49 protein-coding genes and 1 tRNA gene (1 of these 50 only partly in view) are annotated in these 57084 nt (G+C 66.9%); 30 read left to right on the top strand and 20 right to left on the bottom strand.

All coding sequences use genetic code 11. The features are described 5' to 3' along the window. From J2Y49_RS16610 to J2Y49_RS16600, 3 genes are all read right to left on the bottom strand, one after another. On the bottom strand, positions 1-2027 hold the 5' portion of the coding sequence (locus J2Y49_RS16610) for a serine/threonine protein kinase (protein ID WP_310115971.1). 19 nt of this gene lie to the left of the window's left edge; the window shows 2027 of its 2046 coding nt (coding positions 1-2027); it begins with the start codon at positions 2025-2027; the stop codon falls past the left edge of the window. Positions 2028-2174: 147 nt separating this feature from the next. Beyond that, positions 2175-3782, bottom strand: coding sequence for a sensor histidine kinase (locus tag J2Y49_RS16605; RefSeq protein WP_310115970.1), 1608 nt, complete (start codon positions 3780-3782; stop codon positions 2175-2177). Between the two features lie 353 nt (positions 3783-4135). Then, complete coding sequence (locus J2Y49_RS16600) at positions 4136-5971, bottom strand: class I poly(R)-hydroxyalkanoic acid synthase (RefSeq protein WP_310115969.1); 1836 nt, start codon at positions 5969-5971, stop codon at positions 4136-4138. 297 nt (positions 5972-6268) lie between these two features. On the opposite strand from J2Y49_RS16600, the gene J2Y49_RS16595 reads away from it, so the two are divergent. Beyond that, complete coding sequence (locus J2Y49_RS16595) at positions 6269-6685, top strand: hypothetical protein (protein ID WP_310115968.1); 417 nt, start codon at positions 6269-6271, stop codon at positions 6683-6685. Between the two features lie 200 nt (positions 6686-6885). Here J2Y49_RS16595 and J2Y49_RS16590 read toward each other — a convergent pair whose 3' ends face one another. Together J2Y49_RS16590 and J2Y49_RS16585 are read right to left on the bottom strand one after the other, a co-directional pair. Next, complete coding sequence (locus J2Y49_RS16590; protein WP_310115967.1) at positions 6886-8301, bottom strand: HlyD family type I secretion periplasmic adaptor subunit; 1416 nt, start codon at positions 8299-8301, stop codon at positions 6886-6888. 84 nt (positions 8302-8385) lie between these two features. Further along, positions 8386-10017, bottom strand: a complete 1632-nt coding sequence (locus J2Y49_RS16585; RefSeq protein ID WP_310115966.1) for an ATP-binding cassette domain-containing protein — start codon at positions 10015-10017, stop codon at positions 8386-8388. 469 nt (positions 10018-10486) lie between these two features. Here J2Y49_RS16585 and J2Y49_RS16580 point away from each other — a divergent pair, with 469 nt between their 5' ends. The 3 genes from J2Y49_RS16580 (at position 10487) to J2Y49_RS16570 (ending at position 13354) form a co-directional block, all read left to right on the top strand. Then, positions 10487-11014, top strand: coding sequence for a peroxiredoxin (locus tag J2Y49_RS16580; RefSeq protein ID WP_310115965.1), 528 nt, complete (start codon positions 10487-10489; stop codon positions 11012-11014). A gap of 323 nt (positions 11015-11337) precedes the next feature. Beyond that, a complete protein-coding gene (locus J2Y49_RS16575) occupies positions 11338-12270 on the top strand; it encodes a PHB depolymerase family esterase (RefSeq protein ID WP_310115964.1) in 933 nt (310 codons plus the stop codon). A 7-nt stretch (positions 12271-12277) separates the two neighbouring features. Next, positions 12278-13354 carry a PHB depolymerase family esterase gene (locus tag J2Y49_RS16570; protein ID WP_310115963.1) on the top strand — a complete coding sequence of 359 codons (1077 nt, stop codon included), beginning with the start codon at positions 12278-12280 and terminating at the stop codon, positions 13352-13354. A gap of 197 nt (positions 13355-13551) precedes the next feature. On the opposite strand, the gene eno is transcribed toward J2Y49_RS16570, so the two are convergent. Both eno and J2Y49_RS16560 read right to left on the bottom strand, forming a co-directional pair. Continuing rightward, a complete protein-coding gene (gene eno, locus J2Y49_RS16565) occupies positions 13552-14829 on the bottom strand; it encodes a phosphopyruvate hydratase (RefSeq protein ID WP_310115962.1) in 1278 nt (425 codons plus the stop codon). A gap of 148 nt (positions 14830-14977) precedes the next feature. After that, positions 14978-15763 carry an alpha/beta fold hydrolase gene (locus J2Y49_RS16560; protein WP_310115961.1) on the bottom strand — a complete coding sequence of 262 codons (786 nt, stop codon included), beginning with the start codon at positions 15761-15763 and terminating at the stop codon, positions 14978-14980. Between the two features lie 133 nt (positions 15764-15896). On the opposite strand from J2Y49_RS16560, the gene murJ reads away from it, so the two are divergent. Next, positions 15897-17447, top strand: coding sequence for a murein biosynthesis integral membrane protein MurJ (murJ, locus tag J2Y49_RS16555; RefSeq protein WP_310115960.1), 1551 nt, complete (start codon positions 15897-15899; stop codon positions 17445-17447). A 1-nt stretch (position 17448) separates the two neighbouring features. Here the strand turns inward: murJ and J2Y49_RS16550 are convergent, their stop codons facing one another. Further along, positions 17449-18291 carry a sulfurtransferase gene (locus tag J2Y49_RS16550; protein ID WP_310115959.1) on the bottom strand — a complete coding sequence of 281 codons (843 nt, stop codon included), beginning with the start codon at positions 18289-18291 and terminating at the stop codon, positions 17449-17451. 258 nt (positions 18292-18549) lie between these two features. Between J2Y49_RS16550 and fliN the strand changes: the two genes are divergently transcribed. Then, entirely contained in the window at positions 18550-18852 is a 303-nt protein-coding gene (gene fliN / locus J2Y49_RS16545; RefSeq protein ID WP_014188019.1) for a flagellar motor switch protein FliN, read from the top strand. Positions 18853-19009: 157 nt separating this feature from the next. Next, complete coding sequence (locus J2Y49_RS16540; RefSeq protein WP_310115957.1) at positions 19010-20269, top strand: diaminopropionate ammonia-lyase; 1260 nt, start codon at positions 19010-19012, stop codon at positions 20267-20269. Here the strand turns inward: J2Y49_RS16540 and J2Y49_RS16535 are convergent. Next, on the bottom strand, positions 20250-20975 hold the full coding sequence (locus tag J2Y49_RS16535) for a hypothetical protein (RefSeq protein WP_310115956.1): 726 nt from the start codon (positions 20973-20975) through the stop codon (positions 20250-20252). The two genes, J2Y49_RS16540 and J2Y49_RS16535, sit on opposite strands and share 20 nt — an antisense overlap. 231 nt (positions 20976-21206) lie before the next feature. Between J2Y49_RS16535 and gatB the strand changes: the two genes are divergently transcribed. After that, positions 21207-22658, top strand: coding sequence for an Asp-tRNA(Asn)/Glu-tRNA(Gln) amidotransferase subunit GatB (gene gatB, locus J2Y49_RS16530; RefSeq protein WP_149200153.1), 1452 nt, complete (start codon positions 21207-21209; stop codon positions 22656-22658). A gap of 164 nt (positions 22659-22822) precedes the next feature. Continuing rightward, on the top strand, positions 22823-24571 hold the full coding sequence (locus J2Y49_RS16525) for a PAS domain-containing protein (protein WP_310115955.1): 1749 nt from the start codon (positions 22823-22825) through the stop codon (positions 24569-24571). A 39-nt stretch (positions 24572-24610) separates the two neighbouring features. Here the strand turns inward: J2Y49_RS16525 and J2Y49_RS16520 are convergent, their stop codons facing one another. Further along, positions 24611-24847, bottom strand: a complete 237-nt coding sequence (locus tag J2Y49_RS16520) for a hypothetical protein (protein WP_014188024.1) — start codon at positions 24845-24847, stop codon at positions 24611-24613. A 296-nt stretch (positions 24848-25143) separates the two neighbouring features. On the opposite strand from J2Y49_RS16520, the gene J2Y49_RS16515 reads away from it, so the two are divergent. Then, a tRNA-Ser gene (locus J2Y49_RS16515) sits at positions 25144-25236 on the top strand. A gap of 362 nt (positions 25237-25598) precedes the next feature. Here the strand turns inward: J2Y49_RS16515 and J2Y49_RS16510 are convergent. Together J2Y49_RS16510 and oxlT (J2Y49_RS16505) are read right to left on the bottom strand one after the other, a co-directional pair. Further along, on the bottom strand, positions 25599-25898 hold the full coding sequence (locus J2Y49_RS16510) for a cupin domain-containing protein (protein ID WP_310115954.1): 300 nt from the start codon (positions 25896-25898) through the stop codon (positions 25599-25601). Between the two features lie 177 nt (positions 25899-26075). After that, positions 26076-27383 carry an oxalate/formate MFS antiporter gene (gene oxlT, locus J2Y49_RS16505; RefSeq protein WP_310115953.1) on the bottom strand — a complete coding sequence of 436 codons (1308 nt, stop codon included), beginning with the start codon at positions 27381-27383 and terminating at the stop codon, positions 26076-26078. A 352-nt stretch (positions 27384-27735) separates the two neighbouring features. Between oxlT (J2Y49_RS16505) and J2Y49_RS16500 the strand changes: the two genes are divergently transcribed. Next, a complete protein-coding gene (locus tag J2Y49_RS16500) occupies positions 27736-28377 on the top strand; it encodes a thiamine phosphate synthase (RefSeq protein WP_310115952.1) in 642 nt (213 codons plus the stop codon). Between the two features lie 162 nt (positions 28378-28539). Next, entirely contained in the window at positions 28540-29229 is a 690-nt protein-coding gene (locus tag J2Y49_RS16495) for a GntR family transcriptional regulator (protein ID WP_014188034.1), read from the top strand. 143 nt (positions 29230-29372) lie between these two features. On the opposite strand, the gene pyk is transcribed toward J2Y49_RS16495, so the two are convergent. Continuing rightward, a complete protein-coding gene (gene pyk / locus J2Y49_RS16490; protein ID WP_310115951.1) occupies positions 29373-30839 on the bottom strand; it encodes a pyruvate kinase in 1467 nt (488 codons plus the stop codon). A gap of 199 nt (positions 30840-31038) precedes the next feature. On the opposite strand from pyk, the gene J2Y49_RS16485 reads away from it, so the two are divergent. From J2Y49_RS16485 to J2Y49_RS16475, 3 genes are all read left to right on the top strand, one after another. After that, positions 31039-31833: an NUDIX domain-containing protein gene (locus tag J2Y49_RS16485; protein ID WP_310115950.1), complete on the top strand. Its 795-nt coding sequence runs from the start codon at positions 31039-31041 to the stop codon at positions 31831-31833. 153 nt (positions 31834-31986) lie between these two features. Continuing rightward, entirely contained in the window at positions 31987-32562 is a 576-nt protein-coding gene (locus tag J2Y49_RS16480; RefSeq protein WP_310115949.1) for an NAD(P)-binding domain-containing protein, read from the top strand. 8 nt (positions 32563-32570) lie between these two features. Beyond that, entirely contained in the window at positions 32571-34271 is a 1701-nt protein-coding gene (locus J2Y49_RS16475; RefSeq protein ID WP_310115948.1) for a pyruvate, phosphate dikinase, read from the top strand. Positions 34272-34307: 36 nt separating this feature from the next. Here the strand turns inward: J2Y49_RS16475 and J2Y49_RS16470 are convergent, their stop codons facing one another. Beyond that, complete coding sequence (locus J2Y49_RS16470) at positions 34308-35237, bottom strand: histone deacetylase family protein (protein ID WP_310115947.1); 930 nt, start codon at positions 35235-35237, stop codon at positions 34308-34310. A gap of 73 nt (positions 35238-35310) precedes the next feature. Then, positions 35311-35766, bottom strand: a complete 456-nt coding sequence (locus J2Y49_RS16465; RefSeq protein WP_310115946.1) for a CBS domain-containing protein — start codon at positions 35764-35766, stop codon at positions 35311-35313. A 378-nt stretch (positions 35767-36144) separates the two neighbouring features. On the opposite strand from J2Y49_RS16465, the gene J2Y49_RS16460 reads away from it, so the two are divergent. After that, complete coding sequence (locus J2Y49_RS16460) at positions 36145-36360, top strand: hypothetical protein (protein ID WP_310115945.1); 216 nt, start codon at positions 36145-36147, stop codon at positions 36358-36360. A gap of 85 nt (positions 36361-36445) precedes the next feature. On the opposite strand, the gene J2Y49_RS16455 is transcribed toward J2Y49_RS16460, so the two are convergent. Next, on the bottom strand, positions 36446-36889 hold the full coding sequence (locus J2Y49_RS16455; protein WP_108547887.1) for a GNAT family N-acetyltransferase: 444 nt from the start codon (positions 36887-36889) through the stop codon (positions 36446-36448). A gap of 480 nt (positions 36890-37369) precedes the next feature. Here J2Y49_RS16455 and oxlT (J2Y49_RS16450) point away from each other — a divergent pair, with 480 nt between their 5' ends. The 7 genes from oxlT (J2Y49_RS16450) to J2Y49_RS16420 all read left to right on the top strand — a co-directional run bounded on the left by oxlT (J2Y49_RS16450) (position 37370) and on the right by J2Y49_RS16420 (position 44735). Then, a complete protein-coding gene (gene oxlT / locus J2Y49_RS16450) occupies positions 37370-38674 on the top strand; it encodes an oxalate/formate MFS antiporter (protein WP_310115944.1) in 1305 nt (434 codons plus the stop codon). A gap of 282 nt (positions 38675-38956) precedes the next feature. Then, positions 38957-39700: a sulfite exporter TauE/SafE family protein gene (locus tag J2Y49_RS16445; protein WP_310115943.1), complete on the top strand. Its 744-nt coding sequence runs from the start codon at positions 38957-38959 to the stop codon at positions 39698-39700. A gap of 227 nt (positions 39701-39927) precedes the next feature. Continuing rightward, complete coding sequence (locus tag J2Y49_RS16440) at positions 39928-40953, top strand: 2-dehydropantoate 2-reductase (protein ID WP_310115942.1); 1026 nt, start codon at positions 39928-39930, stop codon at positions 40951-40953. 87 nt (positions 40954-41040) lie between these two features. Continuing rightward, positions 41041-41514: a CBS domain-containing protein gene (locus J2Y49_RS16435; protein WP_310115941.1), complete on the top strand. Its 474-nt coding sequence runs from the start codon at positions 41041-41043 to the stop codon at positions 41512-41514. A 219-nt stretch (positions 41515-41733) separates the two neighbouring features. Further along, positions 41734-42903, top strand: a complete 1170-nt coding sequence (locus J2Y49_RS16430) for a Re/Si-specific NAD(P)(+) transhydrogenase subunit alpha (protein ID WP_310115940.1) — start codon at positions 41734-41736, stop codon at positions 42901-42903. Positions 42904-42916: 13 nt separating this feature from the next. Then, the gene (locus tag J2Y49_RS16425) at positions 42917-43336 is read left to right on the top strand and encodes an NAD(P) transhydrogenase subunit alpha (protein WP_310115939.1); all 420 of its coding nucleotides are present in this window, start codon (positions 42917-42919) and stop codon (positions 43334-43336) included. 4 nt (positions 43337-43340) lie between these two features. Beyond that, complete coding sequence (locus J2Y49_RS16420) at positions 43341-44735, top strand: NAD(P)(+) transhydrogenase (Re/Si-specific) subunit beta (RefSeq protein WP_310115938.1); 1395 nt, start codon at positions 43341-43343, stop codon at positions 44733-44735. 204 nt (positions 44736-44939) lie between these two features. Here the strand turns inward: J2Y49_RS16420 and uraD are convergent, their stop codons facing one another. Together uraD and puuE are read right to left on the bottom strand one after the other, a co-directional pair. Next, positions 44940-45452: a 2-oxo-4-hydroxy-4-carboxy-5-ureidoimidazoline decarboxylase gene (gene uraD, locus J2Y49_RS16415; protein ID WP_310115937.1), complete on the bottom strand. Its 513-nt coding sequence runs from the start codon at positions 45450-45452 to the stop codon at positions 44940-44942. Between the two features lie 8 nt (positions 45453-45460). Beyond that, complete coding sequence (puuE, locus tag J2Y49_RS16410) at positions 45461-46390, bottom strand: allantoinase PuuE (RefSeq protein WP_310115936.1); 930 nt, start codon at positions 46388-46390, stop codon at positions 45461-45463. Positions 46391-46592: 202 nt separating this feature from the next. Here puuE and uraH point away from each other — a divergent pair, with 202 nt between their 5' ends. Continuing rightward, a complete protein-coding gene (uraH, locus tag J2Y49_RS16405; RefSeq protein WP_310115934.1) occupies positions 46593-46943 on the top strand; it encodes a hydroxyisourate hydrolase in 351 nt (116 codons plus the stop codon). A gap of 118 nt (positions 46944-47061) precedes the next feature. Beyond that, positions 47062-48831, top strand: coding sequence for a glyoxylate carboligase (gene gcl / locus J2Y49_RS16400; RefSeq protein ID WP_310115933.1), 1770 nt, complete (start codon positions 47062-47064; stop codon positions 48829-48831). Between the two features lie 71 nt (positions 48832-48902). Here gcl and J2Y49_RS16395 read toward each other — a convergent pair whose 3' ends face one another. Next, positions 48903-49724 (bottom strand): hypothetical protein, encoded by an 822-nt coding sequence (locus tag J2Y49_RS16395; RefSeq protein WP_310115932.1) that lies wholly within the window; start codon positions 49722-49724, stop codon positions 48903-48905. A 261-nt stretch (positions 49725-49985) separates the two neighbouring features. Between J2Y49_RS16395 and J2Y49_RS16390 the strand changes: the two genes are divergently transcribed. After that, entirely contained in the window at positions 49986-50906 is a 921-nt protein-coding gene (locus J2Y49_RS16390; RefSeq protein WP_310115931.1) for a LysR family transcriptional regulator, read from the top strand. A gap of 20 nt (positions 50907-50926) precedes the next feature. Here J2Y49_RS16390 and J2Y49_RS16385 read toward each other — a convergent pair whose 3' ends face one another. Next, complete coding sequence (locus J2Y49_RS16385; protein ID WP_310115930.1) at positions 50927-51760, bottom strand: IclR family transcriptional regulator; 834 nt, start codon at positions 51758-51760, stop codon at positions 50927-50929. 319 nt (positions 51761-52079) lie between these two features. On the opposite strand from J2Y49_RS16385, the gene J2Y49_RS16380 reads away from it, so the two are divergent. The 4 genes from J2Y49_RS16380 to sucC all read left to right on the top strand — a co-directional run. Further along, positions 52080-52727 (top strand): GntR family transcriptional regulator, encoded by a 648-nt coding sequence (locus tag J2Y49_RS16380; protein ID WP_211101124.1) that lies wholly within the window; start codon positions 52080-52082, stop codon positions 52725-52727. A gap of 42 nt (positions 52728-52769) precedes the next feature. Then, complete coding sequence (gene oxc / locus J2Y49_RS16375) at positions 52770-54533, top strand: oxalyl-CoA decarboxylase (protein ID WP_310115929.1); 1764 nt, start codon at positions 52770-52772, stop codon at positions 54531-54533. Between the two features lie 63 nt (positions 54534-54596). Further along, positions 54597-55871 carry a formyl-CoA transferase gene (gene frc, locus J2Y49_RS16370; protein ID WP_310115928.1) on the top strand — a complete coding sequence of 425 codons (1275 nt, stop codon included), beginning with the start codon at positions 54597-54599 and terminating at the stop codon, positions 55869-55871. A 236-nt stretch (positions 55872-56107) separates the two neighbouring features. Further along, a partial coding sequence (gene sucC / locus J2Y49_RS16365) for an ADP-forming succinate--CoA ligase subunit beta (protein WP_310115927.1) occupies positions 56108-57084 on the top strand: 977 nt, incomplete at its 3' end.

The following is a 57084-nucleotide window of genomic DNA, read 5'->3' as shown; positions in this document are numbered from 1 at the left end:
ATGATGCCGGCGACCAGCACGGTCGACAGCAGGCTCGACACGATGGCGGCGACCTGCCGGCCCGACGTCTCGATGATGGCGTTGCGGTCGGCGATGGTGTGGCGGATCTTGTCCATCTCCGCGTCGGCCTCGCGATAGGCGATCTGCGCCGCCTCGAATTCCAGCCGGTCGCGGCGCAGCGCCTCGGGGTCGTCGACCACCTTCAGCAGCTCGGTCAGCCGGCCGTTGTGCGCGGCGGCGTCGGCCATCTTGCGCACCTCCTGCTGCTGGGGCCGGTTGTGGAAGCGGCGGAAGGCGGGATCGAGCAGGGCCACCACCCAGGAGGCCAGATGCGTCAGCCCGTCCACCCCGGTGCGGGCCTGGATGTCGGACAGGATGGTCAGCATGGCGATGACCCGCCGCATCGGCTCCACCCCGCTGCCGAGCTGGGTGAACAGCAGCTCGTCCCCCCGCTTGTTGCGGGCGCCGAGGAAGGCGGCGACCTGGCGGTCGATGGGGTCCTTGTGCCGCTCGCCCCCCGCGGCGATCCAGTCCAGTGCCCGCAGCAGTTCCGCCGGCGTCGTCGGCAGTTGCTTGGCCACCAGGGCGCTCATGCAGGGCATGGTCGGGTTCATCTCGTACAGCACGCGCTCCACCCCCAGCCCGTGGGATGAGCGGTCGAGGAAGCCGCGCAGCTGGTCGAAGGTCTGCACCAGCGGCACGAATTCCGGCTTGAAGTCGGTCTGGACATTGACCCAGAACATCGGCAGCTGGTTGGCGATCACCTCCGCCACCGCCTGGGGGGATTCGCCGCGCATGAAGGCGTCGGCCAGCATGGTGGCGATGCCGTCCGGCATCATCGCCCGGCTGCGGTAGCGGATGGGGGCGGTGGGGTCGAGCGCGATGCAGACGCGCGCCACCAGCCGGTCGCCCTGGCTGCCGCCCTTGCCGCTGGACGCGGTCTGGATGGCGTTGCCGACCGCCTCCGCCCGCACCTCGTCGCCCATCGACCGGCGCAGCCATTTGTCCAGCTCCCCGCTTTCGATGACGCTGGCGGCGGCGGGGGCATGGCGGGCGAAGGCGCGGGCCAGCGTGCGGCAGTGCCAGTATTCGGCACCCTGGAATTCCAGCGGCCGGGCGGCGCGGCGGGAGATCTGCGGCTGTTTCGGGCTGAGGCGGCGGCCGGCCACCCAGAGGTCGAGGTCGTTCAGGGTCCAGCGCTGCTTGGGATCGTCCACCAGCAGGCCGCGCACCACCTCGTTGATCGCCAGCGGCAGACGGAGTTGCTGGACCAGGGCCGGGTAGGAACCGCGCTCCATCTTCGCCTGCAGAACGGCGTCGTCGTCCAGCCCGGCCAGCGGGTTGCGGCCCAGCGCCAGGATCAGCAGGGTGACGCCCAGCGAATAGAGGTCGTCGGCGATGGTGCCGGTGCCGCGGCCCGCCGGGTTGGCCATGCCGCGCTCGATCGTCTCCAGCAGGACCGGCTGGCCGTATCCGGGCTGTGTCGACACGCAGTCGCCCAGCATCAGCCCGCCGCCCGCGAGATCCCGGTAGAACAGGTTGGTCGGGCGGATCGCGCCGTGGATCACGCCGCGGCTCGACAGCTCCTTCAGCGCCGACACCAGCGGGTGGATGATCTGACGGGTCAGCTGGTCTTCCGGCATCGGGTCCAGCGTGTCGGTCAGCGACCCCATCAGCCGCTTGCCGCCCGGCCGTTCGAACACCAGGCAATAGCGCCGCCCGCGGTCCTGCGGCCAGTCCACCAGCCCCCAGTCGAGCAGCCGCATGTGGGTGGTGTTGTCGAGGCTGCCGACGGTGGAGCAGATGTCCATCCGCGGCAGCATCGCCGCATGGCAGATGATCGCGAAGGGCTCGATCCGCTTTTCGCGCAGAGCCTTGGCGGCGAAGGCGTTGCCGCCGACGGCATTCAGCAGGGGGATCGGTGCGCCGGGCTGGATTTCATAGCGTTCGGCGAGCTTGACGGGTTCGGCATTGCCCATCGCTGCCGCGGCGGTTCCCATCGTTCCAGTCTGGGCGTCGGAAGGCATGGACGGCGGATCCCCGGGGCGTGCGAATGTGCGCAGGCCTTAGGTGGCGTGAAAAGGGCAAACAAACCCTTAACGTGCGCGTGCGTAACACTATCGGATTGGACCGGACAGGAAAACCCCACTGCGAAGCGGCGCGGAGGTTTCGCGTCACGCCGCCGCCCGTTCCTCCTCGACGCGGAATGACAGCCGTAGGGAGGTGCCGGCCTCGGCACCCCAGTCCGGCGTCGCCCCGACCTGTCCGGCCAGCATCGAGATCAGCCGCATGCCGGATGACCGGGTCCGGTTCGGCGACAGCCCGACCCCGTCGTCCGACAGCCGCAGGCGAACCTCCCCCGGTGCCAATACTGCAAGGTCGAGGCTGATGGTTCCGGCCTGGCCGGGAAAGGCATGCTTGGCGCTGTTGGTGATGAACTCGTTGGCGATCAGGCCGAGCGAGACGGCGGTGTCGTGGTCGACATGGACTTCGCCGACCGCCGCTTCGAAGCGGATGCCCCCGGCATGACCGCGCCCATACAGCGCGACGGAGTTTCCGCACAGCTCGCGCAGATAGCCGCCCAACTCGATCCGGCCGATCAGCTTGGCCTCGTACAGCCGGCTGTGGACGAGTCGGAGCGCTTCGATGCGGCCTTCCAGCTCCTTCAGGATACGCTGGGTCTCGTCGCTTCTGCTCTGCCGGCTTTCCAGCGCGAGCAGGGCCATGATCGCCTGCAGGTCGTTCTTCACCCGATGCTGCAGCTCCCGCATCGAGGTCATCCGCTGCTCTTCCGCTTTGCGCAGCTGGTCCGTCGCCTGCCTCATGCTGTCATAGACGGACGTCAGCTCCTCCATGTCGGCGGGCGGCGGCGGTGGCAGGGTGGCGCCCGGCGTCTGCATCGCGTCCGCCATCCGCGCCAGACCGACGACGGAGCGGGACAGCCGGCGGGCATAGTGCAGGACCAGCAGCGATGCGGCCCCGAGAGCGAGGCCGCAGATCGCCATGCTCGTCCACAGCGACCGACGCAGCGGTTCCTGGAAGAAGGCGGCGGGTGCCGCGAAGGTCACCGTCCAGCCGGAAACCGCGGAGCGCGAGAAGGCGAGGGACAGAATCTCCCCCTCCAAAGCCGGGCCTTCCGCCCGTCCTTCGGGTGCCGACTGGATCGCCTCTCTCATCCAGTCGCGGACCGGCTGGCCGACATACCGCTCGCCGGCGCGGGTCCGGGCGATGACGATGCCGGTCCGGTCGACGATGCCCGCCACCCAGCCTGCAGGGACCTGCTGGTTGCGCAGGAGATCTTCCCATTTGGATGCCGCGACCTCCGCCACCAGCGCGAAGCGCCGGCCGTCCCTGACTTGGACCGGCACCAGGACCGCCGCGACGGGGCTCTTCGAAACCGGATCGTACATCAGGCCGGTGACTTGGGGGTGTCCGCTGCCGATCACCTCGGCGATCTGGCTGGAGATATCGGCCGGCTGGGGCGCCGGGGTTCCATAGGGGACCGCGGTGGTGAACAGCGTTGCGCCGTCGGCAGCGCGCAGGCTCACGGCCGACCAGTTGGGATGCATCGCCTGGACGGTCCGGGCGATGCGGCGGAGCTGTTCCGGATCGCCGCCTTCGGTCACGGCCGCGCCGATGCTATCGAGGGCCGCCCTGGTGACGAGCAACTGCTGGTCGAGGGCGACGGACAGGGCGCGGGCGGTCACCGACATCTCGGCTTCGGCGAAGTCGCGCTGCTTGGAAAGGTTGTAGATGATCAGACCGATAGCGATCAGCGCCATTGAAACCAACGCGGTGACCACGATTCCAAGCAGATGGGAGCTTATGTTCCGTTGTGTCGGTCGCGCTCCGAGGAAAGGATCAGGAGAGAAGATCAAGCTCATGTCTCAATTGCCCGGTGTCGGATCCTGCTGTCTTCGGCATCCCTGTTCGCCGGCGGCTGACGGCGTCGAAGGTCCGTCTTGTTTGAAGGGTTGGTTAACCATGGCATATCTATTGGCCCGTTCTCCTTGATCCGAGTCAATTTGGGGGGCGCGGACTCGGAACGGGGTCTGGACGGGAGCCCGACGCGCAAAGAAAAAGCCCCTCTCCGGTTGGGAGAGGGGCTTTCGACAAGGTAACGCGTTCGTCGGGCTTACTCGTTCTTGACCTTGACGTAGGAGCCGGGGGCGTCTTCCAGGGCGGGAAGGGCGCCGTCGCCGGGCTGCCGGGCCGGGACCTTGCCGTCGGCGAACTGGCCGACCCACTTGTTCCATTCCGGCCACCAGGAGCCGGAGGTCTGGGTCGCCTTTTCCAGCCACTCGTCGGAGGTCTTGGCCAGCTTGTCGCTGGTCCAGTAGCAGTACTTGTTGGCCGCCGGCGGGTTGACGACGCCGGCGATGTGGCCGGAGGCGCCGAGCACGAACTTGACCGGGCCGCTGAACAGCTGGGCGCCGCTGTAGGTGCTCTTCCACGGGGCGATGTGGTCTTCGCGGGCCGACAGGAACAGCGACGGGACCTTGATCTTGCCCAGGTCGATCGGAACGCCCTTCAGCGTCACGGCCCCCGGCTGCGCCAGCATGTTCTTCTGGTACATGTTGCGCAGGTAGAAGCTGTGCATCGCCGCCGGCATGCGGGTGCTGTCGCCGTTCCAGTACAGCAGGTCGAACGGGAACGGGTCCTTGCCCAGCAGGTAGTTGTTGACGACGAACGACCAGATCAGGTCGTTGGCGCGCAGCATGTTGAAGGTGGTCGCCATCTTGGAGCCGTCGAGATAGCCCTGCTCGGCCATCTGCCCTTCGATGAAGGTCAGCTGCTCCTCGTCGATGAAGATCGACAGTTCACCGGCTTCGGTGAAGTCCAGCATGGTGGTGAAGAAGGTCGCCGACTTGATGCGGTCGTCCTTCTTGGCCGTCATGTAGGCCAGCGTCGAGGCCAGCAGCGTGCCGCCCAGGCAATAGCCGATGGCGTTGACATCCCGTTCGCCGGTCGCCTTCTCGATGGCGTCGAGCGCCGCCAGCGGGCCTTCGACCATGTAGTCCTCGAAGCCCTTGGCCGCCAGCGTCTCGTCCGGGTTGACCCAGGACAGGACGAAGACGGTGTGGCCCTGGTCGACCGCCCACTTGATGAAGCTGTTCTTCTCGCGCAAGTCCAGGATGTAGAACTTGTTGATCCAGGGCGGCACGATCATCAGCGGGCGCTTGTTCACGTCCGGGGTGGTCGGCGTGTACTGGATCAGCTGCATCAGGCTGGTCTGGAAGACGACCTTGCCCGGCGTGACCGCGATGTTCTTGCCCAGCTGGAAGGCGTCGTAGTCGGTCATGGAGATGCGCAGCTCGCCCTTGCCGCGCTCCAGGTCCTTCAGCAGATGCTCCAGGCCCTTGACCAGATTCTCGCCGCCGCTCTCGATGGTGGCGCGCAGGACCTCCGGATTCGTCATGACGAAGTTGGAGGGCGCCATCGCGTCGACGAACTGGCGGGTGTAGAAATCGACCTTCTTGGCCGTGTGGTCGTCCAGCCCCTCGACCTGATTGACGGTCGACTGCATCCACCGGGCGCTCAGCAGGTAGGACTGCTTGATGAAGTCGAACAGCGTGTTCTCGTCCCAGGCGGCGTCCTTGAAGCGGCGATCGTCCTTGGCGGGTGCGATGACCGGCTGCGTCTCCTGCCCGAAGAAGCGCTGGGTGGTGCGCTGCCACAGGGTCAGGTAGTCCTGCCACAGCGACATCTGCGCCTGCATGAGCTTGGCCGGGTCGGCCATCATGCGGGTGGTCATCTCCAGGAAGGCATGGCCGACGCCCATCGGGTCCGGGCTCTTCGGGCCGGCGCCGTCGGATGCCTGGCGCGCGAGGAATTCGGAAACCAGCCGCTGGCTCTGTTCGGCGATGCGGGTCATCGCCCGCGACATCTCGACCGGGTCGGGCAGCTTGACGTCGGGCACCTGGGGGGAAGCCGGGGTGGAAGCCTGAGGGGGGGCCTTGGTCTCGGCCATGTGCACGGTCCTTCTTCTTTGGGCGGGTGTCGCGTCGTCGGTCACGTCGTATCGGCCACCGTGGTCCGTATGGCCCAGATAGGGCTTTGGGCCTTGCTGACGGGCGGCTATACAGGCTTGCAGTTGATGTTGTCAGCGGGCGTTCTGCACCATGTCGCTGTGGGTGGCGTGCGGCGGTCCGGCCTTCTGGTGCGGTGCGGGAGAAATCCGAAACCTCTCATACACCGCTGGTGTGAACATTTCATTTCACGGATCGTCGCACAAGTGCGGCGTCGCGGCCAGACACGGGGAAGGATGATGGTGACGGGCAGTCAGGAGGGCGGTCGGGGCATCGCGGCGACCGCACGGGTGTTCGGCACCCTGATCTTTGTAATGCCAATGGTTTTCGGGCTGACGGCCTGCAGCGACCGGGCGCTGGACACCGGCCTTCTGGGCGCCGTCACCGGCCAGCCTTCGCCGGTCAGCGACAATACGTCGCCCATCCGCGGCATGAGCGGCGAGCGTACGGAATATCCCAACCTGGGCACCGTGCCTGCGCGCCCGACCGATCTGACCACGGAAGCGGAGCGCCAGCAGGCGATGGACCGTCTGGCGCAGGACCGTGCGGCATCGCGCCGCACCAAGGAGCAGACGGAGGCGATCCAGGTGCCGGAACCGCTTCCCACCCCGATGGCGGTCCCGCCGCGGCCGGATCTGCGGCCGGGCAGGGATTGAGGGGCTCGGGTAAAGGAAAAGCCCCCCGTGCCGGATGGCCGGGGGCTTTTTTGTGCGGGGAGGTTTCGGCTTCGAGTGCCCCCACCCCGACCCTCCCCCGCTGGGCAGGGGAGGGGGTAAGTGCTTGTTTGGGAGGGCAGCGGAGTTCCCTCCCCTGCGTAGCGGGGGAGGGTTAGGGTGGGGGTCTAACTTCCCACCCATCACTCTTGGATGAAGGCCTTCACGTAGGACTGGCTCAGCGGCTGGATCAGGTAGTCCAGCGGGGTGCGGGGGGAGAGCACGATGCGGGCTTCCACCGGCATGCCGGCCTTGATCTTCAGGTGGCCGACCTCGTGGGAGTCCGCGTCCTTCAGGCGGATGCGGGCGAGATAATAGTCCTGGCGGGTGGCGTTGTCGGTCAGGCGGTCGGCCGAGACGTAGGACACGGTGCCGTCGATGGTGCCGACGACGCGGCTGTCATAGGCGGTCAGCTGCACTTTCACCGGCAGGTCGACGGCCATCGACTTGATGTCCTTCGGCTGGATGCGGACCTCGGCCAGCAGGGCCTTGTCGTCGGGGACGATGTCCAGCACCGGTTCGTTGGCGGTGATGGTGCCGCCGACGGCGGGGTGGCCGTAGATCACGACGTTGCCGGCGTCCGGCGCCTTGATGGTGCGGTTGTCCAGGCGGTTCTTGGCGTCGCGGATCTGCTCGGCCAGCTTCTGGGCGTCGCCGCGGGACTTTTCCAGTTCGACCAGCACCTTCTCGCGGAAGTCGCTGCGGCGGCGGACCAGGTCGCCCTGGGCGTCGACCGCCTGCTGGCGCGACTGGGACATGCGGGCTTCCAGCGCATGGTCCTGGGCGTGCAACTGGGCATTCTCCTTCTGCGCCGCGACCAGCTTGGTGCGGGTGGAGTTGCCGCGGTCCAGCAGGCCCTGGGTGATCTGGATGTCCTCGTCCGACAGCTTGATCTCGCGGGCCAGGAAGGCGCGCTGCTGTTCCAGGCTGCGCACCTCGTCGCCCAGCGTGGCGATGCGGTCCTGGGTCAGCTTGGCCTCGGTCTCCAGCTGGTTGCGGCGGACGTGGAACAGCTTCTCCTGGTTCCGCATGGCGTTGTCGACCGCCGGCTCCTTGGCGCGGCGGGCGGTCAGCTCGGCCGGCCATTCGATCGCCGGCTTCTCGAACATCTCGGCGGACAGGCGCGCCTCGGTCGCCAGCGTGTCGAACAGGGCGACGTTCAGCATCTCAAGCCGGGTCTGCGCCTCGGTGCTGTCCAGTTGCATCAGGACCTGGCCCGCCTCGACCCGGTCGCCTTCCTTGACCAGGATGGCGCTGATCACGCCGCCCTCGGTGTTCTTCACCACCTTGCGGCCGGTTTCAGGGGCCAGCGAGCCCATGGCGCTGATCGCGCTGTGCAGCGGGGCCACCGCCGCCCAGCCGGTCATGCCGCCGAAGCCGACCGCCAGGACCAGGAAGCCGCCCAGCAGCAGGCTGCGCACGCCCGTTTCCGGCATCGCCGCCCGCAGCGCGTGGATCGAGGTGATGGTCGCGGTCTTGCGCGAAGGCTTGCCGGCGGGGGTCTCGGGACCGGTGTCGGAGGAGAGCGAGGCGGGGAAACTGGTGGTCATCGTGGTCATGGGACTTCCTTGGCTCTGTCGGGTCGGGCGTCGCCAGCCGGGTAACGGGGCCGGATGCTCAGGGCTTGGGGGCGGTGCCGGCGGTCAGCCGGCGGCCCCTGCCGTGGCGGCGGACGGACCGGCCTGAGGGCCGAGATTGCGAAGGCGGGCGAGGTTGACGGCGCCGGGCTGGGCCTGCTGCTGCTCCGGACGCGGCAGCTCCATCGCCATGCCGTTCTTCAGGACGTAGGTGTGGTCGGCCATGTCGACGAAGACCGGGGCGTGGGTCATGACGATGGTGGTGGCCCCGCGCTGCTTGGCGGCCGCCACGAAGGCGCGGACGGCCTTGATGCCCAACTCGTCCAGGCCGGCGGTCGGCTCGTCCAGCACCATCAGCGGCGGCTGGCCGAAGGCGGCGCGGGCAAGACCGATCAGGCGGGCGCTGGCGCCGGTGATCGGGGACAGCGGGTCGTTGACCTCCGTCTCGTAGCCCATGGGGAGGCTTTCGATCCACTCGTGGATGCCGACGGCCTTGGCGGCCTCTTCCACCTGTTCGCGGGTGGCGCTGGTGAAGCGGGCGATGTTGTCGGCGATGCTGCCGGGCAGGAGATCGACCTGCTGCGGCAGGTAGCCGATGCCCTGTTCGGGAGCGTCCGGGGTCAGGGTGGCGACGGACAGGCCGCCGAGCCGCACCGTCCCCGCCGACGGGAGGGCGACACCGGCCAACAGGCGGGCCAGGACCGACTTGCCCGAGCGGTTGGGACCGGCGATGCAGACGGTCTCGCCCGGCTCGATCGAGAGATTGACGCTGCGCAGGATCGGCTTCTGGTCGCGGGGGGAGACGAACAGCAGGTTCTCGACGGTCAGACGCTCGCTCTCCACCGGGACGGCGGGACGCTCCGGCTCACGCGACAGGCGCTTCAGCAGCGGCAGCAGGCGGCGGACGGCCTGGGCGGAGCGGACCAGCCCGCCCCAGGCGCCGGCGGTCTGTTCGATCGGGGCGAGGCCGCGGCCGACCAGCATCGAGGTGGCGATCATGCCGCCGAAGGACAGGTGCTGCTCGATCACCAGCCAGGCGCCGATGCCCGTCACGGCGATCTGCAGGACCATGCGAACCCACTTGGTGGCGGCGCCGATGGAGGCGCTGCGCTCGTAGCCCTGGTTCTGCAGGGCGCTGGCGGTCAGGAAGTCGCGGTTGACGGCATCCAGCGCGGTGTCGCCCATGCGCAGGCCGCGCACGGTGTCGGACCGGGAGGCCAGGGCCTCGAACAGCTTCTGGGCGCGGCCGGCCGGCAGCTTGCTCTCGTCGTTGACGTCCTTGACGGCCACATAGCCGATCCAGCCCATCACCGCCATGATCGCCATCGACACGACCAGGACCAGCGCCAGCATCGGATGGATCACGTAGATGCCGATGACGTAGAGCGGCGCCCAGGGCAGGTCCATCAGCGCCGGCAGCGACGGACGGCCGAAGGCGGCCTTGAGTTCCATCAGGTCGGCGAGCGGGCCGTTATCCGGACGGCCGCGGCCGGCGGCGTCCAAGGCGTCGGCGGTCAGCCGCCGGCGCCACCGCACCTCCAGCGCGTTGCCGGCACGGGCCAGCAGGCGCGACCGCACCATCTCCAGCACGCCGCTCAGCGTCAGCGCGATGACCACGATGAGGGTCAGCATGATCAGAGTGTCGTAGTTGCCGGACGGAATGGCCCGGCTGAACACCTGAAGCGAATAAAGCGGCATGGCCAGCATCAGAGCATTGATGGTAGCGCTGAAGATAAATGTACTAACAAGTACCCTGGTAAAATAGCCGCGGTTGAAAGCCGCTTCCGGCTTATCGATGCCGGTCCCTTGCGTAGTGTTGGACTTGGTCGAAATAGGCATAAACAGCCCTCCAATTGTCACCGGTCGGCACAGTGCCCACTGGATGCAGGCGAGCTCAGGGAACGCGATCTTGGTAAATGGGACCTTAACATTCGCGGGCGTCACAGGATTGCCACGGGATGCCACCACTTTTGCGCAGCTCTACCCCTGTCTTGGCTGCTCCTACGGTCCGTCTTGCGGCATTTTGCCGGAAGGGGGGCGTGACTTATTGCCGGTTGGAGGCGGCGAGGGGAGTCGGTATCGTGACCGGCGTCGGACCCGGCAGGTCCGGATGCGGCGCGGTTCGCCCCATTGGCCGACACAGTCGAAACCATATCCGGAGATGAGGATGGAAGGGCGCAAGGTCCCCTCGGTGGTGTTCAAGACCCGTGTGCGCGACGAAAGCGTGGACGGCCCCAACCCGTTCCGTTGGCAGGACGTGGCCAGCGACGAACTGTTCAAGGGCAAGCGCGTCGTTCTGTTCTCGCTGCCCGGCGCTTTCACGCCGACCTGCTCCAACGAGCAATGCCCGGCCTTCGAACGGCTTTACGACGAGTTCAAGGATCTCGGCGTCGACGAGGTCTATTGCCTCAGCGTCAACGACGCCTTCGTCATGTTCCAGTGGGGCAAGAGCCTGAACCTGAAGAAGGTCAAGCTGATCCCCGACGGTTCGGGCCACTTCACCCGCCGCATGGGCATGCTGATCGACAAGGATCATCTGGGCTTCGGTTTCCGGTCCTGGCGCTATGCCATGGTGGTCAAGGACGGCGTGGTCGAGAAATGGTTCGAGGAGCCCGGCATCAACGACGACGGCGAGAACGGCGATCCCTACGGCGAATCTTCGCCGGAGAACGTGCTGGCCTATCTGCGCAGCTGAAGCCGCCGAGTCGGCGCGCGATGACGGAAGGCCGGCGGGGCTGGGGCTCCGCCGGCCTTTTCCGTGCCCACCGAAAGCCATCGAGCCCCGTTCGGGTGCCTTCGGGTTGTGAAGCGTCCTGCATGTGCGTGCATCGGATGGCGTCGAATCCTTTTCAATAGACAAATGTCATTGTCTTGCTACCTTCCGCATCGATTACCGCGGATGGGGCGTATCAGGTGGCATCGTATCGGCAGTCCCGGAATTCCCTGGTTGCATTGATTGCGGCGCTGACGCTGCTTGCTGCTTTCGCCGACGGGCCGGACGCCAGGGCCGGTGAAACGGTGCCCCCGCTCCTGCCGCGCAAGGTCGTCATCGAAAAGAGCTCGGCGTCGGGTCTGGCGGCGGGTGCCTTCATGGCGCTCCAGTTCCATGTCGCCCATTCCACCGAGATCGCGGGAGTCGGCCTGGTTGCCGGCGGTCCGTTCCTCTGTGCCGCGGAGAATCCGCTGCTGGCGGCGTCCTGCATGCAGGGCAACGCGCTCTGGCCGCGCGGGCAGTCGCTGTACGAGGCGGCGCAGCCGCTGGCCGCCGCCGGGGCGATCGATCCGCTCGACCGTCTGCCGGAGGCGCAGGTCTATCTGTTCAGCGGCCGTGCCGACATGGTGGTGAACCGCAAGGTGGTGGAGGAGGCGGAGGCCTTCTATCGCGCCGCCCGCGTCCCGGCGAACCGGATCCGCCTGGAAGCGGGTCTGGAGGCCGGCAACGGCTTCATCTCACCGGGCGCGCCCAACGACTGCAACGCCAACCGCAGCCCCTACGTCAACGCCTGCGGCGACTACGACCAGGCCGGACGGATACTGTCGCACATCTATGGCGGCCTGAATCCGCCTGCCCCGGACCTGCCGGCGGCAAGCCCCTTCGACCAGACGCCTTTCGGCGATCCGGAACGAACCGGTCTGGCGCCGGCCGGCTACGTCTTTGTGCCGCCGGCCTGTGCGGGGGGATCGGCCTGCGCCGTGCACATCGTCTTTCACGGATGCCGCCAGTCCGCGGCGGAGCTAGGCGACGCGGTGACCACCGGTGCCGGCTTCAACCGCTGGGCGGCCAACAACAATCTGATCGTGCTCTACCCGCAGCTGTCGCCCGGCCGTTCGGCGGACCCGGTCGCCTGCTGGGACTGGATTGGCACGACAGGGACGGATTACGCGACGAAGGGCGGGGCGCAGATCGCCGCTGTCCATGCGATGTTGACAACCCTTGCAGGGCAAAGGTGACCCTCTCATGACCATTTCCAATAAAGTCATTTTGAAATCGGCGCTGGCGGCATTCGTCGTTCTCGCGCCGCTTACCGCTGCGGCGCAAAACAGCGCTCAGATCAAGCTGTCCGATCTGAAGCTGAAGATCGATCCGGCGCAGACCACGGTGTCTGGTATTTCCTCCGGCGCCTACATGGCCGGCCAGTTCCAGGTCGCCTATTCGGGCCTGGTCAAGGCGGCGGGCCTCGTCGCCGGTGGCCCCTATGCCTGTGCCGAGGTGTCGGAGGGCGGCATCGCCCCGGCAGTGGTGGCGCTGAAGCGTTGCATGGACGTGGCGATGGGCGCGCCGAATGTCGACGCGCTGGTCGCGAACGCCAAGGCCCGCGAGAAGTCGAAGGACATCGACCCGCTGTCCAACATGGCGTCGTCGAAGATCTATCTGTTCAACGGTGACAACGACGTCACGGTGAAGCGCCCGGTCGCCGACGCCACCGACCAGTTCTACAAGGCGTTGGGCGTGCCGGAGGCGAACGTCTCCTATGTGAAGCTGCCGAAGGCGGCGCATGCCTACATCACCGACGGCTATGGCGCCGCCTGCGACTTCATCCCGAAAGAGGATGAGAAGAGCGAGTACATCAACAACTGCCAGTACGATCAGGCAGGAGCCATCGTTCGCTTCTTCTATGCCGACGCCAAGATCCCGAATGCTCCCGCCGCAGCCCGGCAGCCGCAGTTGTTCAACCAGGGCCCCTTCGTCGGCGACACCAGCCGCAGCGGCATGGCCAAGACCGGCTATATCTATGTTCCGGAAGCCTGCGAGGGCGGCAAGCAGACCTGCCGCATCCATGTCGCCTTCCACGGCTGCAAGATGGCGTCGAACCTGATCGGCGACCATTTCGCGGTGAACGCCGGCTACAACCGCTGGGCCGACGTCAACAACATCGTCGTGCTGTATCCGCAGATCGACGCCAACGCCAAGCCGTCCTCCAACCCCAAGGCCTGCTGGGACTGGTTCGGCTACACCGGCTACGACTTCGCCCGCAAGGGTGGCTTCCAGATGACCGCCGTCCGCAAGATGATCGGCGCACTGGCCGGGGAGTGACGTCCGGCGGCGGGTGCCCCCACCCTACCCTCCCCCGCTGGACGGGGGAGGGGGTAAGTGCTTGTTCGGAAAGGCAGCGGCAGTCCCTCCCCCGCCCAGCGGGGGAGGTTAGGTGGGGGCAAGCGAAGCCCGCACCCCACCAACAAAAAAGCCCCTCTCCGGCAATCCGGAGAGGGGCTTTTTTCAAATCAGCGCATTCAAGCCTTCAGGATGCCGCGGCCGGCGAAGCGGGCGGCGACACCCAGCTGCTCCTCGATGCGGATCAGCTGGTTGTACTTGGCCAGACGATCCGAACGGCTCAGCGAGCCGGTCTTGATCTGGCCGCAGTTGGTGGCGACCGCCAGATCGGCGATGGTGCTGTCCTCGGTCTCGCCAGAGCGGTGCGACAGGACGGCGGTGTAACCGGCCTTGTGCGCCATATCGACCGCTTCCAGCGTCTCCGACAGGGTGCCGATCTGGTTGACCTTCACCAGGATCGAGTTCGCCACGCCTTGGCGGATGCCCTGGGCCAGACGCTTCGGATTGGTGACGAACAGATCGTCGCCGACCAGTTGCACCTTGGAGCCGATGGCGTCGGTCAGCGCCTTCCAGCCTTCCCAATCGTCCTCGGCCATGCCGTCCTCGATCGAGATGATCGGGAAGCGGCCGACCAGATCGGACCAGTAGGCGACCATCTGCTCCGGCGACAGCGACTTGCCTTCACCGGCCAGCTCGTACTTGCCGTTCTTGAAGAACTCGGTCGAGGCGGCGTCGAGCGCCAGCATGACGTCGTCGCCCGGCTTGTAGCCGGCGGCCTCGATCGCCTTCATGACGAAGCCGAGCGCCTCGTCGGTGGAGCCGATGTTGGGGGCGAAGCCGCCCTCGTCGCCGACATTGGTGTTGTGGCCGGCGTCCTTCAGCTTCTTCTTCAGCGACTGGAAGATCTCGGAGCCCATGCGGATGGCGTCGGCGCCGGTTTCGGCACCCACCGGCATGATCATGAATTCCTGGATGTCGATCGGGTTGTCGGCATGGGCGCCGCCGTTGATGATGTTCATCATCGGCACCGGCAGCAGCGAGGCGAAGGCGCCGCCGACATAGCGGTAGAGCGGCAGGCCGGCATCCTCGGCGGCGGCGCGGGCGACCGCCAGCGACACGCCCAGGATGGCGTTGGCGCCGAGCCGGCTCTTGTTCTCGGTGCCGTCCAGGTCGATCATGGCGAGGTCGATGGCGCGCTGGTCGTCGGCGTCCAGGCCGGCGAGCGCGTCGTAAATCTCGCCGTTGACGGATTCGACCGCCTTCAGCACGCCCTTGCCGCCGAAGCGGCCCTTGTCGCCGTCGCGCAGTTCGACCGCCTCGTGGGCGCCGGTGGAGGCGCCCGACGGCACCGCGGCGCGGCCGAAGGCGCCGCTGTCCAGCGCAACGTCCACTTCCACGGTCGGGTTGCCGCGGCTGTCCAGGATTTCGCGGGCGTGAATCTCGGTGATGACGCTCATGGTGGGTCGATCCTTCGAGGAAAGGCAGCCGCGTTATGGTCGCGGGCCGCGTTTTGGGGCGCGCAGGCTTGATAGCCCCGACGTCCGGGCGATGCAATATCTGCTTCGGCTTACAACCACGCGAAAATGCGGAGTTTTGCCGCGGAAATCAGAGAAATCCCTCCATCATCGCCGCGAATTCGGTCGGGCGCTCGGCATGCAGCCAATGCCCGACCCCCTCGATCATGCGGATTTCCGCCTTGGGGAAATGGCTGCGGATGGCGTCGTGATGCTCCGGCCGGATATAGTCGGACGCACCGCCGCCGATGAACAGGGCAGGGCCTTCATAGCGGGCGCCGGCGAAATCGGGAAAGCCGATCAGCCCCTCCATGTTCGCGCCGATGGAATCCAGGTTGATCCGCCAGGAAAAAACGCCGTTCTCCAGCACCAGATTCTGCATCAGGAAGGAGCGCAGCGGCGCCTCCGGCACGGCGCCGGCCAGCTGGGACTCCACCTCCGGCCGGCGGGTGACGCCTTCCAGCTTGGCCGCCTTCATGGCTGCGACGTAGGGGGCGTGGGTGTGGGTGTAGGCGACGGGGGCGATGTCGGCCACCACCAGCCGCTCCACCCGGTCGGGATGGGCCAGCGCCAGCGCCATGGCAACCTTGCCGCCCATCGAATGGCCGACCACCGTGGCGCGGGCGAAGCCGCGGTCGTCCAGGAAGCGCAGGACGTCGGCCGCCATCTCCGGGTAGCTCATGCCCTCGGCCCAGGGCGCGCCGCCGTGGTTGCGCAGGTCCAGCGCATAGACCCGGCGTGATTCGCCGAAGCGGCGGGCCAGCGTCTGCCAGTTGCGCGCCGACCCGAACAGGCCGTGCAGGACCAGCATCGGCGTTCCGCCGTTGGCTTCGCCGGCTTCCAGATAGGTCAGGGGGAGGGCTTGCTGCTGCGGCATGTCGGAGGCCTTCGACCTGTGGTGTCGGGAGATGCGTTCTGGACGAATGCGGGCGGCGATCCTATGACGAACGCGGCCGTGCCGCTAGGATGCCGCCCGGCCAATTCTGCACCACAAGAGCGACCCTGCCATCGTGTTCCGTCATATCCTGTCTGTCGGCGGCCTGACCCTGGCCAGCCGGGTGCTCGGTTTCCTGCGGGACGTGCTGACCGCGGCGCTGCTTGGTGCCGGGCCGGTGGCCGACGCCTTCTTCGTCGCCTTCCGGCTGCCGAACCATTTCCGCGCCCTGTTCGCGGAGGGCGCCTTCAACTCCGCCTTCGTGCCGCTGTTCTCGGGCAAGCTGGTGCAGGACGGCGCAGCATCCGCCCGCCGGTTCGCCGACGAGGTGATGACCCTGCTGGTCATCGTGCAGTTGGTGCTGCTGCTGGCGGTGCTGGCCTTCATGCCGCAGTTCATGACGGTCTTCGCCCCCGGCTTCGCCGACGATCCGGAGAAGTTCCGGCTGGCCGTTCTGTTCACCAGCATCACCTTCCCCTATCTGCTGCTCATCTCGCTGGTGTCGCTCTATGGCGGCGTGCTGAACAGCATGAGCCGCTTCGGGGCGGCTGCCGCGGCACCGATCCTGATGAATCTCTGCCTGATCGCGGCGCTGGTGGTGGGCACACCGCTGATGCCCAGCGCCGGCCACGCGCTGTCCTGGGGCGTTTTGGCCGCCGGCGTGGCGCAGTTTCTCTATCTGGCCTGGGATGCGCGGCGGGCAGGCATGACCTTGCGGCCGGTGGTGCCGCGCCTGTCCGCCGACGTGAAGCGCTTCCTGACGGTGCTGGGGCCGGCGGCGCTGGGGTCGGGGCTGACGCAGATCAGCCTGTTCGCCGACACGCTGATCGCCTCGGCCCTGCCGACGGGGGCGGTGTCCTACCTCTATTATGCCGACCGGCTGAACCAGCTGCCGCTGGGGGTGATCGGCATTGCCGTGGGAACCGTTCTGCTTCCGGAAATGTCCAGGCGGATCAAGAGCGGTGACGAGGCCGGCGCGGTCGACAGCCAGAACCGCGCCATCGAGCTGTCGCTGGTGCTGACCCTGCCGGCGGCCATCGCCTTCCTGGTGGCGGGCACGCCGATCCTGTCGGTGCTGTTTCAGCGCGGTGCGTTCGGCCCGTCGGATGCCGCGGCCTCCGCCCTTACCCTGCAGGCCTATGCGTTGGGCCTGCCGGCCTTCGTGGTGATCCGCAGTCTGGTCAACGGCTTCTACGCCCGCCAGGACACGGCGACGCCGGTGCGGGTGGCGCTGGTGGCGGTCGGCATCAATGTGGCGTTGAAGCTGGCGCTGATGGGGCCGCTGGCCCAGGTCGGGTTGGCGGTCGCCACCTCCGTCGGCGCCTGGGTGAATGCCGGTCTGCTGGCGCTGCTGCTGCATCGGCGCGGCCTGTTCCGGGCCGATGCGCGCCTGACCCGCAACCTGCCGCGCATGGTGATTGCAGCATCCGCCATGGCCGGCGCCCTGTGGCTGGCGACCGAACGGCTGGCACCCTGGCTGGGTGCCACCGGGCTGTTCGAGCGGCTGGGCGGGCTGCTGGTGCTGGCGGTGGTCGGGCTGGCGGTCTACGCCATCGCTGTCGTGCTGCTGGGACTGGTGCGGCGCAGCGACCTTGGCCGTCTGCGCCGCCGTCGCGCCAAGTCGTGAATCAGCCTTCGCTCTGCAGCGGGCGTTCCGGGTCGGCGCTCCATTCCGACATGGACCCGTCATACAGCCGCACACCGGCCACGCCAGCGATCTCGCTGAGCGCGAACCAGGATACCGAGGCGAGGTGGCCGGTGTTGCAGAAGGTGATGGGCTGATCCTGCAGTGGCAGCCCGGCTTGGTCGGCCATCGCCTTCACCGTCTCGGCCGAAGCGAAGCGATGGTCCGCGGCGGAGAAGAGCGGGGCGATGTCCAGGTTCACCGCGCCGGGGATGGTGCCGGCGGCGCGGGCCTGCGGGCTCTTGGCCTTGCCGGCGAACTGCTCGGCGGAGCGTGCATCGTGCAGCGGCGTGCCGCCAGCCTTCACCGCCGCTTCGACCTCCTCCAGCGTGGCGCGCAGGTCGCTACGGGGGCGGGCGGAGAAGCCGGTCGGCTTGCGGTCCGCCGGCAGAGGATTCACCGCGCCGCCGGCCGCGGTCCAGGCGGCGAAACCGCCGTCCAGAACCGACACCGCGTCATGCCCCAGCATCTTGAAGGTCCAGTAGACACGGGTGGCGTTGCCCATGTCCGACGCATTGGCGCCGGCGGCCACCAGCACCACATGGTCGCCGTTGCCGATGCCGAGACCGCCGATCAGCCCCTCAAGCACCGCCGGTTCCGGTAGCATCCCGGCCCCGCCACCGACCACAGTCCGCCAGCCGGCCGTTGCGTAGTCGGAATGAACCGCTCCCGGAATGAAGCCGCCGCTGGGCGGGGTTCGCACGTCCAGGACGACGATTCCTGGGCTGCCGAGCCGGCTTTTCAGCCAGGAAACGTCCACAAGCGGGGAAATGCTGCTGTCGGTCATCACGGCGAATCCGGTTCCGGTTGGTCTGTGCCATTGCCTTGCAGCCGTCGTTACCCAATCGTAACGAATGATCCGGCAAGATGGCTGATGCCCGCGTGGCGGGCGGACGGACAGTGTGGGCGAAGCTCCGGGGTGGGGAAAGCCCAATCTTGTCGCAAAGTCTGCCGGCCGGTGGCGTTGCCCGGCCACCCGTCCGGGGTGTAGAGTAAGCCGTTCGTGTAAATGGCGCCCTCTCGCGGCGCGGGAGCTTGGACATCCATGGCCAACATCGACGACCTGCTCGGCGCGCCCGATCCCAACGACGGCGATGCATCGTCCTTCGCCATCGGCGATGCGCCGGTGGAGATCAAGGTCGTCATCGGCACCGCCATGCTGCGCGTCCGCGATCTGCTGAAGCTGGGCCGCGGCGCCGTCGTCGAACTCGACCGCCATCTGAAGGATCCGACCGACGTCTATGTCGAGGGCGTTCTGGTCGCCCGTGGCGAAGTGGCGATCATCGACGACAAGATCGGCGTCACCCTGACCGATTTCATCAAGTCCAGCCGCGAATGGAAGCGTTGACCGCCGCGTTCCCACCTTGGGGATGCTTCATTCGGTAGCAGCCGCGCTGATGCTGGAGTCTTGACGGCGGGCGATGGCATCTGGTCTCGTTGTGCGCGGTCGCGGGATATGCCGTCGCGGACGACGGCGCTCACCGGCCGGCCCGGAGAGCCAAGCCATGCCCCACCAAGCGGTCTCCCCAACCTCCTGCCTGCCGCGCCTCCATTCGAACCCGCGCGCCGACCATGAGCGGGCCTACGGCCCGTCCGAACGCGCGATCCTGAGTCGCGCCGCTTTCGAAGAGGCGATTGCGGAGATCGGGGCATGGCCCGGCTATGCTCCGACGCCGCTGCGCTCCCTGCCGGGACTGGCGCGGGAGGCCGGGATCGACCGGCTCTGGTACAAGGATGAAAGTGCCCGCTTCGCTTTGGGCAGCTTCAAGGCGCTGGGCGGGGCGTACGCCGTACTGCGGCTGCTGGCGCGGGAGGTGACGGCGCGGGTGCCGGGCGTGCCGGTGACGGCGCTCGATCTCGTCGTCGGCCGCTATGCCCGGGTAACGCGTACGCTGACCGTGACCACCGCGACCGACGGCAACCACGGCCGTTCGGTGGCCTGGGGGGCGCAGGTGTTCGGCTGCAACTGCGTGGTGTACGTGCCGGCGGCCTGCTCGCCCGGGCGCCGTGCGGCCATCGAGGCGTACGGGGCGCGGGTGGTGGTGGTCGACGGGTCGTATGACGATGCGGTGCGCCGGGCCGCCGCCGATGCGGCGGAGCAGGGCTGGTTCGTCGTCTCCGACACCTCCTATACCGGCTATATGGATGTCCCGCGCGACGTGATGCAGGGCTACACCGTGATGGTGGAGGAGGCGATCTCCCAGCTTCCCGCCAGCGAACGGCCGACCCACGTGTTCGTGCAGGGCGGTGTAGGCAGCCTGCCGGCGGCTGTCTGCGGCCATCTGTGGGAAAGCTGGGGCCGCCAGCGTCCGCGCTTCGTGGTGGTGGAGCCGCACAATGCCGATTGCCTGTACCAGAGTGCCGTCGCCGGCCGTCCGATGCGGTCGGAGGGTGACCTGGACACGGTGATGGCCGGGCTGGCCTGCGGCGAGGTCTCGTTGCTGGCCTGGGCGATCCTGGAGCGCGGCGCCGACGATTTCCTGACCATTCCCGACGAAGGGGCCGTCACCGCCATGCGCAAGCTGGCCGACGGCAAGCATGGCGGTCGGCCGATCGTGGCGGGCGAGTCGGGCGTGGCCGGGCTGGCCGGGCTGCTCTGCGCCGCGGCACATGGGGAGGTGCGGCTCGCCCTCGGCCTCGCGCCCGATGCGCGTGTGCTGGTGTTCGGGACCGAGGGGGCGACCGACCCGGAGGTCTATGAGCGGATCGTCGGCCGCTCGCCGGAGATGGTGGCGGAGGAGCCGGTCAGCGCAGCAGGTCGGTGACGATGTTGGCGCCATCGGCGGTCAGGCGGTCGGCGGTCTCGCGATAGTCGCGGGCGCCGGAGAAGCCGCCAGCTGCCGTCACGCGCTGGATCCAGACCGGGGAGGCGCCCAGCGACACCAGCCGCTGCACCATCGCCTGGGTGGAGCGCATGGTCATCCGGCCGTTCTCCGCCATGCGCGGGGCATGGACCATGAACTCCGCACGAGGGGCCGCATAGCGGGGATAGCCGGCCAGATACAGGCCGACGCACATGCTTTCGCAGGAGTCGCCGTCGCGCACCCGGGTGGCGACCGGACGGCCGCCCTGGCGTTCGGCCAGCACCGCGTCGATCATGCGATATCCCGCCGCCGTGAAGCCGCCGGGGCTCGACAGTTCGACCACCACCGGATGGCGTGCAGGCAGGGCGTGCAGGGCGTCGACGAAGCGGCGCTCCGCCCCCGGCGTGATGATGCCGTCCAACCGCAGGACCGTGGCCTCGCCCTGGTCGCTGCGCGACAGGATGGCGTCGGGGAACTCGGCGGAGGCCGGCGCAGCGGGCGCCGGGTTGACGGTCACCGGGGTGAGGGAGACGCTGGCCTGGCGGGTGGAGTTTGGCTGGGTGGCGGCCGGCTGCGTGGCGGCATGGCTGATCGCGGCACCCGCCACCAGCAGCCCGCCCAGAGCCGCACCGAACCCGATCTTCCGCACCAGCGCCTGAACCGACATCACGACCTCCCCGCTCGACCTGTTCAGCGTGGCGGTCAAAGCTTGCCCGAGGGTTAACGGAGCGTCTGTGGCGGGCCGCACAATGGGGGTAGAAAGGATGCGGCGCGATAAAGCGTGCGCGCGGGCGCAAAGGGCGTTAGAAGAAACAGGATTCCAAGGGTATGGCCGGGGCGCCCGTTTTCGCGGCGGTTCACGGACCGTCCCGTGCCGTGAACGTCGAAGAGCGGAACGATGTCGTACATCCAGGGTGAAACGGGCGATTGGGAAGTGGTGATCGGGCTTGAGGTCCATGCCCAGGTGATTTCGAACGCGAAGCTGTTCTCCGGCTCCGCCACCGAATTCGGGGCCGCGCCGAACAGCCAGGTCAGCTTCGTCGACGCCGCGTTCCCCGGCATGCTGCCCGTCATCAACGAATATTGCGTCGAACAGGCGGTCCGCACGGGCCTGGGCCTGAAGGCGCAGATCAACCTGAACTCGGTCTTCGACCGCAAGAACTACTTCTATGCCGATCTGCCGCAGGGCTATCAGATCAGCCAGTTCCTGCAGCCGATCGTCGGCAAGGGCGAGATCGTGCTGGACCTGCCGGACGGCACCAGCCGCACGGTCGGCGTCACCCGCCTGCACCTGGAACAGGACGCCGGCAAGTCGCTGCACGACCAGCACCCGTCCAAGACCTACATCGACCTGAACCGGTCGGGCGTGGCGCTGATGGAGATCGTGTCGGAACCCGACATGCGGAGCTCGGAGGAGGCGGGCGCCTATGTGCGCAAGCTGCGGTCGATCCTGCGCTATCTCGGCACCTGCGACGGCAACATGGAGGAAGGCTCCATGCGCTGCGACGTCAACGTGTCGGTGCGCAAGCCGGGCGACCCCTTCGGCACCCGCTGCGAGATCAAGAACGTCAACTCGATCCGCTTCGTCATGCAGGCCATCGAGTATGAGGCGCGCCGCCAGATCGAGATCATTGAGGAAGGCGGCAAGATCGACCAGGAGACCCGCCTGTGGGACACGACCAAGTTCGTGACCCGCTCGATGCGGTCGAAGGAAGAGGCGCACGACTACCGCTATTTCCCGGATCCCGACCTGCTGCCGCTCGAACTCGATGCGGACTGGGTGGAGGACATCAAGAAGACGCTGCCTGAGCTGCCGGACGACAAGAAGGCCCGCTTCATCGAAGACTACAAGCTGTCGGTCTATGACGCCGGCGTGCTGGTCTCGGAGAAGTCGAAGGCCGACTATTTCGAGGCGGTGGCCAAGGGCCGCGATCCCAAGCTGGCCTCCAACTGGGTCACCGGCGAACTGTTCGGCTATCTGAACAAGGCCGGCAAGGAGATCGAGGAGAGCCCGGTGTCCGCCGAGAATCTCGGTGGCCTGATCGACCTGATCGCCGACAACACCATCTCCGGCCGCATCGCCAAGGAAGTGTTCGAGACGATGTTCGAGACCGGCGAGAAGGCCGCCGACATCGTCGAGAAGAAGGGTCTGCGGCAGGTCACCGACACCAGCGCCATCGAAGGATCGATCGACGCCGTCCTGGCCGCCAATCCCGACAAGGTGGCGGAATTCCGCAGTGGCAAGGACAAGCTGTTTGGCTTCTTCGTCGGTCAGGTGATGAAGGCGACGCAGGGCAAGGCCAACCCGGCTATGGTCAACGAAATCCTGACCAAGAAGCTGAAGGGGTAAGCGCCCGCACCCGTTTGGCGGTGCGCAATCGCCATACTGTCCGAAAGAAAGCCTCTCCCCCGCGGGAGAGGCTTTTTTCTTGGGCGATGCGCGGCGATGCGGCAAAGCCCCAGTTGAATTTTCCCGGTTACTATCGCCACAGTGCTGGAAACGGCGGAGGTTCCATGGCGGCAGAACCGGAGATGGTGGCGCTGGCGGGGGTTGCCGCCGGTGGTATGCTGGGGGTGCTGCTGGGCCTTGTCGCTGGGCGCCGGGCCGCCCGCCGGCACACCGCGCCGGGACCGGCCATCCATGAACCGGAAATCGGCGAACGGCTGGAGATGGCTCTGGAGGCCACCGGCGCCGCTGTGTGGGATGCCGATCTGGTGGCCGGCACCTGCTGGTGGTCGGACACCTTTCCGCGCATATTGGGCTACCGCATCCGGCCGCCGATGCCGCCGGACTTCTGGGAGAAGCGGCTGCACGCGGACGATCGCGAGCGGGTGCTGGCCCATATCGCCTCGCATCTGGCGGGGGAGACCACCAGCTACGCCTATTCCTACCGCCTGCGGCACGAAGGCGGCGGCTGGGTGTGGATCGCCGCCAAGGGCCGCGCCTTTCGCGACGAGACCGGGCGGGCAGTGCGCTATGCCGGCATCATGACCGATATCACCGAAGCCCGCCGGCAGGAGGAGCGGCTGCGCGCCAGCGAGGAACGGCTGCTGAAAATCATGGAGGCGGCGCCCATCGCGGTCAACGTCACCACCCGCGACGGCCGCTGGCTGTTCTGCAATGCCCAGTCCGTGCGGCTGATGGGACGCGGCCGGTCCGAGCTGATGCGCACGCCGGTGGCCGATCTGTATGCCGATCCCGTCGACCGCGACGCGCTGATCGCCCGGTTCGACCGCGAAGGTCCCTTCCGCAACGCCGAAATCCGTTTCCGCCGGCCCGATGGCAGCGTCGTCTGGGTTTTGTCGTCCTGGAACAGCATCGAACTGGACGGCGAAGCGGCTCTGCTGACCTGGCTTTACGACATCACCGACCGGAAGGCCGCCGAGTCGGCGATGGTTCAGGCGCGGGAGGAGGCGGAGCAGGCGCTGGCCGACCTGCGCGAGGCACAGGAAAGCCTGATCCAGGCCGAAACGATGGCCTCGCTCGGCCAGCTGGTGGCGGGTGTCGCGCACGAGATCAACACGCCCATCGGCATCGGCCTGACGGCGGCCAGCCACATCGGCGAACAGGCGCAGATCCTGCGCGACCGCTTCACCGGCAACACGCTGCGCCGGTCGGAATTCCTGGAGTTCCTGGATGGATTGAGCGAGAGCAGCCGCCTGCTGATGGCCAACATCGACCGAGCCGCCTCGCTGGTGCAGAGCTTCAAGCAGGTGGCGGTCGACCAGTCTTCCGGCGACCGGCGGGTGTTCGAACTGGGCAGCTATATCCGCGAACTGCTGTTCTCGCTCCGCCCGCGGCTGAAGCGCACGAACCTGAAGGTAGCGGTGGAGTGCGACGACGAACTGACGATGGACAGCTTCCCCGGCGCCCTGGGGCAGGTTCTGACCAATCTGGTGATCAATGCCGTCGTCCACGCCTATGGCGACGGCGACCGGACTGGTGATAGACCGGCCGGGACGATCCGGATCACTGCGCAGCCGGATGGGACCGAGCGGGTGCGACTCGACTTCATCGACGATGGCGCCGGCATCGCACCGGAACATCTGTCGAAGGTGTTCGACCCCTTCTTCACCACCAAGCGGGGGCAGGGCGGTTCGGGCCTTGGCCTGCACATCGTGTTCAACACGGTCACCGGCCCACTGGGCGGTACGGTGTCCGTCCAGTCCTGGCCGGGGCAGGGGACCCGCTTCACCATCCTGCTGCCCCGTGAAGCACCGGCGATTCAGCCGATGCCGGCCGAGGAGCCGGCACTGACCTGAACTGGCGGTGCGGAGCAGACGGTCGGCCGGGGCAGCGGATCAGGCGACGTGCAGTTCGTGGAACTGGAGATGCTTGGGCCGGCGGCCGCGGCGCTTGGGAGCCGCGAAGTTGGCGAGCGCCCCGTTCTCACCGCGCAGTTCGGCATTCAGTTCCTGAACGCAGCGTTGCAGCAGTTCCTTCTCCCGCTGGTCTTCGCGGTCGGTGATTTCCAGGCAGCTCAGCTTGATCTCGACGAGATCGATCAGCGTTTCGGCGCAACGGCGTGACAGGGTCATCGAATCCTCCACGGCATCGGGGTGCGGCGTCACTGTCCGGTGGGGCGGGCCTTTCGGAATCGACCTCGCACGACCGAGTTGAGCGTCACCCGGGCTTCCTGTTGGGCTTTTTGTTGCTCATGGTTGCATCATAACCGACGAACTTTAAAAAGCACCTAAAATTTTATATAGATTTGTCCCATTCTTATGTTTTTCAGGAAAAGCGCGTTTCGGCCTCCGTAAGCGTTGACAAGGGTACGGCTGGCCATTAGAAACCTCCCCACGCCAGCGGTGCCCCACGGGACGCCGCTCTGGCTGGAGGGGTGGCCGAGTGGCTGAAGGCAACGGTTTGCTAAACCGTCATAGGGTTTAAAGCCCTATCGTGGGTTCGAATCCCATCCCCTCCGCCATCATATTTAGCTAGAGCGTTGAATCACAAGCTGATTGAGCTCTACGCCCACATTCATCTCGGCAAATTGATCCGCAGCCTTCACCGTCGAGGGTGATACGCGGGCCATTTCGAAGTTGCCGTGGAGTTCGGTCCATTGTGCGGTCCCGAACTCCAGGCCAGGACCGCAAGAGCCCCACCGGAGAAATCCGCTGTGGGGTTTTTCGTTTTGGGACTGATCTGTCCAATTGCGCCCCGCCTGCCAGGAAATTGAAGGCGGTCCGAGGCTGAGAAGAACTTGTCTGTGCCGTCGGGTGCCTGGCCGTCACCGAATGGCCGTAGCGGCGTCGCGGACTGTACGTCCGCGACAGCCACCTGCCGGCTTCAGCCATCCTGGAGCAGTTCGACCTCGACGAACACAATGTCCGTGGTGCCGTTGTTGATCACGTTGTGGCTGACGCCGGCCTTGCGGAAGTAGGACCGTCCCGGCTCCAAGGGGAACTGCCGCTCCGATCCGTCCGGATCCACGATGGTGAACGACCCCGAGGTGATCGGCACGATCACATAGTCATAACCATGGACATGAGCTCCGGTCTCGGCCCCCGGCACCAGACGCCATTCGGTGACACGGGTGCGTTCGCCTTCGACATGCGTCACCGAAACGGCCTGTGGGCGCGTGCTCATCACATTCCTCATTCATCGTTCGAGCCTACCCGTCAAGCGTAGCACGCAAACCGTTGAAATGCCGGAAGGAAAGCGGTGCGGCACCTTGGCCCGCCACACCGCTTCCTTCGGTGATCCCTTGCTGTCCGATCCGGCCTGTGGGCAGATGCGCCGGATCAGGCGTCCTCCCGGTTCCGATCAGTCGGCCAGTCGGGTGGTCAGGCGCGGTGCCGTGCCGGTCGCGGCGGCGATGTAGCGGGCGCGCCGCGGCTTCAGGACGAACAGGGCGAGGAAGGCGGCTAGCGCATTGACGATGGCGACGCTGTAGAACACGGTCTGCCAGCTACCGGTCGCCTCGACCATCAGGTTGCCGATGGGGACCAGCAGGGCCGCCGTGCCCTTGGCGGTGTAGAGAAGCCCGGCATTGGTGGCGGCGAAGCGCGAGCCGAAGGTGTCGCCGCAGCAGGCCGGGAACAGGCTGAAGATCTCGCCCCAGGCGAAAAACACCAGACCGGTCAGGATGACGAAGGCCAGCGGGTCGGCGCCATAGGCGCTGAGCGCCATCACGCCCGCCGCTTCGATGGCGAAGGCGATGAACATGGTGTTCTCGCGGCCGATATGGTCGGATACCCAGCCGAAGAAGGGCCGCGTGATGCCGTTCATCACCCGGTCGATGGACAGGGCGAAGGTCAGGGCCGGCAGGGTCAGGCCCAGGATGCTGACCGGCGCGTCGACCAGACCCATGTCGGCCGCGATGGGGCCGAGCTGCGCCGTCACCATCAGCCCACCGGCGGCGACCATGGTGAACATGGCGTACATGATCCAGAAGACGGGGGTGCGCAGCATCTCCTGCGGGGTGAAGTGGCGGCGCTCGGCTGCGGCGGCCGTAGTGGGGCGGCCGTAGCCCATCCTCGGCGGGTCGGCCAGGAACCAGGCCAGCACCAGGATCACCAACCCCTGGCCCAGCCCGAACACCAGGAAGGTCTGTTCGAAGCCCGAGGTCTCGATCATGGTGGCGATCGGCACCACGGTGAGAGCGGACCCGGCGCCGAAACCGGCGGCGGTCAGGCCGGCGGCAAGGCCGCGGCGGTCGGGAAACCACTTCAGGGCGTTGCCGACGCAGGTGCCATAGACGCCACCGGCGCCGATGCCGCCGATCACCGCGGCGAGGTAGAGCAGCGTCAGCGAATCCGCCACAGCGTTCAGCGCCCAGGACAGGGCGCACAGCACGCCGCCGACCAGCACGACGATGCGCGGGCCGAATTTGTCGACGAACCACCCCTCCACCGGCACCAGCCAGGTTTCGGTGACGATGAAGATGGTGAAGGCCACCTGGATCGCGGTGCGACCCCAGCCATGCTTGTCGTCGATCGGTTCGACGAACAGGGTCCAGCCATATTGCAGGTTGGCGATCATCGACATGCAGACGATGCCGATGGCCAGCTGCATCCAGCGCCCGCCCCAGGGCGCGACCTGAGCGGTGTTGCCGTGCGTCTCACGCACCATGTTCTACCTCCCCGTTTCCACCCGACAAGTTCTGTTCGGACGTCCGGACCATTTGCTTTTTCGTGGCTTTGCCATGCGCTTTTGGTGTCTGGTCCGGAAAAAGGCCATGGGACGGGGCGGTTCGTGACCAACTTATGGTTGCTGGCATGCCAAATGCCCCATGCCCGCCTTAACGATCATCAGTTTAACGAACAGTGTCAATACAAAGCATTTTGCCGCACTGCGGCGATCCGCATTTTGTCCAACGGATTCCATTGAATTTCCGCGGATTGGAAAGCTTTGGATCCAGTATATGGCTGAAAGGGTTATGCCCCGTGATCGTGCTCGGCCGAATTGGAGGGGGATTGGACCTATGATCGTTCCCGTGCCGCCGCTGCTGGTGATCACCGACCGGCACCTCTCATCCCTGCCGCTGCCGGAACTGGCTGACCGGCTCTTCGCGTCCGGCGTGCGCTGGCTGTCCTTGCGCGACAAGGACTTGGCCGATGTGGAGCGTCTGGCTTTGGCCCGTGTGCTGCTTGGGCGCGCTCGGCCCTGGGGGGCGAGGATCACCCTGCACGGGGACCCGGCGCTGGCGGCGGAAGCGGGGGTGGACGGGGTGCATCTGCCGGCAGGCTTCGATCCGGCGGCGGCGCGTGCCCTGCTGGGACCGGCGGCATCGATCGGGCTGTCGGGTCACGACTCGGATGGCGCCGATCTGGTCGAACGGGTGCGCGGGCAGGTCGATTACCTCACCCTGTCGCCGATCTTCCCGTCGGCCAGCAAGCCGGGCTATGGGCCGTGCCTGGGCACCTCCGGGTTGCAGCGATGGGCGGGGCGGGGCCTGCCTGTGTTCGCGCTGGGCGGCATCGATGGGCCGCAGGCGGTGGCGGATAGCCTTGCCGCCGGTGCGGCCGGGGTGGCGGTGATGGGGCTGGCGATGCGCGATCCGCAAGCGCTTGGGCCGCTGCTTGCGGCAGCGGCGGGCAGAACCGCGCCGCCGCCCCCCGGTTGAGATCAAGCGGTATTCCGCCGCGTCCCTCTGGACATTTCAGCGCCTTGCAAGCATCTGGTATGTAGGATACGAAAAGACCAAAGGACCAGAGCCCGCGCCTGATCAGCCGGAGCCTGACCGGGCGCGCCGCAATAGCCGGCGAGACATAAGGACATCCATTTCATGACCGTTCCCGCTCTCAACGTTCAGCCCCTCGACACCGGAACGACCTTCCGCAGTCAGGTCTATCACGCGCTGAAGCAGGCGATCACGGAGATGGACATCTACGACCATGACCGCGAGATCCGGCTGGACGAACGGCAGCTCAGCGACAAGCTCGGCGTCAGCCGCACCCCGATCCGCGAAGCGCTGACCCTGCTGGAGCAGGAAGGCTTCATCCGTCTGCAGCCGCGCCGCGGCATTTTCGTGGTGCGCAAGACCAAGACCGAGATCATCGAGATGATCCAGGTCTGGGCCGCGCTGGAAAGCATGGCCGCGCGCATGGCCGCCGAACACGCCCCGGCGGCGGAGATCCACAAGCTGTGGGACCTGTTCGGCAGCTTCGAGCAGCGCAGCCCGAAGGACCATGTCAGCGAATATTCCGACGCCAACATCGCCTTCCACAAGAGCATCATCCAGCTGAGCGGGTCGAAGCTGATCCAGGACGTCACCGACAACCTGTTCATCCACATGCGGGCGATCCGCAAGCTGACCATCGGCCAGGAGGACCGGGCCGAACGCTCGATCCACGACCACCGCGCCATCATCAAGGCCCTGGAGGAGCGCAACGCGGATCTGGCCGAACGGCTGGTGCGCGAGCACACCATGGGTCTGGCCGCGCATGTGCAGAAGCACTGCGATTTTCTGGAGTGAGGGTATTCAGGCGGCGTGAGACCCCCACCCTTACCCTCCCCCGCTGGGCGGGGGAGGGGATTAAGTGCTTGGTCGGAAAAGCAGCGGCAGTCCCTCCCCCGCCCAGCGGGGGAGGATAGGTGGGGGTCTAACTCCACCGACTATCACGCCGTCACCACCTCCCGCTGCGCCGCTTCCGCCTTCGGCGCATCCTCCCCGTCGATGGTCACCACGCGCAGGGAGTTCGTCTTGCCCGGCGTACCGAACGGAACGCCCGCGGTGACCACCAGCGACTGGCCCGGGCTGCCGATGCCGGTCTCGGCCGCGGCGGTCAGCGCACGGCCGACCATCTCCGAGAAATTCGCCACGTCGTCGGTCAGCACCGCATGGACGCCCCAAGCCAGCGACAGCCGCCGCGCGGTCTCCCGCTTGGAACTGAGGCCGAGGATCGGCACGCCGGGACGTTCGCGGGAGGCGCGCAGCGTGGTCGACCCGGTGGTGGTGTAGGTGACGATCGCGGCGGCGCTGATGGTCTCCGCCACCTGGCGGGCGGCGGCGGTCAGCGCGTCGGGGGCGGTCGCCTCCGGGCTCGGGTGGTCGGCGTCCATGATGCGGCGGTAGAGCGGGTCGCCCTCCACCCGGCGGACGATGCGCTCCATCATCGCCACCGCCTCCACCGGATAGCGGCCGGAGGCCGATTCGGCGGACAGCATCACCGCATCCGCCCCGTCATAGACGGCGTTGGCGACGTCCGACGCCTCGGCGCGGGTCGGGGTCGGTTCCGACACCATCGATTCCAGCATCTGGGTGGCGACGATCACCGGCTTGCCCATGGCACGGCTGAGGCGGATCATCTTCTTCTGCAGCCCCGGCACGTCTTCCGGCGGCAACTCCACGCCCAGGTCGCCCCGCGCGACCATCACCGCGTCGGACAGCTCGATGATGCGGTCCAGCGTCGGCAGGGCCGCCGGCTTCTCGATCTTGGTCATCACATGGGCGCGCCCGCCGATCAGCTCGCGCGCCTCCAGGATGTCTTCCGGCCGCTGGACGAAGCTGAGGCCGATCCAGTCCACCCCCAGCTCCAGCCCGAAGGCGAGGTCGCTGCGGTCCTTCTCCGACAGGGCGCTGAGCGCCAGCGCGGCACCCGGCACATTGACGCCCTTGCGGTCGGACAGGGCGCCGCCGGCCACCACCTCCGTCTCCGCGAAGTCGGGGCCGCAGTCCAGAACGCGCAGCCTGATGCGTCCGTCATTCAGCAAAAGGTTCAGTCCCGGCTCCAGGCTGGCGAAAACCTCCGTATGGGGCAGGCAGACGCGGCGGCTGTCGCCCGGCCGGCGATCGAGATCCAGGCGGAAGCGGTCGCCGATGGCGAGCTCAACCGGCCCGAAGCCGAAGGTCCCGACCCGCAGCTTCGGCCCCTGAAGGTCGAGCAGCACGCCGATCGGCCGGCCCAGCCGCTCCTCGGCGGCGCGGATGCGGGCATAGCGCTCGGCATGTTCGGCCTGGGTGCCGTGGCTGGCGTTCAGGCGGAAGACGTTCACGCCGGCCTGGGCCAAGGCGGTGATCTGGCTTTCCGACGAGCTGGCGGGACCCAGCGTGGCGACGATCTTGGTGCTGCGGTGAAACGGCATGACGACAGCCTTCCTCCGCCCGGCCCTCGGCATGAGGGGCGGGACTGGCGAATGATGGTGCGCTGAATGGCGGTGATGGCGGGATGCTGGAAGGGATGGGCCGGACGGTCAAACGCCGCCCGCCTTGTATTCCGCATCGTGAGAGTGGTTCCTCCCGTCGCGCATGGACAGCCGAAGGGGCGGTCGGCGACACTGGGGCATGTCCGACACCGCTCTCCATACCCCCGTTCCGCCCCATCCCGCCGCCACCCTGATCCTGCTGCGCAACGGGCCGGAAGGCCTGGAACTGCTGGCGATCGAGCGGCATGCCGGCCTGCGCTTCGCCCCTGGCGCCACGGTGTTTCCAGGTGGCCGGCTGGAGGCGGCTGACCATGATCCGTCCTGGCGAGAACACTGGCCGGGTGCCCGCGCGCCCGCCGATCTGCCCCACCGCGTCGCCGCGGTGCGGGAATGCGTGGAGGAATGCGGGGTTCTGCTGTCCCGTGACCCGCCGGAAGCCTCAGAACTTGCGGGACTGCGCGCGGCGATGGCCGCGGGAGAGGGGTTCGGGCCGGCGCTGGCGCGGGCGGGGATGGTTCCGGCACCGGAGCGCATGGCGCCGCTGGCGCGCTGGGTGACACCGGAAACGCTGCCGCGCCGTTTCGACACGCTGTTCTTCCTGGCTCCGGCGCCGTCGGGACAGGAACCGCTCTGCGACGGCGGCGAGGCGGTCGGCGCGCTGTGGGCCACCCCGCGCCGCCTGCTGGAGGAGGAGAAGGCCGGGCGTCGGCGGCTGGTCTATGCCACGCGGATGACCCTGCTGCGGCTGGCGGGCTGTGCCGACATGGCGGCGGCGCTGGCTTGTGCGAAGCACGGCGCGATGGCTGGTGAGGAATTGCCGCCACCGATCCTGCCACGGTTGGTTGAGACGGCGGCCGGTCCGGTCTGGCGGATTCCGGCGGCATGCGGCTTTTTGCCACTGGAGACATCGGCCGAACATGTTAGGCTCGGGTAAGAATAGGCAAGCCTAGGCGGGTTTCCGCGATGTGAAAATTGCGCGATGGTCCTGTTGTGCGATGCGAAGCGCGCAACGAAGCTCTCTTCAGACGCCCTGCCGTCCAGCAATGGCAGCAGGGGGGCGTCCGGGCGGGAGCGGGAGGATCGCGGAATGGATATCGGGTTCATCGGGGGTGGGGAGGTGGCCAATGCGATCATGGACAGGCTGCAGGAGGTGGGGCACCGGCTCCATCACCATCCCCACGCCCATGGTTGCCGGTCGCTCCGTGCCCTTGCCGAGCGGTGCGACGCCGTGATGCTGCTGCTGCCCGATGCCCGGGCCGTGGAAAGGGCGCTGTTCGCCGAACACGGCCTTGCCGCAGGTCTGTCCGGCGGCGAACTGCTGATCGACCTGTCCTCCCTGTCGCCGGATTCGGCTGCGGCCAACGCCGCCCGCATCGCGGATCTCGGCGGGCAACTGGTCGATGCGCCGGTCAGCAGCGGCGCGATGGGGTACAGAATCGACCTTGGCGGCAGCGATACGGCCTGCGCGTGGGCGGAATCGCTGCTGCGGGTGTTTACCTCCACAGTCGAGCGGACCGGTGGTCCGGGTACTGGGCAGCGAGCCCGTCTGGCGCGGAGCGCGGGACGGACCGCCGACTGGACCGGCGACGATCCGGATGGGCTGCACCGGCTGCTGCGCCTGATGGCCTTCGACGAGGCCGATTGTGCGTTGAGCGCGGGATGACCAGAGCCATGATGTCCGACATTACCGCCATCCGCCTTCCCACTCCGGCCATCGCCGTGCCGCACCGCGCCACCCAGCCGGAGGTGATCGTCCCCTTCGGTGCCGGGCTCTCCCGAAGGGCGGACGTGGATCGTCTGGGCAACAAGGGCGCGCGGCTGGTTGAGATGGCCGGGCTCGGCATTCCGGTGCCGCCGGGCTTCGTCATCGCGGCGGAAGCCGGGCAGGGGCTGGCCGCCGGGGATCCGCTGCCGGCCATCCTGTGCACATCGATCGACGAGGCGATCGCGTCGCTGGAAGACCGGGCTGGCGGACGTTTCGGCGATGCCGGCCGGCCGCTTCTGCTGTCGGTCCGCTCGGGCGCGGCGGTGTCGATGCCCGGCATGATGGACAGCATCCTGAATCTGGGGCTCAACGACCACACGGTGACGGGGCTGACGGCGGCATCGGGGGATGCGCGCTTCGCCCACGACTGCTATCGGCGGCTGGTCCAGTCCTTCGGCTGCGTCGTCATGGGCGTGCCCGGCCATCGCTTCGAGGATCTGCTGGAGGAGCACAAGGAGGAGAGGGGGCTCCAGCGTGACGGGGACCTGACGGCGGAGGACTGGCAGGGCCTGCTGCCGCGCTTCCTTCGGTTGGTGGAGACGCGCTGCGGCCGTCCTTTCCCGCAGGACCCGGCGGAACAGCTGCGCATGGCCGTGGCGGCGGTTTTCCGCTCTTGGATGAATCCGCGGGCCGTTGCCTTCCGCGCCTTGCATGGCATCCCGGAGGATATGGGCACGGCGGTGACGGTGCAGGCGATGGTGTTCGGCAATCGCGGGCAGGATTCCGGCACCGGCGTGCTGTTCACCCGCGATCCCTCCACCGGCGCCCCCGGCCTGTGCGGCGAGTTCCTTGCCAATGCGCAAGGGGAGGACGTAGTGTCCGGCACCCGCGATCCCGATCCGCTCAGCGCCGCCCAACCGCATCCGGACCGCTCGATGGAACGCCGGCAGCCCGCGGTCTTCGCCGAGCTGTGCGCGGTGGCGGAGCGGTTGGAGCGCGCCTTCGGCGACATGCAGGACATCGAATTCACAATCGAATCCGGACGCCTGTTCATCCTGCAGTCCCGCAGCGGCAAACGGTCGTCGGAAGCCGCCGTGCGCATCGCCGTCGACATGGCGGAGGAGGGGATCATCAGCCGGGACGAGGCGGTGCGCCGCGTCGATCCCCAGGCGCTGGACGAGCTGCTGCGCCCCACCCTGGCACCCGAGGCGCTGGCCGGCGCGTTCGCCATGGGACTGCCGGCCTCACCCGGCGCGGTGACCGGCCGGGCCGCCTTCACGACCGAGGACGCCATTCGTCTTGCCCGCGGCGGCTCACCGGTGGTGCTGTGCCGGCCGGAAACCTCGCCGGAGGACATCCACGGCATGCATGCCGCGGCCGGTGTCGTCACCGCTCGGGGGGGATTCACCAGCCACGCCGCCACCGTCGCCCGCGGCATGGGCCGTCCCTGCGTCTGTGGAGCCCGCACTTTGCGGATCGATGTGGAGGCGGGGACGATGCAGGCGGGCGAGGTGACGGTCCGCACCGGCGATCTGCTGACCATCGACGGCAGCAACGGGGCGGTGGTGCTGGGAACGGCCCCCTTGCAGCGGCCGGAACCGGATGGCGCCGTCGCGCGCCTGCTGGAATGGGCGCGGAACTGCGGGGTGGGGGTCGCGGCGGATTGAGGACAACCCGCCGCCCTTTCCTCCCGGACTTTTTCCTTAAGCCCGCATCAATGCCTTCAGATGCGCTGCACACCCCTCCGCCAGACCGGTCGCGTCATAGCCGCCTTCCAGCGCCGAAACGACCCGCCCGCCGCAGACCCGGTCGGCGAGATCGACCAGTTTGCGGGTCACCCACTCGAAATCCTCGTTCGTAAGGCCGAGCTGGGCCAGCGGATCGCGCTTGTGCGCGTCGAAGCCGGCCGAGATCAGCAGCAATTCCGGCTGGAAGGCCTCAAGTGCCGGCAGGATCGCGCGTTCCACCGCCTGGCGGAACTCGACGGACCCGCTGTAGGGCTCCAGCGGCAGGTTCAGGATATTGCCGTCCACCCCGCGCTCCCACGAATTGCCGGTGCCGGGATAGAGCGGCGACTGGTGGGTGGAGGCGAAGAACAGGTCGGGATCGTCGGCGAACATAGCTTGGGTGCCGTTGCCGTGATGGACGTCGAAATCGACCACGGCGACGCGCTTCAGCCCATGGGTCTTGCGGGCATGCTCCGCCCCGACCGCGATGTTGTTGAAGACGCAGAACCCCATGGCGCGGGCGGGTTCGGCGTGGTGGCCGCAGGGGCGCACGGCGCAGAAGGCATTCGTCGCCTCGCCGGCCAGCACCGCATCGACCGCGGCGCAGACCGACCCCGCCGCGCGCAGGATGGCTCCGCGCGACCCCGGCGACAGCAGCGTGTCGCCGTCCAGCCGGCGATATCCCTCGTCCGGCACCGCCGCCAGAACCGCCTCCACATACTGGCGCTCATGGACGCGCGACAGCTGTTCCACTTCGGCTTCGGGGGCGGACCGGCGCTCCAACGCGCGGAACTCCGGCCGGTCGAGGACCTGCCACACGACGGCCAGCCGGTCCGGGGCCTCCGGATGGCCGGGGCCGGTGTCGTGGGCGAAGCAATCGTGATGGGTGAAGATCAGGGTGGTCACTGGGCGGCCTCTCCCATGGGAAAGGCGCCGCCGGCCTCGGGTGGGCCGGCGGCGCCGGGTTCGGGGTGGTGGATCAGTGGGCGTAGCTGGTGCCCGCCGGCGGCTCCGGCGTCGCGGCGACCGTGCCTTCCAGCTCCTGCAACTGCAGGCGGGTGAAGTCGCGGGCGCTGACGACGCCGACCAGATGGCCGTCCTCCAGAACCGGAAGATGCCTGATATGATGCTGGTCCATCAGCTGCAGGGCTTGCCGAACGCTGTCGGACGGGGCGCAGGTCACCGGCTGGCGGGTCATCAGCTGCGACACCGGCATGGACAGCAGCGGCGCGCCCCGGTCCAGCAGGGCGTGGACGATGTCGCGTTCCGACAGGACGCCGGCCAGCGTGTTGCCTTCGGTCCGGCAGACGTCCTTGACGACCAGGGCGCTGATGTTCTCCGCCTTCATCAGGCTGATGGCTTCGGCGACCGTGGCGCTGGTCCGCACGGCGACGACGCGGGATTCCTTGGTGCGCAGGATATGTTCGACGTTCATGGCGTGGCTCCTGTCGGCTGGCGGCCCAACGGCTGATGGGGCGGCGGGGCGCTGGGTCCGGCACCACGCTATGGATATGGTATGCCAAATACAGTACGCCAATCAAACAATTTCGTCAGCCAATCAGATCGGCGTGGGAGCCCATTCAAGCTCAAGCTGTTGAACCATCGTACCAAAGCATCAGAGCGAAAATGTTGGCGCTACGGTATGTTTGATTAGCATGCAAACGGACAGCCGCATGCGCCAATCGCATGGCCGGTATCATGTACCTTGTATACCAAAAAACTTGATCCAATTTTTGCGGCGCGTCATAACAGTCCGGCCAAGCCGAAGCCGTTCGGACAAAAAACACCCCACCGAGACACAGGAGCGATGAACATGTTGGAAATCCTGGTTCTGGCGCTTGTGCTGTCCGTCTTCGGCGGCACGGTCCATTACATCCTGTCGATGCAGGTCGCCAATGCCGGAAAATCGCAGCGCGACTTCTCCGCGGCGCCGCTTCGGCTCGCCAACCCGACCGCCACCGACCTGAAGGAACAGGAAGACGAACTGCCGCCGGGTCCGGCCTGGGCCAGCTTCCCGCGCGCCTTCTGAGCACCGCGTTCCCGCACCCGCCACACCGGCATCACGAAAAGACGGCCTTCGCAGGCCGTCTTTTTTATTGTCCGCAGTCCGTCGTTCAGGCGAGCGGCAGCACCAGCTGGAAGCTTTTGATGGTCATGCGCTTGCGGTGATAGAAGCGGTGGGCTTCGCCGCGCTGGATGCCGGAGATGATTTCCATCTGGGCGCAGCCGCGTTCCCGCGCCTCGTTGGCCAGCCAGTCGAACAGCTTGTCGCCCAGCCCATAGGACCGCTTGGCGGCGCTGGTCACCAGATCCTCGACATACATGTAGCGACCGCGCGACAGCGTCTCGTGCACGCGGAAGCCCCCGCAACCTGCGATCTCGCCGTCGATCCGCAGCAGGGCGAGGTTGTAGCCGTCGTCCATCTGCCGGCGGATCTGTGCGCGGTAGGCGTCGGCGTCCGTCATGTGGGTCCGCAACTCCTTCATGATCGGGTAGCTGGCGGCAATATCGGCATCGTCCCGCGCCACGGCGATCTCGATGGTCTGCTGCTGGTCCATGGCGGTCGACTCCTTATCAATATGGGTTTTGCCGGGATGGGCCCGAGCGTCGGCCTCCGAGGTGGGAATCCGTCCGTCTCCGACACTGGCATACCATATGCCAGTGTGGTTGCCAGCCAAAGGCGACGGTTGCCACTTTCCGCGTAACGGAAAATCAGCATGTCGAAGCCGCATACCAGCCGTCTCAAATGCGGGGCATTGAAACAGTTGGTCAGCCCCACTGACTGCTTGTCTGCAGCTCGGCATCTGGTATACCATATTGATAATTCCAGACCGAACCCAGGACCGCATCGGTCTGGCGGGGGGCAAAAAACCGCCCCCGAAAGCAGTGGAGTGCCCCGAGGCCGCATCCTCGCCGCACGACCACCGACAGCAAAGAACCGCGTCAAACCTCTTAAGCATCAAACAAGACGCTCAAGCATCAAAACAGAAGCGACGCCCGAACCGGCACAAAACCGCTTCCTAGGAGGAGATAGATAGATGCAGCATACGAATTCGGAGGCGCAGGGCGCACCGCTCGGCGGCCGCTGGATGCAGTTGGTCATCGGCGTGATCTGCATGTCGATGATCGCCAATCTGCAATATGGCTGGACGCTGTTCGTCAACCCCATCGAAGAAAAGTATCACTGGGGTCGTGCCGCCATCCAGGTCGCCTTCACCATCTTCGTCGTGACCGAAACCTGGCTGGTTCCCGTCGAAGGCTGGTTCGTTGATAAATTTGGACCCCGCATCGTCGTTCTGATCGGCGGCGTGCTGTGCGCGCTGGCCTGGGTCATCAACTCGTTCGCCGACTCGCTGGCGCTGCTCTATCTGGGCGCTGCCGTCGGCGGCATCGGCGCCGGCGGCGTCTATGGCACCTGCGTCGGCAACGCCCTGAAGTGGTTCCCCGACCGCCGCGGCCTCGCCGCCGGCCTGACCGCCGCCGGTTTCGGCGCCGGCTCCGCGCTGACCGTGGTGCCGATCGCCAACATGATCCAGACCTCGGGCTTCGAGCAGACCTTCCTGGTGTTCGGTCTGGGTCAGGGCCTGATCGTCTTCGCGCTGGCCTGGTTCCTGAGGGAGCCGAACCCCGATCTGCTGCCGAAGAACAAGTCCAACATCGTGCAGAGCCGCCGCAACTACACCCCGCAGGAGACGCTGAAGTCGCCGGTCTTCTGGGTGATGTACCTGATGTTCGTCATGGTCGCCGCCGGCGGTCTGATGGCCACGGCCCAGCTCGGCCCGATCGCCAAGGACTTCCACCTCGATGGCATGCCGGTCAGCATCATGGGCCTGACCCTGCCGGCGTTGACCTTCGCGCTCACCATTGACCGCGTGCTGAACGGTGTGACCCGTCCCTTCTTCGGCTGGGTGTCCGACCATATCGGCCGCGAGAACACCATGTTCGTCGCCTTCGCCATCGAAGCCGTCGGCATCCTGGCGCTGAACCAGTGGGGTCAGCACCCGGTCGCCTTCGTTGTCCTGACCGGTCTGGTGTTCTTCGCCTGGGGCGAGATCTACAGCCTGTTCCCGTCCTGCTGCGCCGACAGCTTCGGGTCGAAGTTCGCGACGACCAACGCCGGCCTGCTTTACACCGCCAAGGGCACGGCGTCGCTGGTGGTTCCCTTCGCCAACGTGATCGTCGCCTCCACCGGCAGCTGGCAGACGGTGTTCTTCTTCGCCGCCGCGGTCAACGCCATCGCCGCCTTCATGGCCCTGTTCGTCCTGAAGCCGATGCGCGCCCGCCAGATCGCCGAGGACACCCGCCAGCCGATGGGCAAGCTGGTGACCGAGGGCGCCGACTGAAAGGTGGAGCCTGTTGTGGCCGACCGTGCCGTGGCCGACCGGGGGGCCGGCCACGGCAGGGCTTAGAGATTGTCTGACCGCCGGAGTGCAAACCGGCTGCGAAACAAACCGGCATCGGGGCCACCGCATTGGCCCCGATGCCGGTTTGTCGCGTTCCGGGACCGGCTCCGCGTATACCCCTCGGAAACCGGCATTTCGGCAGAAGCCCGCTTCAAAGGCTGATATTCTGTATACAGAATACGTAAGATATCGTCAACCCGGATTGAAAGGGGTGGGTCGATCATGGTGAGTCTTGTTGTCCTGATGCTGGCCGCCTTCGCGTCGGGCGCGCTGAACGCCATTGCCGGGGGTGGAGCTTTCATCACATTTCCGGCCTTGCTGTTCGCCGGCGTGCCGCCGGTGGCGGCCAATGCCTCCAGCACCGTGGCGCTGTTTCCGGGGCAGGCGGCCAGCAGCTGGGCCTACCGGCGCGAGATCACGGCCGGCGGTCAGGTGAATGTCCCGGTCTTCGCCGTCCTCAGCCTTGTCGGCGGGCTGATCGGCGCTTTGCTGCTCTTGCTGACGCCGAACGCAGTGTTCGCGCGCTTCGTACCCTGGCTCCTGCTGTTCGCGACCGCCGTTTTCGCCGTGGGGGCCTATGCGCCGTGGATCGTATCCCGGCTGCGGCTGGGTGGGCGGAGCGTGCTGGTCGTGCAGTTCGTCATCTCGGTTTATGGCGGCTATTTCGGCGGGGGCATCGGCTTTCTGATGCTGGCGGCGCTGACCCTGTTCGGGCTGCGTGACATCCACGCCATGAACGGTCTGCGGCTGTTGCTGGCGATGTTGATGAATGCGGCGGCGGTCGGCGCCTTCATCGTCGCCGGGGCGGTTTCCTGGCCTGAGACAACGGCGATGGCCGTGGCGGCGGTTGCCGGCGGCTATGCCGGGGCCATGGGAGCGAAACGGGTCGATCCGAAGATTTTGAAGACATTGGTCGTCCTCATCGGAACGGCGCTGACCCTGTACTTCTTTGCGAAGGGAGCCTGATCCGGTTGGGGAAAAAGCAGGTGCCGTATTCTCGTCAGTCCCCCCACATTCCGCATTGACATACGGTATGTGGTATACCAAACTCCAAGCACAGTTTGCGCGACAGACTGTTGGATGCCGCTGCAATAGCAACCGGTCAGCCGATGGATGCGGCCGGTGTGGGCAGGCTGGCGTCGTCCAGCCCCACAGCATTCAAAAAGCGAAATCGGGGGAGAGGGGAATCCGGCATGAAGATCTGCATCTACGGATCCGGGGCCATCGGCGGCTATCTCGGCGTTCGCCTGCACCAGGCGGGTGCCGAAGTCAGTCTGGTGGCGCGCGGTGCGCATCTGGCGGCGATGCGCGAGAACGGCGTCACCCTGCTGATGGGGGAGGAGAAGAGCGTCGTCCATCCCCGCTGCACCGACAACCCGGCCGAGCTCGGCCCGCAGGACTACGTCATCATCGCGCTGAAGGCCCATTCCGTCCCCGGCGTCGTCCCCGCGATGCAGCCGCTGCTCGGTGAGGACACCGCCGTCGTCACCGCCGTCAACGGCATCCCCTATTGGTATTTCCACGGCACCGGCGGTGCCTTCGACGGCCGTACGCTGGAGACGGTCGACCCCGGTTCGGTACAATGGAACGGGCTGCGGCCGGAGCGCGCCATCGGCTGCGTCGTCTATCCGGCGACCGAGGTGGTGGAGCCCGGCGTCATCCAGCATGTCTATGGCGACAAGTTCTCGCTGGGCGAGCCCGACGGGTCGAAGTCGGACCGCGTCGTCGCCCTGTCCAAGGCGATGGAGGCCGGCGGCCTGCGCGCCCCCGTGCTCGACCGCATCCGTGACGAGATCTGGCTGAAGCTGTGGGGCAACCTGTGCTTCAACCCGATCAGCGCCCTGACCCACGGCACCCTGGAAGGCATCTGCGGCGATCCGGATACCCGCGCCGTGGCCAAGGCGATGATGCTGGAGGCCAAGGAGATCGGCGACAAGCTGGGCGTCCATTTCCGCGTCGATGTCGAACGCCGCATCAACGGCGCCGCAGCGGTGGGCGCGCACAAGACCTCCATGCTGCAGGATCTGGAGCGCGGCCGGCCGATGGAGATCGACCCGCTGCTGTCGGTGGTCCAGGAGATGGGCCGCATGGTCGGCGTCGCGACGCCCACCATTGATGTGGTGCTGGCGCTGGTGAAGCAGCGGGGCGAGACCGCCGGCTGCTACAGCCGGCCGCAGCCCGCGGCGGCTCCGGCACCGGAAGTAGTGGCGGCCCAGTAAGCAAGGCCCCGCTAAGCAATGCAGGTGGCGCGGCCGGCGCGGATCCCGATGGACCGGGCCGGCCGCATGGAATGGGGGAGGACCGTCATGAAGGTCGAGGAGATTCTCCGCAAGAAGGGCACGCGCATCGGCATGGTGCGCATCAATGAAACGGTCGCCACCGCGCTGCGCCTGATGAAGGCGGAGAATACCGGGGCGCTGGTGGTCAAGGACGTCTGCCGGACCGAGGGCAACACGGTGGTCGGCGTCATTTCCGAACGCGACGTGGTCCGCGCGCTGGTCGACCGCGGGCCCGGCATCCTGGAACTGGCGGTTTCGGCGCTGATGACGCGCGATCCCTATTGCTGCAGCCCGTCCGACCCGGTTCGCCATGTGCTGAGCCTGATGGACGAGCACGGCATCCGCCACGTCCCGGTGCTGGAGGGATCGACCCTGGTCGGCGTCGTCAGCGTCCGCGACCTGATCCGCCGGCAGTTGGAAGACATGCGGGCCGACGACATCGCGCCGGTCGCGGTTGCCGGCTCGGACGGCTGGGACTTTCCGGTCGTCGCCAACCAGTAGGCGGCGCGTGCGTGGCCGGCGCGGTTTCGTCGTCGGCCACGCGGCTTCGCCCGGCTGACATTGCCCATTTCCTGATTTTTGCCGCTTCGGCGCACGCCCGGCCATGAACCGGATGCGGGCGGACCGATGTGGGTGGACCGACGTGGGCCGACCATGCCCGCCGCCCCCTGTCTGCTGTCCCATGCCTGCTGCCGGCGCTGGCCTTCGAAAGCAAACGACATGAAGATCGCCATACCCAGGGAGCGCCGCCCGGGCGAGCGCCGCGTCGCCGCGTCTCCCGAAACTGTCAAGAAACTCAAAGCTCTCGGGCTGGACGTGGTGGTGGAGAGCGGAGCCGGCCTCGGTTCCAGCCTTCCTGACGCGGCCTATGAGGCGGCGGGGGCCGCCATCGCCGCCGATGCCGCGGCCGCGCTGGCCGATGCCGACATCGTGCTGAAGGTGCAACGGCCGCTGATCGCCGCGGAAGGTGGCGAGGACGAGCTGGCGCTGATCCGCAAGGGCGCGCTGCTGTTCGCCATCCTCAACCCCTACAACAGCCGCGACCATGTGAAGGCCTATGCCGATGCCGGCGTGAACGCCTTCGCCATGGAGTTCATGCCGCGCATCACCCGCGCCCAGGTCATGGATGTGCTGTCCTCGCAGGCCAACCTCGCCGGCTACAAGGCCGTCGTCGATGCGGCTTCGGAATACGGCCGCGCCTTCCCGATGATGATGACCGCCGCCGGCACCGTGCCGCCCGCGCGTGCCTTCATCATGGGCGTCGGCGTCGCCGGCCTCCAGGCCATCGCCACCGCCAAGCGGCTCGGCGCCATCGTCTCGGCGACCGATGTGCGCCCGGCGGTGAAGGAGCAGGTGCAGTCGCTGGGCGGCAGCTTCGTCGCGGTCGAGAACGAGGAGTTCAAGCAGGCCGAGACCGCCGGCGGTTACGCCAAGGAGATGTCCGACGACTACAAGCGCCAGCAGGCAGCACTCGTCGCCGAGCACATCAAGAAGCAGGACATCGTCATCACCACCGCACTGATCCCCGGCCGCAAGGCGCCGATCCTGGTGACGGCGGAGCATGTGGCGTCGATGAAGCCGGGTTCGGTGATCATCGATCTGGCGGTGGAGCAGGGCGGCAACGTCGAGGGCGCCAAGCTGGGCGAGGTGGTGACAACGACCAACGGCGTGAAGATCGTCGGCCATGCCAACTACGCCAGCCGCATCGCCGAGAGCGCCTCGCTGCTTTATGCCAAGAACCTGCTGGCGCTGCTGACCTCGCTGCACGGCAAGGAAACGGGCGTGGCCGTCAACTGGGACGACGAGATCGTCAAGGCCATCGCGCTGACCCGCGACGGCGCAATCGTGCATCCTGCCTTCGCGGACACCCGCGAAGCGCAACCCGCGTGAGGAGGCGGATCCCATGGAACACCCGGATCCCGCAAGCAACATCGCCGCTTTCCGTGAAACTCTGGCGTCGCTGACCAATCAGGTCGATGCGCTGGCCGTGCAGGTGGCGCAGCTGTCGCCGGTTCCCGTCACCGAGGTCGTCGGCCATGGCGACTTCTTCGTCACCGGCCTGACGGTGCTCGTGCTGGCCTGCTTCGTCGGCTATTACGTCGTCTGGCGCGTCACCCCGGCGCTGCACTCGCCGCTGATGGCCGTCACTAACGCCGTGTCCTCGGTCATCATCGTCGGCGCGCTGATCGCCGCCGGACCCGCCGGTTTCGGCTTCTCCAAGGTCCTGGGCTTCCTCGCCGTCATCCTGGCAAGCGTCAACATCTTCGGCGGCTTCCTCGTGACCCAGCGCATGCTCTCCATGTTCAAGAAGAAGGGCAAGTAAGACCATGGAAACCTTGTCGGCCCTTCTCTATCTCGTCGCCTCCATCTGCTTCGTCATGGCGCTGCGCGGGCTCTCCAGCCCGGAGACCTCGCGCCAGGGCAACATCTACGGCATGGTCGGCATGACCATCGCCATCCTGACCACGCTGGCCTCGCCCATCGTCCAGTCCTATTGGATGATCGTGCTCGGCATCGCCATCGGCGGCGCCATCGGCTATGTCGTCGCCAAAAAGATCGAGATGACGGCGCTGCCGCAGCTGGTCGCCGCCTTCCACTCGCTGGTCGGCCTCGCCGCCGTCTTCGTGGCGCTCGCCGCCTTCTACTCGCCGGAGGCCTACGGCATCGGCGTGGCCGGCGCCATCGCCAAGGGCTCGCTGGTCGAAATGGCGCTCGGCACCGCCATCGGCGCCATCACCTTCACCGGCTCGCTGGTCGCCTTCGCCAAGCTGCAGGGGCTGGTCACCGGCAAGCCGCTGGTCTTCCCGATGCAGCACCCGCTGAACGCGGCGCTGGGCGTGCTGACCGTCATCCTCATCATCTGGCTGGTCCAGTCCAACTCGACCGCCGCCATGTGGCTGATCGTGCTGGTGGCGCTGGCGCTCGGCTTCCTGCTGATCCTGCCGATCGGCGGCGCCGACATGCCGGTGGTGATCTCGATGCTGAACAGCTATTCCGGCTGGGCGGCCTGCGGCATCGGCTTCACCCTGCAGAACAACCTGCTGATCATCACCGGCGCGCTGGTGGGATCCTCGGGCGCGATCCTGTCCTACATCATGTGCAAGGGCATGAACCGCTCGATCTTCAACGTCATCCTCGGCGGCTTCGGCGGCGAGAGTGCCGCTGCCGGCGGTCCCGCCAAGGGTCCGCAGGGCTCGGTCAAGGCCGGCTCGGCCGAGGACGCCGCCTACATCATGAAGAACGCCCAGTCGGTGATCGTGGTGCCCGGCTATGGCATGGCGGTGGCCCAGGCTCAGCATGCCCTGCGCGAGATGTCCGATGCGCTGAAGCATGAGGGCGTGGACGTGAAGTACGCCATCCATCCGGTGGCGGGCCGCATGCCCGGCCACATGAACGTGCTGCTGGCCGAGGCCAACGTGCCGTATGACGAGGTGTTCGAGCTGGAGGACATCAACCGCGATTTCGGCACCGCGGATGTCGCTTTCGTCATCGGCGCCAACGACGTCACCAATCCGGCGGCCAAGACCGACCCGACGAGTGCCATCTACGGCATGCCGATCCTGGACGTGGAAAAGGCCAAGACGGTGTTCTTCATCAAGCGCGGCATGGCGGCGGGATACGCCGGCGTCGAGAACGAGCTGTTCTTCCGGCCGAATACGATGATGCTGTTCGGAGATGCGAAGAAGGTCACCGAAGAGGTGGTGAAGGCGATGGAGGCGTAAGGGGGGCTGTTCGACGGACGAGCGCGCCGCTCCGGTTGGGGCGGCACGCTTTCTTGGTTTTTGGAGAGGTGTTGGTTTCGGGTGCCCCCACCTAACCTCCCCCGCTGGGCGGGGGAGGGACTGCCGCTGCCCCTCCAAACAAGCACTCATCCCCTCCCCCGCCCAGCGGGGGAGGGTTAGGGTGGGGGTTTTCGTCAGCCGACGCTACCCCACCACCAGATCGTCCAGCCTGAACCCTGCGATCTTGTAGATCTCCTCCAGCGCCCGGCCGAACTCCACCTCCGGCTCGTTCGCCACGCGCTCGCGCATTGCCGCGAGGATCTCCTGCTTGCTGCTGAAGCGCACCGCCATGATGAAGGGAAAGCCGAAACGTTCGCGATAGGCGCGGTTCAGGTCGCGCTGCTCCTGCGCCTCCGCCTCAGTCAACTCGTTCAAGCCCGCCTTGGCCTGTTCGGTCTGCGAAAAGGCGGTCAGATTGGCCGGGCGGCTGGCGCGGTCGGCGAGGTCGGGGTGGGACAGGATCAGCGTGCGCTGCCGCTCCGCCCCCGCATCGCGCACGATGCCGGTCATCGCGGCGCGCAAACCTGCGGCATCGGCGAATGGACGCTTGTCCCAGGCGGCTTCGGCCACCCAGGGGCTTTCCTCGAACACCGCGCCCAGGGCCGCGACGAAGGCGGCGCGGTCCATGCTGTTCAGATCGTCGAGACTGTAGGGCATCGGAGGCCTCACTTCGGGGCGTAGGGGTGTTCGGCGATCCAGTGGCGGGCGATGTCGAGCCGGGTCGCCACCCACGCCTTGTCATGGCTGCGCACATAGTCGAGGAAGCGCGCTAGCGCCGCCGCGCGGCCGGGACGGCCGACCAGACGGCAATGCAGCCCAACCGACATCATCTTCGGCGCCGTGTCGCCCTCCGCATAGAGGGTGTCGAAGCTGTCCTTCAGATAGGCGAAGAACTGGTCGCCGCTGTTGAAGCCCTGGTTCGTCGCAAAGCGCATGTCGTTGGCGTCGAGCGTGTAGGGCACGATCAACTGCGGCCGGCCATGGCTGTCGTCCCAATAGGGCAGGTCGTCGGCGTAGGAATCGGCGTTGTAGACGAAGCCGCCCTCCTCGGCGACCAGCCGCCAGGTGTTGGGGCTGCAGCGGCCGAGATACCAGCCGAGCGGACGCTCGCCGGTCACGCGGGTGTGCACCTCGATGGCGCGCAGCATGTGCTCGCGCTCCACCTCCGCCGGCAGATGCTGATAGTCGATCCAGCGCCAGCCATGGGTGGCGATCTCCCACCCCGCGGCCTTCATGGCGGCGACGACCTCCGGGTTGCGCTCCAGCGCCATGGCGACGCCATAGACGGTGACCGGCAGGCTGCGTTCGGTGAACATGCGGTGCAGTCGCCAGAAGCCGGCGCGGGAGCCGTATTCGTAGATCGACTCCATGTTCATGTGGCGGGCGCCCGGGATCGGCTGGGCGCCGACGATCTCCGACAGGAAGGCTTCCGACGCGGCGTCGCCGTGAAGGACGCAGTTCTCGCCGCCCTCCTCGTAATTGATGACGAACTGCACCGCCACGCGGGCGCCGCCCGGCCAGTTGGCCTGCGGCGGGGTGGCGCCATAGCCGATCATGTCGCGGGGGTAGCCCTGGGGAGGGGCGGTGTCGGTCATCGTCGTCTCGCTCTCACGCTGCGGTCGAAGCGGGGACTACGCTAAGCCATTGGCGGCAGGGGGTTCAATCGGCCGATTGGGCGCGGCGGTGAAGACAGTTTCAAGATTTCGGCGGCTGGGCAGGGCAGGGTGGTTGGGCTTAAGCTGGCGGTTGTGAATTGTCGTCGGCTTGACGATGCCTGGAAATGGAGACACGCACCCCATGGGCCGCCTGACCACCCACGTTCTCGACATCGCCGCCGGGCGTCCGGCGCCGGGCATGCGCATCCGCCTGACCGCGCTCGACAGCGGCACCGTGCTGGGCGAGTTCATCACCAACGCCGACGGCCGGCTCGACGCTCCGGCGTTGCAGGGCGAAGCCTTCCAGCCGGGCCGCTACGAGCTGCTGTTCATGGCCGGCGAGTATTTCCGCCGCATCGGCGTGATCTCGGGCGACGGCCCCGACTTCATCGACGAGGTGCCGCTGCGCTTCGGCATCAAGGACGCATCCCAGCACTATCACGTGCCGCTGCTGGTCTCGCCCTGGGCCTATTCGACCTACCGCGGCAGCTGATTCCCCTTTCGGTGCCGCTTTCCAGCCTGTGGAAAAGGCAACCCGTTGATTTGCCGTACGCACCATCGGCGCGCTTAGCTGTCCTCACGAACAATCGCGTTTGGTGAGGAGTCGAGCGATGGCGAGAATGACGGCGGCGGAAGCGGCGGTGCGGGTGCTGGAGCGGGAGGGCATCGACGTCTGCTTCGGCGTCCCCGGCGCCGCGATCAACCCCTTCTACGCGGCGATGCAGCGGCGGGGCACGATGCGCCATGTGCTGGCCCGCCATGTCGAGGGCGCCTCGCACATGGCCGAAGGCTACACCCGCGCCAATGCCGGCAACATCGGCGTGTGCGTCGGCACCTCCGGCCCGGCCGGCACCGACATGATCACCGGTCTCTATTCGGCGATCGCGGACTCGATCCCGATCCTGTGCATCACCGGACAGGCGCCGCGCGCGCGCCTGCACAAGGAGGATTTCCAGGCCATCAACGTGCCGGACATCGCCCGGCCGGTGACGAAATGGGCGCTGACCGTGCTGGAGCCGGCGCAGGTGCCCTACGTCTTCCAGCAAGCCTTCCACCTGATGCGCAGCGGCCGTCCCGGCCCGGTGCTGATCGACCTGCCGATCGACGTCCAGATGGCGGAGATCGAGTTCGACGACGAGACCTACGAACCGCTGCCGGTCTACAAGCCCTCGGCCACCCGTGCCCAGGTCGAGAAGGCGCTGGCGATGTTCGCGGCGGCGGAACGTCCGCTGGTCGTGGCCGGCGGCGGCATCATCAACGCCGATGCGTCCGACAAGCTGGTGGAGTTCGCCGAGCTGATGGGCGTGCCGGTGATCCCGACGCTGATGGGCTGGGGCACCATTCCGGACGACCATCCGCTGATGGCCGGCATGGTGGGCTTGCAGACCGCCCACCGCTACGGCAACGCGACGATGCTGAAGTCCGACTTCGTGCTGGGCATCGGCAACCGCTGGGCCAACCGCCACACCGGCTCGGTCGAGGTCTACACCAAGGGCCGCAAGTTCGTGCATGTCGACATCGAGCCGACCCAGATCGGCCGCGTCTTCATGCCGGATCTCGGCATCGTCTCGGATGCCGGCGCGGCGCTGGACATGTTCATCGAGGTGGCGCGGGAGTGGAAGGCGGAGGGCCGCTTCAAGGATCTCGGCGGCTGGGTCAAGGATTGCCAGGGACGCAAGCGGTCGATGCACCGCCGCAGCGACTTCGATCAGGTGCCGATGAAGCCGCAGCGCGTCTATCAGGAGATGAACAGCGCCTTCGGCCAGGACACCACCTACGTCACCACCATCGGCCTGTCGCAGATCGCCGGCGCACAGTTCCTGCACGTCTACAAGCCGCGCCACTGGATCAACTGCGGCCAGGCCGGCCCGCTGGGCTGGACCCTGCCGGCGGCGCTCGGCGTCCGCGTCGCCGATCCGAAGCGGCGCATCGTGGCGCTGTCCGGCGACTACGACTTCCAGTTCATGATCGAGGAACTGGCGGTCGGCGCCCAGCACAAGCTGCCCTACATCCATGTGCTGGTGAACAACGCCTATCTCGGCCTGATCCGGCAGGCGCAGCGCGCCTTCCAGATGGACTTCCAGGTGCAGCTGTCCTTCGAGAACATCAACGCGCCGGAGATCGGCGTCTATGGCGTCGACCATGTCGCGGTGGCCGAGGGGCTGGGCTGCAAGGCGATCCGCGTCACCGAACCCGACCGCATCCAGGACGCCTTCGCCCAGGCCCAGGCCTGGATGGACGAGTATCAGGTGCCGGTGGTCGTCGAGCTGGTACTGGAGCGGGTGACCAACATCGCCATGGGCACCGACATCGACAGCGTCAACGAGTTCGAGGAAATCCTCGACCTGCCGGTGGAGGAGAGCGAGACCGTTCTGGTCTGACGGACCGGTCTCCTCAAACGAAAGGCGCGCCCGGCGGCGCGCCTTTTGCTTTTTTCAGGTCGCCCGCATTTTCATGTGGCGAAGCAGCCGCCGCCGGTTTGGAGCGGATAGCCGATGGCGGCGAGGCTTTCGGTTGAAAATACGTCCGCCGGGTCGATGCTGTTCAGCGACAGCGATGTGACGATTCCATAGAAGTTGGCGTCGAAATTGATCGGCCCTTCGCGGAAGCGGGAGAAGTTCGCCACCGACTCGCTATCGGGCGGCGGGATAAAGGTCGCGCTGTCCTCCAGGTCCAGGTCGTCGATCATCGCGCCCGAGGGATCGGTCACGTTGACCTGCGCCCGCATCCACACCTGCTGGCCGTTGGCCGGATCGGTCGAGGTTCCGGCGGCGATGACGGAAATCAGATCGTCCGGCGTCCTCGGCGGCTCCGGAGTCACCAGGAATTCGCGATAGAGCGTATCGTTGCCGATCACCAGCGTGGTGCCGTCGTCGGGCTGCACGAAGGCATCCACCACATGCTCCACCTCGCTGTCGCCGATCTGAACCGACAGGAGCAATTTGTTGGGCTGGTCGTCGAAATAGCGGAGGAAGCTGGTGTCGTCGGTGGTGACGACCGGATCGTCGAACAGCATCGCCACCGTCATGCGGAACGGATCGCCGGTCTGTACCTCCTCATCCAGGAAGGGAACCGGCAGGTCGATGGTGCCTTGGACATCGACGACATACAGGCCTTCATAGGCGTCACCGCCGTCGCCATCCCCGTGATGGCCGTGCCCCTTCCCGTGCCCCCGGCCACGGCCGTGATGATCATCATGATCGTGACCGCGACCTTCGCTTCGGCCGCGGCCATGGCTGCCATCGTGATTGCCCGACCGGCCGCTTTCGAACATGTTGCCCTCCCGACTGATCGTATGCGTTGTCCAAGGCCGTGGATACCGCGACCTTCCGTTGAGGGTAGTCTTCTGCGAGGCGGCGACCGCACGGGCATCCGTACATATCACCGCCCGAATCGCCGGATGGATGGGTTTTTGCGCTGCAGCGCTCCGAGCGGGAGTGGCAGATTCACAGCGGCGGCAAAGGCGTGCTAGCGTCGCTGCCGATCCGTAACCCACCGGTCCGGCCCATTCTTCCGACAGGGAGTCCGCGCGAGCATGGCGTTGCTTGAGAACATGCGCATCTTCGTCCGCGTCGTCGAACTGGGCAGCCTGTCGGCCGCCGGACGGAACCTGCGCATGTCGCCGGCCATGGTCAGCCACCGCATCCAGCAATTGGAAACCCATCTCGGCGTCCGGCTGCTGAACCGCACGACGCGGCAGTTGCAGGCGACCGAAACCGGCATGGATTTCTACCAGAGCTGCCTGGAGGTTCTGGAGGCGGTGGAGCGTGCCCACAGCAGCATCGCCGCCGGGTCCGGCGTGCCGTCGGGCAGCGTGCGGGTGACGGCGCCGCTGGGCTTCGGCCGCCGCATCCTGGCGCCGCTGGTGCCGGATTTCTGTGCCGTCCACCCGCTGGTGGAGGTGCGGCTGCGCCTGTCCGACCACCTGCTTGACCTGTTGCGCGAGGCGGTCGACGTGGCGGTGCGGATGGCAACGCTGAAGGATTCCAGCTTCGTCGTGCGCAAGATCGCCGACGTGCGCCGGGTTCTGGTGGCGGCACCGTCCTACCTGTCGGAGCGCGGCCGGCCTTCAATGCCGGCGGATCTGTCCGGCCACAACTGCCTGCTTCTGCGCTTCCCCGGCACCCAGCAATATCAATGGAGCGTGCTGGAGGGCGGTGAGCCGGTGAAGCTGCCGGTGTCGGGCCGCTTCGACGCTGATGACGGCGACGTGCTGACCGGCTGGGCGCTGGACGGCCGCGGCATCGCCATGAAGCCGCTGTGGGAGGTCGCGGAGCATCTGGCCAGCGGCGCCCTGGTGCCGGTTCTGCCGGAGTTCCCGCCGGAGCCGGTGACGCTGGCAGTGCTCTATCCCCACCGCGCACTGGTGCCGGCCAAGGTGCGGGCCTTCGCCGACCATATGGTGCCGAAGATCAAGGCGGCACTGACGGCGATCTCGCCGGACACGATCCTGTAGAGAGCGGGTGCTGCCGCCCCTCACACCCCCCGTGACCGCACCAGCAGCACGCGCGCCTCTTCGGACGCGCGGTACAGGTGGGGGAGGAACTGCACCTCCATCTCCGGGCAGGTGACGCGGGCGGCCTGGGCGCTGATGTTCATCGCCGCGACCACCCCGCCGGCGGCGGTGCGGATCGGCACGGCGATGGAGCGCAGCCCGAGTTCCAGTTCCTGGTCGACCAAGGAGAAGCCGCGGTCGCGCACCCGCTCCAACTCGCGCTTCAGCGCATCCGCCGCGGTGATGGTGCGCTCCGTGTAGGGCTTCAACGGCACCCGCGCCAGATAGGCGTCCAGTTCCGCCTCCGGCAGCGCCGCCAGCAGGACGCGGCCCATCGAGGTGCAGTAGGCCGGCAGGCGGCTGCCGACATTCAGGCCGACCGACATGATCCGCTTGGTCGCCGCGCGGGCGATATAGACCACGTCGTCCTCGTCCAGCACAGCGGCGGAGCAGGATTCCTGCACGGCGCCGCTGACCTGCTCGATCAGCGGGTCCAGGATCGTTGCCAGCGGGGCCGAGGACAGGAAGGAATAGCCCAGCGCCAGGATCTTCGGCTTCAGATGGAAGGTCCGGCCATCGGAGCCGGCATAGCCCAGCTGCATCAGCGTCAGCAGGCAACGCCGCGCCGCCGCCCGCGGCAGGCCGGTGATCTTCGCGATGTCGGCGATGGTCAGGTTCGGCTCGCGTTCCGTAAATGCACGAATCACCGACAGCCCACGCGCCAGCGAGGTCATGAAGTTGGGGTCGGATGCTTCCTCCGCCGCAGCGGAAGGCTTCTTGTCTGCGGCCCCGGCCAGATGTTGGGTTTCGGCCATGCGCGGGTCCCTTCCCCGAAAAGCGATCCTGAAAACGCCAAAATAGGGCGATTATCGCTCATTGGCTAGAAAAATCGAACAAATAGAGCGTCAACTCCGTCGGCGACGGAAATAGTTCGATGTGCCCGCAATTGGCCTTGCGGGTGTCTGGCATCTGGTATACCGTATCGATAATTCAAAACGACGCGCCACAGGGCGTCATCCGAACGCTCGCACAGGAACGCTCACGACAACAAGCGGCGCCGCCGGCGTCGGCGCGCAAAGGGTCGGAACCGTGATGAACCGCGATAGATTCAGTGTCGAACCCCTGGAACAGGGAATGAGTTTCAAGGCCAAGGCCTACCAATCGCTGCGACAGGCCATCACGCAGATGAACATCTACGGCCAGAGCAGCGAGATCAGGTTGGACGAACGCCGTCTGTGCGAAGCGTTGGGTGTCAGCCGCACCCCGGTGCGCGAAGCGATGGCGCTGCTGGAGCAGGAGGGGTTCATCCGCTCCCAACCGCGGCGCGGGATCTTCGTGGTGCGCAAGACGAAGGCCGAACTGGTGGAGATGATCACGGTGTGTGCCGCCCTGGAAGGCATGGCGGCACGCCTGTTCGTCGAAAACGCCACCACGGAGAAGCTGGAACTCCTGCACGCCGCGTTCGACAAATACACGAAAGCCGAGTTGGCGGAGCACGTCGCCGAGTATTCCGACGCCAACATCGTCTTCCATCAGAGCATCGTCCAGGCTTCGGGCTCCACGCTGATCTCGGATCTGACCGATCGCTTCTTCATCCATATGCGTGCGATCCGCCGCGCGACCATGGGCCTCGGCGACCGTGCCGACCAGTCCATCCACGAACATCGGGACATCATCGAGGCGCTGGCCGCCCGCGATGCCGATCTCGCGGAACGTCGGGTGCGGGAACACACGCTCGGTCTCGCACAGTACGTGGAACGGCATTGCGCCTTCCTCGACTAACCGATCTTGAACCTTTTTGGAGCTCGGGGAGGAGTTACCCTTATGTCTACTGCGGCTGCAACGATCACTAAGAACCAGGCCACGGAAGCATCTGTTGTCGAAGACGCGCCGGCGCTGACCGACGGCTTCCAGCTCGTCATCGACGCGCTCAAGCTCAACGACATCAACAACCTGTATGTCGTCCCCGGTATTCCGATCTCCGACCTGCTGCGCATGGCGCAGGCCGAGGGCATGCGCGTCGTCTCGTTCCGCCATGAACAGAATGCCGGCAACGCCGCCGCCATCGCCGGTTTCATGACCAAGAAGCCGGGCGTCTGCATGACGGTGTCGGCCCCGGGCTTCCTGAACGGCCTGACCGCGCTGGCGAACGCCACCACCAACTGCTTCCCGATGATCCTCATCAGCGGCTCGTCGGAGCGCGAGATCGTCGACCTGCAGCAGGGCGACTATGAGGAGATGGACCAGCTGGCCATCGCCAAGCCGCTGTGCAAGGCCGCCTTCCGCATCCTGCACGCCCAGGACATCGGCATCGGCGTGGCGCGTGCCATCCGCGCCGCGGTGTCGGGCCGTCCGGGCGGCGTCTACCTCGATTTGCCGGCCAAGCTGTTCTCGCAGGTGATGGACGCGGCCGAAGGCGCCAAGTCGCTGGTCAAGGTGGTCGATCCGACCCCGGCGCAGTATCCGTCGGCCGAGGCCGTCAACCGCGCGCTCGACCTGCTGAAGGGAGCCAAGCGTCCGCTGGTCATCTTCGGCAAGGGGGCTGCCTATGCCCAGGCCGACGATACCATCCGCGCCTTCGTCGAGAAGAGCGGCATCCCCTTCCTGCAGATGAGCATGGCGAAGGGCCTGCTGCCCGACACCCACCCGCAGTCGGCCGGCGCCGCCCGTTCGCTGGTGCTGCAGGACGCCGACGTGGTCATGCTGGTCGGCGCGCGCCTGAACTGGCTGCTGTCGCACGGCAAGGGCAAGACCTGGGGCAAGCCCGGCTCCAAGAAGTTCATCCAGATCGACATCGAGCCGAAGGAGATGGACAGCAACGTCGAAATCCATGCTCCGCTGGTCGGCGACATCGCGTCCGTCATGGAAGTGCTGCTGAAGGGCATCGAGGGCGGCCTGACCCCGCCGACCGACTGGATGGCCACCGTCGCGGCCAAGCGTGAGCAGAACGTCGCCAAGATGGCGCCGAAGCTGATGAGCAACGCGTCGCCGATGAACTTCCACGGTGCGCTGGGCGCGCTCCGCCGCGTCATCAAGGAGCGTCCGGACGCCATGCTGGTCAACGAGGGCGCCAACACCCTCGACCTCGCCCGCGGCATCATCGACATGTACGAGCCGCGCAAGCGCCTGGACGTCGGAACCTGGGGCGTGATGGGCGTCGGCATGGGCTACGCCGTCGCCGCCGCGGTGGAAAGCGGCAAGCCGGTTCTGGCGGTTGAGGGCGACAGCGCCTTCGGCTTCTCCGGCATGGAGGTGGAGACGATCTGCCGCTACAACCTGCCGGTCTGCATCGTCATCTTCAACAACAACGGCATCTATCGCGGGACCGACGTCAACCCGACCGGCGGGGCCGACCCGTCGCCGATGGTCTTCGTGCCTGACTCCCGTTACGACAAGATGATGGAAGCCTTCGGCGGCGTCGGTGTCCATGTCACCAACCCCGACGAGCTGTACCGCGCCGTGACCGAGGCGATGGACAGCGGCCGTCCGACCCTGGTCAACGCCGTCATCGACCCGGCCGCCGGCACCGAAAGCGGCAACATCGGCAGCCTGAACCCGACCAGCTCGGTCCGCAAGATGCCGTCCTGACGGCCGACCTGGAAAAGCGGCCTGTCCGACCAACACGACATTAAAAAGCAGGGGGAGAAATACATGGGCAAGGCACTTCAGGGCGTGCGGATTCTCGACTTCACGCATGTACAGTCGGGGCCGACCTGCACCCAGTTGCTCGCCTGGTTCGGCGCCGACGTCATCAAGGTCGAACGGCCGGGGGAGGGTGACATCACCCGCAGCCAGCTGCGCGACCTGCCGGACGCCGACAGCCTGTATTTCACCATGCTGAACCACAACAAGCGGTCCATCACGCTCGACACCAAGACGCCCAAGGGCAAGGAGGTGCTGGAGTCGCTGATCAAGACCTGCGACGTGATGGTCGAAAACTTCGCCCCCGGCGTGCTCGATCGCATGGGTTTCACCTGGGAACGCATCCAGGAACTGAACCCTGCGATGATCGTCGCGTCGGTCAAGGGCTTCGGCCCCGGGCCGTTCGAGAACTGCAAGGTGTACGAGAACGTCGCCCAGTGTGCGGGCGGTGCGGCCTCGACCACCGGCTTCGACGACGGCCCGCCCATGGTCACCGGTGCCCAGATCGGCGACAGCGGCACCGGCCTGCATCTGGCGCTGGGCATCGTCACCGCGCTCTACCAGCGCAAGGAAACCGGCCGGGGCCAGAAGGTGCTGGCCGCCATGCAGGACGCCGTGCTGAACCTGTGCCGCGTCAAGCTGCGCGATCAGCAGCGCCTGGCCCACGGGCCGATGAAGGAATACCCGCAATACCCGAACGGCGAGTTCGGCGACACGGTGCCGCGCGCCGGCAACGCGTCGGGCGGCGGCCAGCCGGGCTGGATCCTGAAGTGCAAGGGCTGGGAGACGGATCCCAACGCCTACATCTACTTCATCGCCCAGGCGCCGGTCTGGAAGTCGATCTGCAAGGTCATCGGCAAGGAGGAGTGGATCACCGATCCCGACTACGCCACCCCGGTTGCCCGCCTGCCGCGCCTGATGAGCATCTTCGCGACCGTCGAGGACTGGACCAAGACCCTGACCAAGTTCGAGGTCATGGACATCCTCAACAAGTACGACATCCCCTGCGGCCCGATCCTGTCGATGAAGGAGATCGCCGAGGACAAGTCGCTCTACGAGACCGGCACGCTGGTCGAGGTGGAGCACCCGACCCGCGGCAGCTACCTGACGGTCGGCAACCCGATCAAGCTGTCCGACAGCCCGACGGAGGTCACCCGCTCCCCCCTGTTGGGCGAGCACACCGACGAGATCCTGCGCGACGTGCTGGGTTTCAGCGAGCGCGAGATCATGGACATCCGCGACAGCGGCGCCATCGGCGCCGTGCAGCGGCTGGCGGCGGAGTAACTCCGCCCTGCAATCTTAGTCCCCTCTCCCGCCCAGCGGGGGAGGGTTAGGGTGGGGGTCTAACCCCACCACCGAATAATGCCTTCGACTATTCAAACGCGCCTCCCTCTCCCCCGACCGTCCCCTTCCCGGTCGCCTGAGAGCCGAAGCGCGGACTTTTAAAAATCCGCCGCCCGTCAGCCGAAGAATTTCCGGCTCCCCGCGGCCTCCAAAAGACAAATTCAGAGACGCAAACGATGAACATTCACGAATATCAGGCCAAGGATCTGTTGCGGGGGTACGGCGTCGCCGTTCCGCGCGGCGGCGTGGCCTTCACCCCGGAAGAGGCTGAATCGGTTGCCCGCGAGCTGGGCGGTCCGGTCTGGGTGGTGAAGTCGCAGATCCATGCCGGCGGCCGCGGCGCCGGCCGGTTCCAGGACAACCCGAACGGCAAGGGCGGCGTCCGCGTCGTCAAGTCGATCGGCGAAGTGTCGTCCAACGCCGCGGAGATGCTGAACCGGGTGCTGGTCACCAAGCAGACCGGTCCGTCAGGCAAAGAGGTCAAGCGCCTTTATGTCGAGGAAGGCGCCGACATCAAGCGCGAGCTGTATCTCGGCCTGTTGATCGACCGCGCCACCGGCCGCGTCACCATCATCGCCTCGACCGAAGGCGGCATGGAGATCGAAGAGGTCGCCCACAACACGCCGGAGAAGATCGTCAAGGTCGCCGTCGACCCGGCCACCGGGATCCAGAGCTACCACACCCGCAAGGTCGCCTTCGCGCTGGGCCTGGAAGGCAAGCAGGTTTCTGCCGCCGCGCGCTTCATCGCCGCCGCCTACAAGGCCTTCACCGAGCTGGACTGCGCCATCGTCGAGATCAACCCGCTGATCGTCACCGGGTCGGGCGACATCCTGGCGCTCGACGCCAAGATGAGCTTCGACGACAACGCGCTGTTCCGTCACAAGGACGTCGCCGCCCTGCGCGACGAGGCGGAAGAGGATCCGGCGGAGATCGAGGCGGCCAAGCACGACCTCAACTACGTGAAGCTCGACGGCAACATCGGCTGCATGGTGAACGGCGCCGGCCTCGCCATGGCGACGATGGACATCATCAAGCTGTACGGTGCCGAGCCGGCCAATTTCCTCGACGTCGGCGGCGGCGCCACGAAGGAGCGCGTCACCGCGGCCTTCAAGCTGATCCTGTCCGACAGCAACGTCGAAGGCATCCTGGTCAA

Origin of the sequence: Azospirillum sp. BE72, from assembly GCF_031455875.1 — a bacterium.
Classification (GTDB): Bacteria; Pseudomonadota; Alphaproteobacteria; order Azospirillales; family Azospirillaceae; genus Azospirillum.
Note: the sequence above shows the minus strand (reverse complement) of the source record. Positions and strands in the feature narration are given on the sequence as shown.

Bases quoted from the DNA above. Each gene is read 5' to 3' on its own strand.
- J2Y49_RS16605 (WP_310115970.1), bottom strand. From the start codon at position 3,782: ATGGCGCTGATCGCTATCGGTCTGATCATCTACAACCTTTCCAAGCAG.
- J2Y49_RS16600 (WP_310115969.1), bottom strand. From the start codon at position 5,971: ATGGCCGAGACCAAGGCCCCCCCTCAGGCTTCCACCCCGGCTTCCCCC.
- J2Y49_RS16595 (WP_310115968.1), top strand. From the start codon at position 6,269: ATGGTGACGGGCAGTCAGGAGGGCGGTCGGGGCATCGCGGCGACCGCA.
- J2Y49_RS16590 (WP_310115967.1), bottom strand. From the start codon at position 8,301: ATGACCACGATGACCACCAGTTTCCCCGCCTCGCTCTCCTCCGACACC.
- J2Y49_RS16585 (WP_310115966.1), bottom strand. From the start codon at position 10,017: ATGCCGCTTTATTCGCTTCAGGTGTTCAGCCGGGCCATTCCGTCCGGC.
- J2Y49_RS16580 (WP_310115965.1), top strand. From the start codon at position 10,487: ATGGAAGGGCGCAAGGTCCCCTCGGTGGTGTTCAAGACCCGTGTGCGC.
- J2Y49_RS16570 (WP_310115963.1), top strand. From the start codon at position 12,278: ATGACCATTTCCAATAAAGTCATTTTGAAATCGGCGCTGGCGGCATTC.
- eno (WP_310115962.1), bottom strand. From the start codon at position 14,829: ATGAGCGTCATCACCGAGATTCACGCCCGCGAAATCCTGGACAGCCGC.
- J2Y49_RS16560 (WP_310115961.1), bottom strand. From the start codon at position 15,763: ATGCCGCAGCAGCAAGCCCTCCCCCTGACCTATCTGGAAGCCGGCGAA.
- J2Y49_RS16550 (WP_310115959.1), bottom strand. From the start codon at position 18,291: ATGACCGACAGCAGCATTTCCCCGCTTGTGGACGTTTCCTGGCTGAAA.
- fliN (WP_014188019.1), top strand. From the start codon at position 18,550: ATGGCCAACATCGACGACCTGCTCGGCGCGCCCGATCCCAACGACGGC.
- J2Y49_RS16540 (WP_310115957.1), top strand. From the start codon at position 19,010: ATGCCCCACCAAGCGGTCTCCCCAACCTCCTGCCTGCCGCGCCTCCAT.
- J2Y49_RS16535 (WP_310115956.1), bottom strand. From the start codon at position 20,975: ATGTCGGTTCAGGCGCTGGTGCGGAAGATCGGGTTCGGTGCGGCTCTG.
- gatB (WP_149200153.1), top strand. From the start codon at position 21,207: ATGTCGTACATCCAGGGTGAAACGGGCGATTGGGAAGTGGTGATCGGG.
- J2Y49_RS16525 (WP_310115955.1), top strand. From the start codon at position 22,823: ATGGCGGCAGAACCGGAGATGGTGGCGCTGGCGGGGGTTGCCGCCGGT.
- J2Y49_RS16520 (WP_014188024.1), bottom strand. From the start codon at position 24,847: ATGACCCTGTCACGCCGTTGCGCCGAAACGCTGATCGATCTCGTCGAG.
- J2Y49_RS16510 (WP_310115954.1), bottom strand. From the start codon at position 25,898: ATGAGCACGCGCCCACAGGCCGTTTCGGTGACGCATGTCGAAGGCGAA.
- oxlT (WP_310115953.1), bottom strand. From the start codon at position 27,383: ATGGTGCGTGAGACGCACGGCAACACCGCTCAGGTCGCGCCCTGGGGC.
- J2Y49_RS16500 (WP_310115952.1), top strand. From the start codon at position 27,736: ATGATCGTTCCCGTGCCGCCGCTGCTGGTGATCACCGACCGGCACCTC.
- J2Y49_RS16495 (WP_014188034.1), top strand. From the start codon at position 28,540: ATGACCGTTCCCGCTCTCAACGTTCAGCCCCTCGACACCGGAACGACC.
- pyk (WP_310115951.1), bottom strand. From the start codon at position 30,839: ATGCCGTTTCACCGCAGCACCAAGATCGTCGCCACGCTGGGTCCCGCC.
- J2Y49_RS16485 (WP_310115950.1), top strand. From the start codon at position 31,039: ATGTCCGACACCGCTCTCCATACCCCCGTTCCGCCCCATCCCGCCGCC.
- J2Y49_RS16480 (WP_310115949.1), top strand. From the start codon at position 31,987: ATGGATATCGGGTTCATCGGGGGTGGGGAGGTGGCCAATGCGATCATG.
- J2Y49_RS16475 (WP_310115948.1), top strand. From the start codon at position 32,571: ATGATGTCCGACATTACCGCCATCCGCCTTCCCACTCCGGCCATCGCC.
- J2Y49_RS16465 (WP_310115946.1), bottom strand. From the start codon at position 35,766: ATGAACGTCGAACATATCCTGCGCACCAAGGAATCCCGCGTCGTCGCC.
- J2Y49_RS16460 (WP_310115945.1), top strand. From the start codon at position 36,145: ATGTTGGAAATCCTGGTTCTGGCGCTTGTGCTGTCCGTCTTCGGCGGC.
- J2Y49_RS16455 (WP_108547887.1), bottom strand. From the start codon at position 36,889: ATGGACCAGCAGCAGACCATCGAGATCGCCGTGGCGCGGGACGATGCC.
- oxlT (WP_310115944.1), top strand. From the start codon at position 37,370: ATGCAGCATACGAATTCGGAGGCGCAGGGCGCACCGCTCGGCGGCCGC.
- J2Y49_RS16445 (WP_310115943.1), top strand. From the start codon at position 38,957: ATGGTGAGTCTTGTTGTCCTGATGCTGGCCGCCTTCGCGTCGGGCGCG.
- J2Y49_RS16440 (WP_310115942.1), top strand. From the start codon at position 39,928: ATGAAGATCTGCATCTACGGATCCGGGGCCATCGGCGGCTATCTCGGC.
- J2Y49_RS16435 (WP_310115941.1), top strand. From the start codon at position 41,041: ATGAAGGTCGAGGAGATTCTCCGCAAGAAGGGCACGCGCATCGGCATG.
- J2Y49_RS16430 (WP_310115940.1), top strand. From the start codon at position 41,734: ATGAAGATCGCCATACCCAGGGAGCGCCGCCCGGGCGAGCGCCGCGTC.
- J2Y49_RS16425 (WP_310115939.1), top strand. From the start codon at position 42,917: ATGGAACACCCGGATCCCGCAAGCAACATCGCCGCTTTCCGTGAAACT.
- J2Y49_RS16420 (WP_310115938.1), top strand. From the start codon at position 43,341: ATGGAAACCTTGTCGGCCCTTCTCTATCTCGTCGCCTCCATCTGCTTC.
- uraD (WP_310115937.1), bottom strand. From the start codon at position 45,452: ATGCCCTACAGTCTCGACGATCTGAACAGCATGGACCGCGCCGCCTTC.
- puuE (WP_310115936.1), bottom strand. From the start codon at position 46,390: ATGACCGACACCGCCCCTCCCCAGGGCTACCCCCGCGACATGATCGGC.
- uraH (WP_310115934.1), top strand. From the start codon at position 46,593: ATGGGCCGCCTGACCACCCACGTTCTCGACATCGCCGCCGGGCGTCCG.
- gcl (WP_310115933.1), top strand. From the start codon at position 47,062: ATGGCGAGAATGACGGCGGCGGAAGCGGCGGTGCGGGTGCTGGAGCGG.
- J2Y49_RS16395 (WP_310115932.1), bottom strand. From the start codon at position 49,724: ATGTTCGAAAGCGGCCGGTCGGGCAATCACGATGGCAGCCATGGCCGC.
- J2Y49_RS16390 (WP_310115931.1), top strand. From the start codon at position 49,986: ATGGCGTTGCTTGAGAACATGCGCATCTTCGTCCGCGTCGTCGAACTG.
- J2Y49_RS16385 (WP_310115930.1), bottom strand. From the start codon at position 51,760: ATGGCCGAAACCCAACATCTGGCCGGGGCCGCAGACAAGAAGCCTTCC.
- J2Y49_RS16380 (WP_211101124.1), top strand. From the start codon at position 52,080: ATGAGTTTCAAGGCCAAGGCCTACCAATCGCTGCGACAGGCCATCACG.
- oxc (WP_310115929.1), top strand. From the start codon at position 52,770: ATGTCTACTGCGGCTGCAACGATCACTAAGAACCAGGCCACGGAAGCA.
- frc (WP_310115928.1), top strand. From the start codon at position 54,597: ATGGGCAAGGCACTTCAGGGCGTGCGGATTCTCGACTTCACGCATGTA.